General features: G+C 70.2%; 54 protein-coding genes, 2 tRNA genes and 1 riboswitch (1 of these 57 only partly in view). Of the genes, 31 read left to right on the top strand and 25 right to left on the bottom strand.

Translation table 11 applies throughout. The features are described 5' to 3' along the window. The 5 genes from ABD355_RS37015 to ABD355_RS36995 form a co-directional block, all read left to right on the top strand. Nucleotides 1-1,302, top strand: partial view of an ATP-dependent DNA helicase UvrD2 gene (locus tag ABD355_RS37015; protein ID WP_344405411.1) — the 3' portion only. 894 nt of this gene lie to the left of the window's left edge; the window shows 1,302 of its 2,196 coding nt (coding positions 895-2,196); its start codon lies off the left edge, out of view; it ends in the stop codon at nt 1,300-1,302. A 166-nt stretch (nt 1,303-1,468) separates the two neighbouring features. Next, on the top strand, nt 1,469-1,792 hold the full coding sequence (locus ABD355_RS37010; RefSeq protein WP_344405410.1) for a hypothetical protein: 324 nt from the start codon (nt 1,469-1,471) through the stop codon (nt 1,790-1,792). A 175-nt stretch (nt 1,793-1,967) separates the two neighbouring features. Then, nucleotides 1,968-2,336, top strand: coding sequence for a WhiB family transcriptional regulator (locus tag ABD355_RS37005; protein ID WP_020119791.1), 369 nt, complete (start codon nt 1,968-1,970; stop codon nt 2,334-2,336). Then, nucleotides 2,333-2,656, top strand: a complete 324-nt coding sequence (locus ABD355_RS37000) for a hypothetical protein (protein WP_344405408.1) — start codon at nt 2,333-2,335, stop codon at nt 2,654-2,656. Before ABD355_RS37005 ends, ABD355_RS37000 begins: the two co-directional genes overlap by 4 nt. 135 nt (nt 2,657-2,791) lie before the next feature. Next, nucleotides 2,792-3,001 carry a hypothetical protein gene (locus ABD355_RS36995; RefSeq protein WP_344405407.1) on the top strand — a complete coding sequence of 70 codons (210 nt, stop codon included), beginning with the start codon at nt 2,792-2,794 and terminating at the stop codon, nt 2,999-3,001. A 152-nt stretch (nt 3,002-3,153) separates the two neighbouring features. On the opposite strand, the gene ABD355_RS36990 is transcribed toward ABD355_RS36995, so the two are convergent. Both ABD355_RS36990 and ABD355_RS36985 read right to left on the bottom strand, forming a co-directional pair. Beyond that, a complete protein-coding gene (locus tag ABD355_RS36990; RefSeq protein WP_344405406.1) occupies nt 3,154-4,518 on the bottom strand; it encodes an ABC1 kinase family protein in 1,365 nt (454 codons plus the stop codon). After that, nucleotides 4,511-5,743 (bottom strand): TOMM precursor leader peptide-binding protein, encoded by a 1,233-nt coding sequence (locus ABD355_RS36985; protein WP_344405405.1) that lies wholly within the window; start codon nt 5,741-5,743, stop codon nt 4,511-4,513. The genes ABD355_RS36990 and ABD355_RS36985 overlap by 8 nt, the downstream gene beginning before the upstream one ends. A 253-nt stretch (nt 5,744-5,996) precedes the next feature. Between ABD355_RS36985 and ABD355_RS36980 the strand changes: the two genes are divergently transcribed. The 4 genes from ABD355_RS36980 (at nt 5,997) to ABD355_RS36965 (ending at nt 9,814) form a co-directional block, all read left to right on the top strand. Next, nucleotides 5,997-6,593 (top strand): M48 metallopeptidase family protein, encoded by a 597-nt coding sequence (locus ABD355_RS36980; RefSeq protein ID WP_344405403.1) that lies wholly within the window; start codon nt 5,997-5,999, stop codon nt 6,591-6,593. A 117-nt stretch (nt 6,594-6,710) separates the two neighbouring features. After that, the gene (locus ABD355_RS36975; RefSeq protein WP_344405402.1) at nt 6,711-8,348 is read left to right on the top strand and encodes a TerD family protein; all 1,638 of its coding nucleotides are present in this window, start codon (nt 6,711-6,713) and stop codon (nt 8,346-8,348) included. A gap of 11 nt (nt 8,349-8,359) precedes the next feature. Beyond that, complete coding sequence (locus ABD355_RS36970) at nt 8,360-9,040, top strand: AIM24 family protein (RefSeq protein ID WP_344405401.1); 681 nt, start codon at nt 8,360-8,362, stop codon at nt 9,038-9,040. Nucleotides 9,041-9,058: 18 nt separating this feature from the next. Beyond that, nucleotides 9,059-9,814, top strand: a complete 756-nt coding sequence (locus ABD355_RS36965) for an AIM24 family protein (RefSeq protein ID WP_344405400.1) — start codon at nt 9,059-9,061, stop codon at nt 9,812-9,814. 82 nt (nt 9,815-9,896) lie between these two features. On the opposite strand, the gene ABD355_RS36960 is transcribed toward ABD355_RS36965, so the two are convergent. After that, complete coding sequence (locus ABD355_RS36960) at nt 9,897-10,418, bottom strand: NUDIX hydrolase (protein WP_344405399.1); 522 nt, start codon at nt 10,416-10,418, stop codon at nt 9,897-9,899. Beyond that, a complete protein-coding gene (locus ABD355_RS36955) occupies nt 10,415-11,869 on the bottom strand; it encodes a zinc-dependent metalloprotease (RefSeq protein WP_344405398.1) in 1,455 nt (484 codons plus the stop codon). Before ABD355_RS36955 ends, ABD355_RS36960 begins: the two co-directional genes overlap by 4 nt. A 193-nt stretch (nt 11,870-12,062) precedes the next feature. On the opposite strand from ABD355_RS36955, the gene ABD355_RS36950 reads away from it, so the two are divergent. The 4 genes from ABD355_RS36950 to ABD355_RS36935 all read left to right on the top strand — a co-directional run bounded on the left by ABD355_RS36950 (nt 12,063) and on the right by ABD355_RS36935 (nt 15,167). Next, nucleotides 12,063-13,175: an SDR family oxidoreductase gene (locus ABD355_RS36950; RefSeq protein ID WP_344405397.1), complete on the top strand. Its 1,113-nt coding sequence runs from the start codon at nt 12,063-12,065 to the stop codon at nt 13,173-13,175. 94 nt (nt 13,176-13,269) lie between these two features. Continuing rightward, the gene (locus ABD355_RS36945) at nt 13,270-13,731 is read left to right on the top strand and encodes a molybdenum cofactor biosynthesis protein MoaE (protein WP_344405396.1); all 462 of its coding nucleotides are present in this window, start codon (nt 13,270-13,272) and stop codon (nt 13,729-13,731) included. A 153-nt stretch (nt 13,732-13,884) separates the two neighbouring features. Then, complete coding sequence (locus ABD355_RS36940; protein ID WP_344405599.1) at nt 13,885-14,016, top strand: hypothetical protein; 132 nt, start codon at nt 13,885-13,887, stop codon at nt 14,014-14,016. Nucleotides 14,017-14,072: 56 nt separating this feature from the next. Next, on the top strand, nt 14,073-15,167 hold the full coding sequence (locus tag ABD355_RS36935; protein WP_344405394.1) for a YlbL family protein: 1,095 nt from the start codon (nt 14,073-14,075) through the stop codon (nt 15,165-15,167). A gap of 19 nt (nt 15,168-15,186) precedes the next feature. Here ABD355_RS36935 and ABD355_RS36930 read toward each other — a convergent pair whose 3' ends face one another. Further along, nucleotides 15,187-15,729 carry a PPA1309 family protein gene (locus ABD355_RS36930; protein WP_344405393.1) on the bottom strand — a complete coding sequence of 181 codons (543 nt, stop codon included), beginning with the start codon at nt 15,727-15,729 and terminating at the stop codon, nt 15,187-15,189. Between the two features lie 166 nt (nt 15,730-15,895). Between ABD355_RS36930 and ABD355_RS36925 the strand changes: the two genes are divergently transcribed. From ABD355_RS36925 to ABD355_RS36910, 4 genes are all read left to right on the top strand, one after another. Next, nucleotides 15,896-18,829 carry a UPF0182 family membrane protein gene (locus ABD355_RS36925; protein WP_344405591.1) on the top strand — a complete coding sequence of 978 codons (2,934 nt, stop codon included), beginning with the start codon at nt 15,896-15,898 and terminating at the stop codon, nt 18,827-18,829. 41 nt (nt 18,830-18,870) lie between these two features. Next, nucleotides 18,871-18,944: transfer RNA gene (locus tag ABD355_RS36920), tRNA-Met, on the top strand. 204 nt (nt 18,945-19,148) lie between these two features. After that, entirely contained in the window at nt 19,149-20,960 is a 1,812-nt protein-coding gene (locus ABD355_RS36915; RefSeq protein ID WP_344405392.1) for a tetratricopeptide repeat protein, read from the top strand. An 84-nt stretch (nt 20,961-21,044) separates the two neighbouring features. Beyond that, nucleotides 21,045-21,118, top strand: a tRNA-Met gene (locus ABD355_RS36910). 110 nt (nt 21,119-21,228) lie between these two features. Here ABD355_RS36910 and ABD355_RS36905 read toward each other — a convergent pair. From ABD355_RS36905 to hisN, 3 genes are all read right to left on the bottom strand, one after another. Next, nucleotides 21,229-21,645 carry a Fur family transcriptional regulator gene (locus ABD355_RS36905; RefSeq protein WP_115906041.1) on the bottom strand — a complete coding sequence of 139 codons (417 nt, stop codon included), beginning with the start codon at nt 21,643-21,645 and terminating at the stop codon, nt 21,229-21,231. A gap of 105 nt (nt 21,646-21,750) precedes the next feature. Next, a complete protein-coding gene (locus tag ABD355_RS36900) occupies nt 21,751-22,143 on the bottom strand; it encodes a CBS domain-containing protein (RefSeq protein WP_344405390.1) in 393 nt (130 codons plus the stop codon). Nucleotides 22,144-22,302: 159 nt separating this feature from the next. Further along, nucleotides 22,303-23,103, bottom strand: coding sequence for a histidinol-phosphatase (gene hisN / locus ABD355_RS36895; protein ID WP_344405389.1), 801 nt, complete (start codon nt 23,101-23,103; stop codon nt 22,303-22,305). Between the two features lie 187 nt (nt 23,104-23,290). On the opposite strand from hisN, the gene ABD355_RS36890 reads away from it, so the two are divergent. Continuing rightward, nucleotides 23,291-23,899, top strand: a complete 609-nt coding sequence (locus ABD355_RS36890) for a TetR/AcrR family transcriptional regulator (RefSeq protein WP_030929101.1) — start codon at nt 23,291-23,293, stop codon at nt 23,897-23,899. Nucleotides 23,900-24,121: 222 nt separating this feature from the next. On the opposite strand, the gene ABD355_RS36885 is transcribed toward ABD355_RS36890, so the two are convergent. The 4 genes from ABD355_RS36885 to ABD355_RS36870 all read right to left on the bottom strand — a co-directional run bounded on the left by ABD355_RS36885 (nt 24,122) and on the right by ABD355_RS36870 (nt 27,693). Beyond that, nucleotides 24,122-24,445 carry a DMT family transporter gene (locus tag ABD355_RS36885; protein WP_344405388.1) on the bottom strand — a complete coding sequence of 108 codons (324 nt, stop codon included), beginning with the start codon at nt 24,443-24,445 and terminating at the stop codon, nt 24,122-24,124. A 76-nt stretch (nt 24,446-24,521) separates the two neighbouring features. Beyond that, entirely contained in the window at nt 24,522-25,532 is a 1,011-nt protein-coding gene (gene rsgA / locus ABD355_RS36880) for a ribosome small subunit-dependent GTPase A (RefSeq protein WP_344405387.1), read from the bottom strand. Nucleotides 25,533-25,543: 11 nt separating this feature from the next. Then, complete coding sequence (gene aroA / locus ABD355_RS36875; RefSeq protein ID WP_344405386.1) at nt 25,544-26,860, bottom strand: 3-phosphoshikimate 1-carboxyvinyltransferase; 1,317 nt, start codon at nt 26,858-26,860, stop codon at nt 25,544-25,546. A gap of 110 nt (nt 26,861-26,970) precedes the next feature. After that, complete coding sequence (locus ABD355_RS36870; RefSeq protein WP_344405384.1) at nt 26,971-27,693, bottom strand: M50 family metallopeptidase; 723 nt, start codon at nt 27,691-27,693, stop codon at nt 26,971-26,973. 50 nt (nt 27,694-27,743) lie between these two features. On the opposite strand from ABD355_RS36870, the gene ABD355_RS36865 reads away from it, so the two are divergent. From ABD355_RS36865 to def, 8 genes are all read left to right on the top strand, one after another. Continuing rightward, complete coding sequence (locus ABD355_RS36865) at nt 27,744-28,559, top strand: SOS response-associated peptidase (RefSeq protein WP_344405382.1); 816 nt, start codon at nt 27,744-27,746, stop codon at nt 28,557-28,559. A gap of 19 nt (nt 28,560-28,578) precedes the next feature. After that, nucleotides 28,579-29,205 carry an alpha/beta hydrolase family protein gene (locus tag ABD355_RS36860; protein WP_425585830.1) on the top strand — a complete coding sequence of 209 codons (627 nt, stop codon included), beginning with the start codon at nt 28,579-28,581 and terminating at the stop codon, nt 29,203-29,205. Nucleotides 29,206-29,461: 256 nt separating this feature from the next. After that, a complete protein-coding gene (gene sigR / locus ABD355_RS36855; protein WP_344405380.1) occupies nt 29,462-30,145 on the top strand; it encodes an RNA polymerase sigma factor SigR in 684 nt (227 codons plus the stop codon). Then, complete coding sequence (rsrA, locus tag ABD355_RS36850) at nt 30,142-30,444, top strand: mycothiol system anti-sigma-R factor (RefSeq protein ID WP_344405378.1); 303 nt, start codon at nt 30,142-30,144, stop codon at nt 30,442-30,444. Before sigR ends, rsrA begins: the two co-directional genes overlap by 4 nt. 141 nt (nt 30,445-30,585) lie before the next feature. After that, nucleotides 30,586-31,896, top strand: coding sequence for an HD-GYP domain-containing protein (locus ABD355_RS36845; protein ID WP_344405377.1), 1,311 nt, complete (start codon nt 30,586-30,588; stop codon nt 31,894-31,896). A gap of 704 nt (nt 31,897-32,600) precedes the next feature. Further along, nucleotides 32,601-33,842: an HD-GYP domain-containing protein gene (locus ABD355_RS36840; protein ID WP_344405376.1), complete on the top strand. Its 1,242-nt coding sequence runs from the start codon at nt 32,601-32,603 to the stop codon at nt 33,840-33,842. Between the two features lie 107 nt (nt 33,843-33,949). Next, nucleotides 33,950-34,930, top strand: a complete 981-nt coding sequence (locus ABD355_RS36835; protein WP_344405375.1) for a tetratricopeptide repeat protein — start codon at nt 33,950-33,952, stop codon at nt 34,928-34,930. A 124-nt stretch (nt 34,931-35,054) separates the two neighbouring features. Then, complete coding sequence (gene def / locus ABD355_RS36830) at nt 35,055-35,705, top strand: peptide deformylase (protein WP_344405373.1); 651 nt, start codon at nt 35,055-35,057, stop codon at nt 35,703-35,705. Between the two features lie 15 nt (nt 35,706-35,720). Here the strand turns inward: def and ABD355_RS36825 are convergent, their stop codons facing one another. Then, a complete protein-coding gene (locus ABD355_RS36825; protein WP_344405372.1) occupies nt 35,721-36,686 on the bottom strand; it encodes a GlxA family transcriptional regulator in 966 nt (321 codons plus the stop codon). Between the two features lie 93 nt (nt 36,687-36,779). Between ABD355_RS36825 and ABD355_RS36820 the strand changes: the two genes are divergently transcribed. After that, nucleotides 36,780-37,004, top strand: a complete 225-nt coding sequence (locus ABD355_RS36820; protein ID WP_344405371.1) for a hypothetical protein — start codon at nt 36,780-36,782, stop codon at nt 37,002-37,004. On the opposite strand, the gene ABD355_RS36815 is transcribed toward ABD355_RS36820, so the two are convergent. From ABD355_RS36815 to ABD355_RS36765, 11 genes are all read right to left on the bottom strand, one after another. Further along, a complete protein-coding gene (locus tag ABD355_RS36815) occupies nt 36,971-37,456 on the bottom strand; it encodes a hypothetical protein (protein ID WP_344405370.1) in 486 nt (161 codons plus the stop codon). The two genes, ABD355_RS36820 and ABD355_RS36815, sit on opposite strands and share 34 nt — an antisense overlap. A 110-nt stretch (nt 37,457-37,566) precedes the next feature. Further along, entirely contained in the window at nt 37,567-39,612 is a 2,046-nt protein-coding gene (locus ABD355_RS36810) for a S53 family peptidase (RefSeq protein WP_344405369.1), read from the bottom strand. 237 nt (nt 39,613-39,849) lie between these two features. Further along, complete coding sequence (locus tag ABD355_RS36805) at nt 39,850-40,470, bottom strand: nucleotidyltransferase family protein (protein ID WP_344405368.1); 621 nt, start codon at nt 40,468-40,470, stop codon at nt 39,850-39,852. 43 nt (nt 40,471-40,513) lie between these two features. Then, a complete protein-coding gene (locus tag ABD355_RS36800) occupies nt 40,514-41,527 on the bottom strand; it encodes a ribonucleotide-diphosphate reductase subunit beta (RefSeq protein WP_344405366.1) in 1,014 nt (337 codons plus the stop codon). Continuing rightward, nucleotides 41,527-43,881, bottom strand: coding sequence for a ribonucleoside-diphosphate reductase subunit alpha (locus ABD355_RS36795; protein ID WP_344405365.1), 2,355 nt, complete (start codon nt 43,879-43,881; stop codon nt 41,527-41,529). Before ABD355_RS36795 ends, ABD355_RS36800 begins: the two co-directional genes overlap by 1 nt. A 124-nt stretch (nt 43,882-44,005) precedes the next feature. Next, nucleotides 44,006-44,134, bottom strand: a riboswitch (cobalamin riboswitch). Between the two features lie 248 nt (nt 44,135-44,382). Beyond that, nucleotides 44,383-44,898, bottom strand: a complete 516-nt coding sequence (locus tag ABD355_RS36790) for a GNAT family N-acetyltransferase (RefSeq protein WP_344405364.1) — start codon at nt 44,896-44,898, stop codon at nt 44,383-44,385. Between the two features lie 74 nt (nt 44,899-44,972). Next, nucleotides 44,973-46,610 (bottom strand): monocarboxylate uptake permease MctP, encoded by a 1,638-nt coding sequence (gene mctP / locus ABD355_RS36785; RefSeq protein WP_344405363.1) that lies wholly within the window; start codon nt 46,608-46,610, stop codon nt 44,973-44,975. Then, entirely contained in the window at nt 46,607-46,870 is a 264-nt protein-coding gene (locus ABD355_RS36780; RefSeq protein WP_344405362.1) for a DUF3311 domain-containing protein, read from the bottom strand. The genes mctP and ABD355_RS36780 overlap by 4 nt, the downstream gene beginning before the upstream one ends. A gap of 137 nt (nt 46,871-47,007) precedes the next feature. Then, on the bottom strand, nt 47,008-47,214 hold the full coding sequence (locus ABD355_RS36775) for a YbdD/YjiX family protein (RefSeq protein ID WP_344405360.1): 207 nt from the start codon (nt 47,212-47,214) through the stop codon (nt 47,008-47,010). Continuing rightward, entirely contained in the window at nt 47,180-49,324 is a 2,145-nt protein-coding gene (locus tag ABD355_RS36770; protein WP_344405359.1) for a carbon starvation CstA family protein, read from the bottom strand. The genes ABD355_RS36775 and ABD355_RS36770 overlap by 35 nt, the downstream gene beginning before the upstream one ends. Nucleotides 49,325-49,490: 166 nt before the next feature. After that, nucleotides 49,491-50,255, bottom strand: a complete 765-nt coding sequence (locus ABD355_RS36765; RefSeq protein ID WP_030929017.1) for a GntR family transcriptional regulator — start codon at nt 50,253-50,255, stop codon at nt 49,491-49,493. 309 nt (nt 50,256-50,564) lie between these two features. On the opposite strand from ABD355_RS36765, the gene ABD355_RS36760 reads away from it, so the two are divergent. From ABD355_RS36760 to ABD355_RS36745, 4 genes are all read left to right on the top strand, one after another. Continuing rightward, complete coding sequence (locus ABD355_RS36760) at nt 50,565-51,848, top strand: extracellular solute-binding protein (RefSeq protein ID WP_344405357.1); 1,284 nt, start codon at nt 50,565-50,567, stop codon at nt 51,846-51,848. Nucleotides 51,849-51,920: 72 nt separating this feature from the next. Beyond that, nucleotides 51,921-52,910: a carbohydrate ABC transporter permease gene (locus ABD355_RS36755; protein WP_344405356.1), complete on the top strand. Its 990-nt coding sequence runs from the start codon at nt 51,921-51,923 to the stop codon at nt 52,908-52,910. Between the two features lie 5 nt (nt 52,911-52,915). Next, nucleotides 52,916-53,770 (top strand): carbohydrate ABC transporter permease, encoded by an 855-nt coding sequence (locus ABD355_RS36750; protein WP_344405590.1) that lies wholly within the window; start codon nt 52,916-52,918, stop codon nt 53,768-53,770. Between the two features lie 9 nt (nt 53,771-53,779). Next, nucleotides 53,780-55,267 (top strand): glycoside hydrolase family 3 protein, encoded by a 1,488-nt coding sequence (locus ABD355_RS36745; protein ID WP_344405355.1) that lies wholly within the window; start codon nt 53,780-53,782, stop codon nt 55,265-55,267. Between the two features lie 162 nt (nt 55,268-55,429). On the opposite strand, the gene nagB is transcribed toward ABD355_RS36745, so the two are convergent. After that, nucleotides 55,430-56,215, bottom strand: coding sequence for a glucosamine-6-phosphate deaminase (gene nagB / locus ABD355_RS36740; protein WP_344405354.1), 786 nt, complete (start codon nt 56,213-56,215; stop codon nt 55,430-55,432). Between the last annotated feature and the right edge of the window lie 180 nt (nt 56,216-56,395).

Raw genomic sequence — 56,395 nt, 5'->3', positions numbered from 1 at the left:
TACCGCTCCACCCCCCAGGTCGTCCATCTCGCCAACGGCCTCCTCGCCCAGGCCCGAGGCCGCGCAGCCGACCACCGCCTCGAACTGATCTCACAACGCGACCCGGGCCCCGAACCCGGCTACACCGAGTACACCGACGAACCCGCCGAAGCCGAGGGCGCCGCCCGCCGCATCCGCGAACTCATGGACGCCGGCGTCCCCGCCAGCGAAATCGCCATCCTGTTCCGGACGAACTCCCAGTCCGAGACCTACGAACAAGCCCTCGCCGACGCCGGGGTCCCCTACCAGCTGCGCGGCGCCGAGCGGTTCTTCGACCGCCCCGAGGTACGCAAGGCCGGCGTCGCCCTGCGCGGCGCGGCACGCTTCGGCGGCAACGACTCCCTCCTCGACGACGCCGTGGACCTGCCCTCCCAGGTACGTGCCGTGCTCTCCGGAGAAGGCTGGACGCCCCAGCCCCCAGCAGGCTCCGGCGCGGTCCGAGAGCGCTGGGACTCCCTCGCCGCCCTCGTGAACCTCGCGCACGACTTCGCCGCCGCCAAACCCGCCGCCACCCTCAGCGACCTCGTCGCCGAACTCGACGAACGCGCCAACGCCCAGCACGCCCCCACCGTCCAGGGCGTCACCCTGGCCTCCCTCCACTCCGCCAAGGGCCTCGAATGGGACGTCGTCTTCCTGGTCGGCGTCGCCGAGGGCATGATGCCGATCACCTACGCCAAGACCGACGAGCAGATCGAGGAGGAACGCCGCCTCCTCTACGTCGGCGTCACCCGGGCCAGGGAGCGCCTTCACGTCTCCTGGTCGCTGTCCCGCTCACCCGGCGGCCGCCCCAACCGCCGTCCCAGCCGCTTCCTGGACGGCCTGCGACCGGGCTCCACCGCCACCGTCGGCCGCACCGCGGCGAGCGGCGCAGGGGGAGTCGAGCGCGGCTTCACCAGCAGACCGGACGCCGTACCCCGGCGCACACAGCGCACCCCGGCCCGCTGCCGGGTCTGCGGGCGCACACTCACCGACGCCGGCGAGATGAAACTGATGCGCTGCGAGGACTGCCCCACCGACATGGACGAGGGCCTCTACCAGCGACTGCGCGAGTGGCGCGCGGACCAGGCGCAGCGCAGCGGACAGCCCGCCTTCTGCATCTTCACCGACAAGACACTGATGGCCATCGCCGAGGCCGCCCCCGACGAGGAGGGCGAACTGGCACGGATCCCCGGAGTCGGCGTACGCAAGCTCAACCGCTACGGGGCCGATGTCCTGGCTCTCTGCGCAGGCCGCGAACCCGGAGAACAGGACGAAGGGGACTGATTCAAACTCGTCGAAAAAATAGTTTGCGCATGCCCCAGCAATCCCCATAGGTTCTTAGGCACGGGGACGGAGGCCTTCTCGGAGGCCCCGATTCCGTGTTCTACTTGCATATCCGTCGGACTGGCTCACCCCCAGTCCCCCGAGACGCCGAGAGGAGGCGATTGAAGTGATCAGCATCAGCACCAGCTCCGTCAGCACCGCCAAACTGACCGATCGCTCGGTCGTCTCCACGTGCATGCTCGGCGCCTCCAACCAGGGCACCGGTCTGTCCGGCATTCGTGCCGGTCGTCTGGCGTCCGCCCTCGTTTCTCTCACGGGTCTTCCCATCCGTGAGCGCAATGAGCGACCGACCAAGGCACTGGAAGCAGTAGTGGCACAGGCGCAGGCCTATGCCTTTACGGCGGCCGGTGCCGGAAGCCGGAAGCAGACGACGCAGCACCACCTGATGTGGGCCTTCCGTGGGCCAGAACCCTGGAGTGATCCAGCCTGATCGCCGATCAGGCCGGCGCCTTCAGGGCCGCGGAACCCCATCCGGGATCCGCGGCCCTTCTGTTTTCCCCGAACGGGGACAACGGAGCGAAGGGGCCTCGGGACAAGAGCTGAACCCGGTACCAGCCGCCACCCGGTCCAACAGGACCGGAACGACCAGACGAGGAAGACGAACCGTGCAACTCGAAGCGCACGCCCCGTCCGTACCGCCTTCCGAAACGATCCCCCCGCCCGGCCTCACGGAGGACTCCACCTTGATCCCGCTCACTGCGCTCACCGCGCTCGACGACGCCATCGAGAACCTCGGCGTACCCGTCCCCTGCCGCTCCTACGACCCGGAGGTCTTCTTCGCCGAGTCGCCGGCCGACGTCGAGTACGCCAAGTCCCTCTGCCGCACCTGCCCGCTGATGGAGGCCTGCCTCGCCGGCGCCAAGGAGCGGCGTGAGCCCTGGGGCGTCTGGGGTGGCGAGCTGTTCGTCCAGGGTGTCGTCGTCGCCCGGAAGCGGCCGCGTGGCCGCCCGCGCAAGAACCCGGTCACAGCATGAACATCACCGGAACCATCGACCGCCCCCTCACGAACGACCCCAAGAAGCAGGCCCCGATGAAGCCGTCCACCAACGAGCCCGCCGGCTCCGCGATCGAAGATTTCACCACCACAGGCGCGACGGGCTCGCGTCAGAACAGGACCCGAGAGATGCAACTCCTCCAAGAAGCCCTGGCTCGTGCGCATATGCACGACCAACTGCATGAGGCCGAGCGGGAACGCCAGGCAGCGCGCCTGGCGACCGCCCGCCGGATGCAGCGCCGGGCAGAGCGCGCCTCGATGCGCGCCCGCCGCGCGCTCGCCATGGCGGTCATGCAGTAACCGATCACACCTGAAGCGGTGGCCTCCCGACCCCGGGAGGCGGTAGCTCCCCGCGGGGGCCGGTCCGTCCGAACGGACCGGCCCCCGCGGTGCGTTGTGCCCGCGATCCACCCACCGCGGCGTTATCGTCACCGGGTGACGAGTCTTCCCGGAGGCAGTGACGACTCAGGCTCCCCCGCGGAGCCCCCACCCCTGGTGTGCGGCCGCTGTGGCGCCTGGGCGGCGGGTCCGCAGCCCACCTGGACCTGCTCCGTGGAAAACGGCGCTCGCCAGTATTTCTGCGACGGCTGCTCGCGGGAGAACCTCAGGGCGATCGAGGGGCGGCTGGACTCCGCCTGGTGGTGAGACGTCCCTCTGGGGGCCTCCCCCCCCGCCCCCGCCCCCACCCCTCCGAGAGAAAGCCCCGCAGCCCACAGCGAGGCAGCACAACCCGCCGGCCCGCAGCAGCGCAGCCTGGGCCCGGCAGCCTCCAGTAGCGGCCGGGCCCGGCAGGCCGATCAAGCCTCCGCGGCCGGCTCCTCCTCAGTGGCTTCCTCTGCGAACCCAGGCAGCCACTCCTCCAACTCCTCGCGCAGTCGCACCGTCGACCCCAGCTGGCACAGCACGCCGATTGTGCTCAAGGTCACCCGGTGTATCAGCAGGTACGCCGGTGGCAGGTTCAGCTGCTTGCCCAGCTGGTAGGCGGGGGAGCGGGGATCGGCGATGCGGGCCGCCTGGCTGCGCATCCAGCCGCGGGTGAAGGTGAACTCGTCGACCCGGGCCGGTTCGATGATCGGCAGGAGATAGTCGAGGACGGCGCTCGGATCCAGCTCGATGGATTCCTTGACGAAGCCCTCCGCGCAGAGGAGTTCGTAGACGGCCTCCGCCTCGCCGTCGAGGGTCATGCGCAGCGAGTCTCCGATGGGGGCCGGCAGGCCGCCCGGGAGGCGGTCGACCGTGCCGAAGTCCAGAACACCCAGGCGCCAGTCGTCCTCGCCGCCGGGGCCGCCGGGCAGCAGTCGGAAGTTGCCAGGATGCGGGTCGGCATGGAGCAGGCCGGTGCGGGCCGGGCCCGAGAAGAGGAAGCGGGCCAGGAGCTGACCGGCCCGGTCGCGCTGTTCCCGGGTGCCGCCCGAGATGATCTCCGAGAGGGGGATTCCGTCGATCCACTCGGTGATCAGGACCTGGTCGCACTGGTGAACCACACCCGGCACCACCACGTCCGGATCGTGCATGAACTCCTCGGCGTGCGCCTGCTGGGCCTGGGCCTCCAGACCGTAGTCCAGCTCCTCCGAGACCCGGTCCCTGAGCTCCGCGATCAGAGGCTTGATGTCCATGCCGGGGATCAGCGGGCCCAGTAGACGGGCGAAACGGCTCAACTGGTTCAGGTCCGACAGGAGGGCCTCGCCGGCACCCGGGTACTGCACCTTGACCGCCACCTCGCGGCCGTCGTGCCACACCCCGCGGTGGACCTGTCCGATCGAGGCCGCGGCGGCTGGCTTGTCCTCGAACTCCAGGAACAGGTCGGGCCAGTCCTCGCCGAGCCGCTCATCCAGCACGCGGTGCACGGTGCTGGTCGGCATCGGCGGCGCGGCCTCCTGCAGCTTCGTCAGCGCCGCACGGTAGGGGCCGGCGACCTCCTCGGGCAGTGCCGACTCGAAGACCGACAGGGCCTGGCCGAACTTCATGGCCCCGCCCTTGAGCTCGCCGAGCACCTTGAACAGCTGCTCCGCCGTGCGCTGTTGCAGCTCGCGGCCGACGATCTCCGCCGACTCCCCGACGATCCGCTTGCCCAGTCCCCAGGTCGCCCGTCCGGCGAAGCCGAGCGGGAGCGCGGCGAGCTTGGCGGTCCGGGTGACCGCCTTGCGGGGAAGATCAGACATGCGCCCTCCAAGTCCCTGCCGGCCGCGCCGCTTGTGCCGTACGGCTCAGCTCCTTCGGCGACCGTTGCCCCCTCATTGTCTCGTGTGACTCCTCGTCCTCGGAGGTGTGTTCTCCCTTACCTTTGTCCGCGGCCCCGCAGGAGCATGCGGGATGTGCCCAGACCGGTCGTGCATGCCAGGTCAGAGCGGGCAGGGACACCTCCCAGCGTGCTCCGGCGCTCGTCGGGACCCGGCCGTCCAGGAAGGCGAGGGCGTGTGCGGCCGCAAGCCCGGCCACCGTCGTGGCCAGCGCAAGGTCGCAGGGCCGGGCCTGGCGTGGGGTGCCGGAGCGCCATTGCGCGACCAGCCGGGGCCAGGCCGGATCCCGATCGGTGCGGCCCTCGTGCAGACAGCCCGCGCAGCCCGTCTCACCGGGAAGGACGAGGGGTCCGACGACGCCGGTCGCCTCCACGACCCCGGCGTACAGATGCGGTGTACCCGAGGCGATGAGGGGTTCGGCGGTGGACGGGGCGGGGGCGTGGACGGCGACGTCGTCGCGTGGGGCGAGGATCACCAGGGAGAAGCCGGGCTCGCCGTCCGGGGGCGGGGCCGTGTTGCTGCGGCGCGGCGGGCGGTCGGGGGCGGACCGGCGTACGGTCTGCCGGGCGGCTTCGTCCCTGCGGTCGCCGATGGACTCGGCGGGCAGGCCGCCCGGCGCCACGTCGCCGGCCTCGACCTTGCCGACGTCCCGCACATCGACCTCACCGATGCCGGCGCCCGCCAGCAGTGAGGCCAGCATCGAGCCCACCCGGCCCGCACCCCGTACCTGTACCCGCAGTGAGCGGCGCGCGGCCAGGCGGCTGATGGCGTCGCCCGGTTCGGTGGTGGTCAGGGAGAGTGAGGCGAGGTCCGGGCGCAGCCGGGCGAGGACGTCTTTCTTGGCGCGCAGTGCGTCGGCGGCCGGCCCGCCGCCCTTTGCGTCGTCGAGGAGGCCGGCCCGTGCCAGCCGCTCCACCAGTCTGTCGACGTGACCGTCGGGCAGGTCCATCCGGCGTCCCTCCTCGCGTAGGAGGGGCAGTCCGCGGGTGCCGTTGAGCAGGTCCAGGAAGCTGCCCGTTGCCGTGTCCACCGGCCCCAGCGTGAGTGCGTGCGCCGGTGCCATTCCGAACTGCACGGTGTTGAGATCGCGCCAGCCGCGCCTGAGCGCCGGCTTCATGATCGGCGCGAGCGGAACCATCGCATCCATGACAGGCCCCCGTAGCCCTCGTAGAACATTCCCGTCCGCCGGTGGAGCTCGGTCGGCGGGCGGTCGATGGTCGGTCGACGGTCCGTCGTGGCTGTGCCGGCGAGAACCAGCATGCCCGGACGGGCGGACAGGTGCCGAAAGTTGTCCACAGGCGGTGGATATTTGTCGTACAAATCAAACGCTTGGTGGCGGATCGAGACGGAACCGTCCAGGAGTCGGGACTTCCCGCGTGTGCAGCGGGTAACGTCGGGGCGTGCCCGCCGACCCACTGCACCGCGCCGGAATGCCACAGCGCAGCACGACGAGCCAGCCGCCGAGCGGCTCGGGGGCGAGCGCGATCGAGGTCCGCAGGAGCTCCCGTCGGCGCAGGACGGTCTCCGCGTACCGCGAGGGCGATCGCACCGTCGTGCTCATCCCTGCCCGGATGTCCGAGGCGGAGGAGCAGCGCTGGGTGACGGTCATGCTCGACAAGCTGGCCGCCCAGGAGAGCAAACGGGTCCTCGGTGACGACGAGCTGACCGAGCGGGCCGAACGGCTGTCGGCTCAGTACTTCGACGGCCGCGCGCGGCCCACCTCGGTGCGCTGGGTCACCAACCAGAACACGCGCTGGGGCTCGTGCACCCCCGCAGAGGGCAGTATCCGTCTGTCGCACCGGCTGCAGGGCATGCCCGAGTACGTCGTCGACTACGTCCTCCTCCACGAGCTGGCGCATCTGCTGGTGCCGGGGCACGGTCCCCGCTTCTGGCGGCTCCTCGAGGCGTATCCGCGCACGGAACGGGCCCGTGGTTACCTCGAAGGAGTGGTCGCCGCCGAACGGTTGCCGCATCTGCCGGGGGCTCGCGGGGAGTGACGGCCACCGTGGGGCGGTGGTTGTGTACCGGGTCTGTACCGACTTCATCCGGTGTCCGAGTTAGCCGTTAACCTGGCGCGACGCACTCGCATTCGGGATGGGGGACGGTCGTTACGCATGGCCAGGGAATTCCAACGCGGCCACAAGGCCAGGATCAGTGACCTCACCGCGGGCACCGATCTGTACGTAGGCGTGCAGATCAGCGGCCCCGGACTGACCTTCGACATCAGCTGCTTCGGTCTTGACGCCGACGAACGGCTCTCGGACGACCGCTACTTCGTCTTCTTCAACCAGCCGAAGTCCCCCGAGGAGTCCATTCAGCTGCTGGGTGCCCAGGCGGGTGACACGGAGTCCTTCCGGGTCACGCTCGACCGGATCCCGGCGCAGATCCGGAAGCTGTCGTTCACGGCGACGATCGACGGCGCCGGGCAGATGTCGCAGATCGCCCCCGGATACCTCCGTATCGTCGCGGGCGGCGAGGAGGTGGCCCGGTACGCCTTCAACGGCTCGGAGTTCTCCACCGAACGGGCCGTCATGCTGGGCGACTTCTACCTCAAGGACGTCTGGCGGTTCGCGGCCGTGGGGCAGGGCTTCGACGGCGGCCTCGAGGCGCTGCTGAAGAACTTCGGCGGCGAGGTCATGGAGGAGGAGGCACCCGCGGCGCCTGCTCCGCAGCAGCCCGGGACCGGAGCCGCTCCCGCCTTCGCCCCGCCCGCGTTCGGCGCCCCGGCCGCCCCAGCCCCCGCACCCGCCCCGGCCCCGCAGGGCTTCGCGCCGCCCCCGGCACCGACTCCGCCCCCGGCGCCCGCACCCGCGCCGAATGTGCACGCAGCGCCCACCATCGTCGCGCCCATGTCCCCGCCCGGCGGCGGCCAGGTGCACCCGCCGGCCCCGGCGCCCGCGCCCTACGGCCAGCCGCCCCAGCAGCCGTTCGGCCAGAGTGCACCGCCGCCACCCGGCTACGCCCAGCCCCCGGCTCCGCAGGCCCCGCACGCCCCGGGCCCGCCGCCCGGCTACGGTCATCAGCCCCCGTTCGGGCAGGTCCCGGGACAGCAGGCGCCCTACGGCGCGCCCCAGGGTGCCCCCCAGGGCGGCGCCGGGGTGAGCGCGGCGCTGCAGATGTTCAAGGAGACGCCCACCGGGCAGCGCTGGACGCAGCAGAACAGCAAGCTGATCCGTGTCGACCTCGGCATGGGCGGCCAGCCGGTGCTCGCCCGGCAGGGCAGCATGGTGCTCTACCAGGGCAAGGTCGACTTCGGCTACAAGGGTGCGGGCTTCGCGGGCCGGATCGTGGGCAACGCGACCGGCCAGGAGATGCAGCTGATGCGCTGCACCGGCCAGGGGCAGGTGTTCCTCGCGGAGAACGCCACCTATCTGCACCCCATCGAGCTCCAGGGCGACGCGATCTGTGTCTCCGCCGAGAGCGTCCTCGCCTTCGACGAGGGCCTCCAGTACGAGGTCCGCCGCATCGAGGGACACGGCATCCCCGGGGGCGCGCTGTTCACGATGCAGTTCCAGGGCACCGGCACGATCGTCGTCAAGACGCACGGCACGCCCGTGGTGCTGCCGGTCACGCCGACCACGTTCGCCGACGCCAACGCCGTGGTGGCCTGGTCGGCCGCCTCCCAGGTGATCGTCTCCAGCCAGGTCCGCATGCGCCGCAACGCCTACCCGGGCGACACCGGCGAGAGCGTCAACCTGCAGTTCCGGGGCGCGCCCGGCAACTTCATCGTCGTCCAGCCGTACGAGGTCTGAGGGAGCCCGTCATGAACCAGCCACTCGCGGGCTATGCCCCCGCACCCGTCACCGTCCGTATGGAGAACCACGGCGACCACATGCTGAAGGTCGCCATGCAGATTGGAAACGACATCCTCGCGCGCGTGGGCTCGATGATCGCCTACGAGGGTTTCATCCAGTACGAGCCCAACCCGCCGGCCGTGCGCCAGATCGCCCGTGACTGGATCACCGGCGAGGGCGCGCCGTTGATGAAGTGCTCCGGCGACGGACTGCTCTACCTCGCCGACTACGGCGCGAACGTCGTCGTGATCAACCTCAACGGCGACGGGATCTCCGTCAACGCCACCAACCTGCTCGCCTTCGACGCGCACCTCACCTGGGGGGTCGAGCGGGTCAAGGGGCTGGCGAAGTTCGCCGGGCAGGGCCTGTGGAACACCAAGATCTCCGGGCAGGGCTGGGTCGCGCTGACCTCCCGGGGCAAGCCGATCGTCGTCGACTGCGGCGGCGGCGAGGACGAGACGTACGTCGACCCGGACGCGCTCGTCGCCTGGTCCCCGAACCTCAAGGTGAAGGGCAAGCGCAGCTTCAAGGCGCAGTCGCTGATCGGCCGCGGCAGCGGCGAGGCCTACCAGATGGCCTTCTCCGGTCAGGGCATCGTCGTCGTCCAGCCCAGCGAGGACAGCACCGACCGCCTGCGGTTCCGGGGCTGAGGGGGAGCCAGAGACACCATGCAGAGTCCGCTTTTCGCCTTCAACGACTCGCAGTCCCAGGAGCGCTACAGCCTGCAGAACAAGCAGATGCTGCGCGTCACCCTGGAGGGCCACGACGACATCCTGGCGCGCAAGGGCACCATGGTCGCCTACCAGGGGCTCGTCGAGTTCGACGCGGAGTACCAGAGCAACCAGCAGGCACGCGCGCGTGCGCGCACCGGCGAGGGCCTCAGCCTGATGCGCTGCCACGGGCAGGGCACGGTCTACTTCGCCAACCTCGCCCAGCACATCCATGTCGTGGACGTGGAGCAGGACGGCCTGACCGTGGACAGCAGCTACGTCCTCGCGATGGACTCCTCGCTGCACCACGAGGTCATCGCCGTCGACAGCCTCTACGGCATCTCCGGCTCGGGGAAGTACCAGCTCAACATCACCGGCCGCGGCAAGGTCGCCCTGATGACCTCGGGTGCGCCGCTGATGATGCAGGTCACGCCCGACAAGTACGTCAACTGCGACGCCGACGCGATCGTCGCCTGGTCGACCGGGCTGCGCGTCCAGATGCAGGCCCAGACGCACTCCTCCGGGGTGTGGCGGCGCCGCGGCAACACCGGTGAGGGCTGGGAACTCAGCTTCATGGGCAGCGGCTACGCGCTCGTCCAGCCCAGCGAACTGCTGCCGCCGCAGAACGCCCAGATCGGATCGGGCCTCGCCGCGCAGTACGGCATGGGGCAGCACGGGGCGCGGGCCCAGAACCAGGGCAACGTCTGGAGCTGATCGTCCGGACAACCAACGTAAGGGGCGTCCGCGAGTGCGGGCGCCCCTTACACGTGGCCGAGGGCCGCGGGCTCTTCGAGGCTCACAGCCTGGCGCGGGTCGCTTCCAGCAGCCGTACGACCGACTCGTCGGCCACGTCCGCCACCTCGTCGTAGGCGAACCAGCGCAGGTCGAGGGACTCGTCGCTGATCTCCTGGACCGCCCCGGGCGGAGCCACGACCGCGTACTGCACGTCGAAATGCCAGTGGCAGGGCGCCGGGATCGGATGCCGGTCCAGGCGCACCGGGCCGCCCGGCAGCAGCCGCAGACCGGCGATGCCCGACTCCTCGGTGGCCTCGCGCAGGGCCGCCGCCTGGAGGGAGGTGTCCTCCGGCTCGCAGTGGCCGCCCATCTGCAGCCACATCTGGAGCTTCCGGTGGAGGGTCAGCAGCACCCGCCCGCGCGACGGGTCGACCACCAGCGCGCTCGCCGTGACGTGGCCCGCGTGGCAGGCCTTCCACATGCCGTCCGGATGGGCCGCCAAGTGGTCCAGATACGCCTGGCGCAGCTCTTCCTGGTCCTCGTACCCCTTCAGGACGAGGACCGCGTCGTCGTACAGGTTCACTCGGTGCCGTCGCCCTTGTCGTCGTCCTGGGAAGCGTCGTCCTTCTTCAGGTTCGGCTTCTGCGTCGAGCCGCCGCCCGCCGCCTCGCCGAGCATCTTGTCCAGCTCGGAGAAGTCCAGCTGCTCGCGGTGCACGAAGCCGTCCGGGTCGTCGAGGTCGGAGGCCGTCGGAAGCATGTCCGGGTGCGACCACAGGGCGTCCCGGCCGTCCACTCCGCGGGCGTCCGTGAGCGAGGCCCACAGGCGGGAGGCGTCGCGCAGGCGGCGCGGGCGCAGCTCCAGGCCGATCAGCGTGGCGAACGTCTGCTCCGCAGGCCCGCCCGTCGCACGGCGGCGGCGCAGCGTCTCGCGCAGCGCGTCCGCGGACGCCAGACGCGGCTTCGCCGCCGCGTGCACCACCGCGTCGACCCAGCCCTCGACGAGCGCCAGGGCCGTCTCCAGACGGGCCAAAGCCGCCTTCTGCTCCGGGGTGTCCTCCGGCTGGAACATGCCCTGCTGCAGGGCGTCCTGCAGCTGCTCGGGGTTCTGCGGGTCGAACTGGCCGACCACGTCCTCCAGCTTGGCCGTGTCGACCTTGATCCCGCGCGCGTACCCGTCGACCGCGCCGAACAGGTGCGAGCGCAGCCACGGCACATGTGCGAACAGGCGCTGGTGGGCGGCCTCGCGCAGGGCGAGATACAGCCGCACCTCCTCCTTCGGCACACCCAGGTCCTTGCCGAACGCCTCGACGTTCACCGGCAGCAGCGCGGCCTTGCCGGCCGGGCCGAGCGGCAGGCCGATGTCGGTGGAACCGACGACCTCGCCCGCGAGCACCCCGACGGCCTGCCCGATCTGCGTGCCGAACATCGCGCCGCCCATGGAGCGCATCATGCCGATCAGCGGGCCCGCCATGGCCTGCATCTCCTCCGGCAGGACATCGCCCATCGCCGCGCCGACCCGCTCGGCGACCGGGTCGACGAGCTCCTGCCACGCGGGCAGCGTCGCCTCGACCCACTCCGCACGCGACCACGCCACCGCGGATCCGGCACCGGACGGCAGCGACGTCGCGTCGTCCAGCCACAGGTCGGCGAGGCGGACGGCCTCCTCGACCGCGGTGCGCTCGGCGGCGCCGACACTCGCGTCCTTGGTGCCGTCAGGGGTGCCCTGGGAGACCGTCTGGCGGGCGATCTGCTTGGCCATCTCCCAGTTCACCGGGCCGCCCTCGTAGGAGAGCATCTGGCCCAGCTGCTGGAAGGCGGCACCCAGGTCGGTGGGGTTCAGCGAACCGAACATCGCAGCGAGCGGATTGTCCGCACCGGGGCCGCCGAAGCCTCCGGCCCCCGGCAGCCCGCCGAAACCGAACGGGTTGGCCGGTCCCTGACCACCACCGCTCTGCTGGTCCTTCTTCTTGCCCTCGTCGCCGTCTTCCGGCTCCTCCGGCGGAAGGCCGAATCCGAATGGGGTGTCACTCACGGGATTCCTCGGCTGGTAAGGCCGCCGGGTTCTCTCCGACGGCACGGCTGCCCGATAACACCACCCAGCGTAGACACCATGGGCGGTTCGGGCCTCGGTGCTTCGCCGACTCTTGGCCTGCGGCAGGATGGATGCCACCTGGTACGGACGCGTCACTCGCGTTCGTACTGAAGACAACCGCTGGAGACGCCCGGTGAGTTCCCCAGATCCGCAGGTTCGCGCAGCGCGAAACGAGTCAACCAATTCCGCCACGCGCGGGCCCGTCGTCGCGGTCACCGGCGCCGCGTCCGGCATCGGCGCACTGCTCGCCGAACGGCTCGTCGCCTCGGACGAGATCAAGCAGGTCATCGCGATCGACGAGCGGCGCGGCGAGTGCGCGGGGGCGCAGTGGCACATCCTGGACGTACGGGATCCGGCCATCGCTGACAAGCTGCGCGGCGCCGACGTGGTGGTGCACCTGGCGCTCGACCTGGATCTGGAGACCGATCCCGCCGCCCGTACGGCCTACAACGTACGGGGGACGCAGACGGTGCTGACCGCGGCCGCCGCGGCCGGTGTCCACCGGGTCGTGCTGTGCACGTCCGCCATGGTGTACGGGGCGCTGCCGGACAACGAGCTGCCGCTGTCCGAGGACGCGGAGCTGCGGGCCACGGCCGAGGCCACCGGTGTCGGTGACCTCCTGGAGATCGAGCGGCTCGCCCGGCGCGCGCCGCGCGCGCATCCCGGCCTCAATGTCACCGTCGTACGGCCCGCGGTGCTCGTAGGGGGCACCGACACCGCGCTGACCAGGTACTTCGAGTCGCCCCGGCTGCTCGTGGTCGCCGGGTCGCGGCCCGCCTGGCAGTTCTGCCACGTCGAGGACCTGTGCAGCGCCCTGGAGTACGCCGTCCTGGAGAAGGTCGACGGGGAACTCACCGTGGGCTGCGACGGGTGGCTGGAACAGGAGGAGGTCGAGGAGCTCAGCGGGATCCGGCGGATGGAACTGCCGTCGGCCGTCGCGCTGGGAGCGGCGGCCCGGCTGCACCGGATCGGCCTGACACCGTCCCCGGCCGGGGACCTGGCGTACACGATGTACCCCTGGGTGGTCAGCGGAAGCCGGCTGCACGACGCGGGCTGGCGGCCGCAGTGGACCAACGAGGAAGTGCTCGCCGAACTCCTGGAGGAGGTCTCCGGCAGACACACCGTCGCCGGCCGGCGGCTCGGTCGCAAGGACGCGACGGCGGCCGGAGCAGCGGGCGCGACGGTGGCGCTGCTGGGCGCGGCGGCCGTGGTGCGCAGGGCCCGCAAGGCCCGGCGCCGGATCTGAGAGCGAACCTTGTAGGAGACTCCAAGACCGCACACGCGCGTGCCGGGTGAAACGTCTGTTCCGGGTTGTCACAGGCGTGCGGCACGATGGAGGCATGGCACCCACCAACGACCATCCCGGCGAGCAGGCCGCGCAGGACCCCATCAAGCTGATCGCCGTCCGGGAGACCGCGCTCTCCCTGGACGAGGTCTTCCAGGCGGTCGGGGACGACGCCGCGGGCGGGACCGCGCTGTTCGTGGGGACCGTGCGCAACCACGACGGGGGAGCCGATGTGGACCGGCTCGGCTATTCGTGCCACCCGAGCGCCGAGGCCGAGATGCGGCGGATCGCCGAGAAGGTCGTGGCCGGATACCCGGTGCGGGCCCTGGCCGCCGTTCACCGCATCGGGGACCTGGCCGTCGGGGACCTCGCCGTGGTCGTCGCCGTTTCCTGTCCGCACCGGGGCGAGGCCTTCGAGGCCTGCCGGAAGCTGATCGACGATCTCAAGCACGAGGTGCCGATCTGGAAGCACCAGACGTTCTCGGACGGTACGGACGAATGGGTCGGCGCTTGCTGAGCCCCCTGCGCCACGCCCGGGTTGCGTAACCGCACCCCTGGCGTCAGCGTTCTCAGTGTGACTGGTTAATCTGCTGATCAGTCAGTTCTTGCGGTCGCTCACTGGGGTCGGGAGGTCGGCATGGGGGCGCTCCTGTGGTTGTTGATTCCGTTCATGGCAGCGATCGGAGCCGGTCTGTGGGGAACTTGGGCCAACCGGACCCGCAAGGTCCGCGGCGACGGGCCCGAGCTGGACGGCTACGCCCGCTTCCGTGAGGCCATGGAGAAGCCACGCTCCCGTACGTGACATGACAGAGGTGGGCCTGACGGTGCGCTGACAGCACCTTCCCGTACTGTCTTGGCATGCCACGCCGCACCGCGACGATGCTCGCCTCCACCCTGATGCTGATCGCGCTCCTGTGCGCGGGAGTGTTCATTCCCGTGCCGTACTCGGAGATGTCCCCGGGACCCACGGTCAACACGCTCGGGGACCACGACGGCGAGCCGGTGCTGCAGATCTCCGGGCGCAAGACCTACCCGGCCGACGGCCACCTGAACATGACGACCGTGCGGGTCACCAGCGCCGACTACAAGATGAACCTCGTCGAGGCCGTCTACGGCTGGCTGGCCCACGACAGCAAGGTCGTGCCGCACGACACGCTCTACCCGGACGGCAAGACCGAACAGCAGTCCACCCAGGAGAACGCCGAGGAGTTCAGCCAGTCCCAGGAGAGCGCCAAGGTCGCAGCCCTGAAGGAACTCGGCATCCCGGTGAAGAGCTGGGTGATCGTCTCGACCGTGGTCAAGGGCTCCCCGGCGCAGGGCCGACTGCACGCCGGAGACGTGATCAAGGCCGTCGACGGTACGGCCGTGAAGCAGCCCGCCGACGTCGCCAAGCTCGTGACCAGGCACCAGCCCGGCGAGAAGGTCGACTTCACGATCGTGCCCGCGAAGGACCAGGCCGCCGCAGAGAAGAAGAACACGACGGCGACCACGACCCAGGACGTCACGATCACGACCACCACCTCCGACGACAGCGGCAAGAAGCGCGCCATCGTCGGGATCTCCGCGGGGACCGATCACACCTTCCCGTTCACCATCGACATCAAGCTCGCCGACGTCGGCGGTCCGAGCGCCGGACTGATGTTCGCGCTCGGCATCTACGACAAGCTCACCCCGGGTGATCTGACCGGCGGCAAGTTCGTGGCCGGCACCGGGACGATCGACGACAACGGCAAGGTCGGCCCGATCGGCGGCATCGAGATGAAGACGGTCGGCGCACGCGACAAGGGCGCCCAGTACTTCCTCACGCCCGCCGAGAACTGCGCGGCCGCCGCCAAGGACACCCCGAGCGGGCTCACCCTGGTCAAGGTGAACACCATCGAGGACGCCCTCGGCGCGCTGAAGGACATCCGTACCGGGAAGAGCTCCGACCTGCCGAAGTGCACGACCAAGTAGCCCGGAGGGCTACGGCGGCCTACTCCTCGAAGGTCGCGGCCAGGGCCTGCGCCAGGCCCGGCACTAGGTCGGAGCCCGTGAGGACCTCCGTCGGGGTGTCCTTCTCGCGCAGCCGCAGCGCCGAGTCACGGGCGCCGTCGCGCAACACAGCCACCGTCATCCGGACCTCCTGACGGTCCGGATGACCGGCCACCCACTTGGCCAGCCCCGCCTCGTCCAGTCCCTCGGGGACCTGGGACTCGGCGGACGGCGGCAGCATCAGCCGCTCCACCGTGAGCGCACAGCCGGCCACCGCGTCGGGCCAGGCGATCGTCGCGAGGAACTCGTCCAGCGGCTTGCCGGCCGGGATCTCGTCCTGCTCGACCGGGGTGAGCCCGGTGGTGTCGGGGTCGTCCGCAAGGCCCAGCTGGGCCGCGAGCGCGGGCTCCTGGGACCGCAGCCGGGCGGTGTCTACGAGGGCGAAGAGGCGGGCGGGCTGGTCCCAGCCGAGGCCGGAGGCGTACTCGTCGATCTCGAGTACGGCCCGGGTGAGCGGGCTCGCTGCCATGGGAGTGTTGGACATGGTCACAATCCTGCCTCGTTCATGGCCGGAATCGGGAACCGAGTAAACGGTGAGTAAGTTGCATAGGTGTGGGCCCGCGATCACGGGGGGCCACGGAGGGGCTCACGAACACGCGGGGGCCTGACGAACCGACAGCGACTTCGAGGTGCGCACCTTGGCTTTCCAGATGCCGGACCGCGGCGGAGGCCCGACGGGGCCACGGATCAGAGTGGGCCGCCCGTCCCGGCGAGTCCGGACCCTGCTGATGACACTGGGCGTCCTTGCCGTCCTCGGCATGGCGTTCACCATGTTCGCGGGCTTCTGGACGGACTGGCTCTGGTACCGCTCCGTGAAGTACTCGTCCGTCTTCACCACCACCCTGTGGACCAAGATCGGACTGTTCTTCGTCTTCGGTCTGCTGATGGCCCTCGCGGTCGGCTTCAACATCTGGCTGGCGCACCGGCTGCGGCCGCCGCTGAGCGCCATGTCCATGGAGCAGCAGAGCCTGGACCGCTACCGGATGGGCATCGCGCCGTACAAGACCTGGCTGTTGCTCGGGATCACCGCCCTGGTCGGTCTGATCGCCGGCGCCTCGGCGTCCAGCCAGTGGCGCACCTGGCTGATGTGGGTCAACGGCGTGCCCTTCCACCAGAAGGACCCGCAGTTCCACCTCGATGTCTCCTTCTACGCCTTCGACCTGCCCTGGTACCGCTTCCTGCTGGGCTTCGGCTTCGCCGCCGCGATCCTCTCCCTGATCGCCGCCGCGCTCACCCACTACCTGTACGGCGGCCTCAGGATCACCTCCCCGGGCGCCCGCGCCACCGCCGCCGCCACCGGTCATCTCTCGGTGCTGCTCGGCATCTTCGTGGCGCTGAAGGCCGTCGCGTACTGGCTCGACCGGTACGGCCTCGCGGTCAAGTCCAGCGACTTCAAGGCGACGGACAACTGGACGGGCCTCAGGTACGTCGACGCGAACGCCTATCTGCCCGCGAAGACCATCCTGTTCTGCATCGCCGTCATCTGCGCGCTGCTGTTCTTCGCCACCCTGTGGCGCCGCACCTGGCAGCTGCCCGTGATCGGCTTCGGCCTGATGGTGCTCTCGGCGATCCTCATCGGCGGGCTCTACCCCGCGATCGTCCAGAAGTTCCAGGTCCAGCCCAACGAGCAGGCCAAGGAAGCGCCGTACGTCCAGAAGAACCTCAAGGCGACACGTGAGGCGTACGGCATCGACGACACCAAGGTGACCGACTACTCGGGGACCAGCACCACCAAGGACAAGACGAAGCTGCGTGACGGCGTCGACGACGCGGCGAGCATTCGCATCCTGGACCCGAACATCGTCTCGCCCACCTTCCAGCAGCTCCAACAGATCAGGAACTACTACGCGTTCCCCAACAATCTGGACGTCGACCGCTACAGCAAGGACGGCAAGGAGCAGGACACCGTCATCGGTCTGCGCGAGCTGAACCTCAACGGCATTCCGAAGAACAACTGGATCAACGACCACTTCCGCTACACCCACGGCTACGGTGTGGTCGCCGCCAAGGGCACCGAGGTCCAGGACGGCCAGCCCGTCTTCACCGAGTCCGACCTGCCGTCGACAGGTGACCTCGGGAAGTACAAGCAGCAGATCTACTACGGCGAGAAGACCACCACCTACTCGATCGTCGGCGGTCCCCAGCAGGAGATCGACTACTCCGACGACAGCGGCGAGAAGACCACCAGCTACAAGGGCAACAGCGGCGTCAACCTCGCCAACCCGATCAACCGGGCCGCCTACGCGGTCGCGTTCAACGAGCCGCAGATCCTCTACTCCGGGGCGATCGGCAAGGGTTCGCGGATCCTGTACAACCGCACCCCCAAGGAGCGCGTCGAGGCGGTGGCGCCCTGGCTGACCATCGACGGCGACGCCTATCCGGCGGTGGTGGACGGCCGTATCCAGTGGATCGTCGACGCCTACACGACGACGAACGGATACCCGTACGCCTCCCGGACGACCCTTGGTGACACCACCGCCGACTCGCTGACCGCGACCAACACCAACCGCGCGGTGGTGGCCCAGCAGAACCAGGTCAACTACATCCGCAACTCGGTGAAGGCGACCGTTGACGCGTACACCGGCGAGGTCAAGCTCTACCAGTGGGACACCGCGGACCCCGTCCTGAAGACGTGGATGAAGGCGTTCCCGGGCACGGTGAAGCCGAAGAGCGACATCACGCCCGAGCTGCAGGCCCACTTCCGTTACCCACAGGACCTGTTCAAGGTCCAGCGCGAGCTGCTCAGCCGCTACCACGTGACGGACGCCCAGACCTTCCTCACCGGCAGCGAGGTGTGGCAGGTGCCGGACGACCCGACCAACAAGTCGGGCAACGCGGTGCCGCCGTACTACCTGAGCATGAAGATGCCCGGCCAGACCTCGCAGGCGTTCTCGCTGACGACGACCTTCACGCCGAACGGACGGGACAACCTCAGCGCGTTCATGGCGGTCGACGCCGATGCGAGCACCAGTGACTACGGCAAGATCAGAATCCTGAAACTGCCGACGAGCACGACCGTCGACGGACCCAAACAGGTACAGAGCAAGTTCAACTCCGAACAGAACATCGCCGCGGCGATCAAGCTCCTCAAGGGCGGCGACTCCGACATCGAGTACGGCAACCTGCTGACGGTGCCGCTCGACGGAGGACTGCTCTACGTGGAGCCGGTCTACGTACGCGGCGGTGGACTCAAGTACCCCCTGCTGCGCAAGGTGTTGGTGACCTACGGAGGCAACACCGCCTTCGAGGACACCCTGGGCCAGGCCCTCGACAAGGTCTTCGGCGCGGAGAGTACGACCACACCGCCGTCGGACACGGGGACGAACCCGCCGCCGACGTCGAGCAACCCGACGGTCCAACAGGCGCTGAACGACGCCCAGAAGGCCTTCGACGCCGGCCAGGAAGCCCTCAAGAAGGGCGACTGGCAGGCGTACGGCCAGGCCCAGAAGGACCTCCAGGACGCCCTCAAGCGGGCCGAGGACGCGCAGTCCAAGGCAGGCGGGACGAGCGGCGGCGGCAACAAGAGCAGCAGCCCCGGTCCGAGCGGCAGTCCGAGCCCGAGCAGCAGCTCCGGCAGCGGCTGATCATGTCCACCCCGCGTCGTGGTACGGTTGCCACACAACGACGCGGGGTGGAGCAGCTCGGTAGCTCGCTGGGCTCATAACCCAGAGGTCGCAGGTTCAAATCCTGTCCCCGCTACTGCAGTCGAAGGCCCGGATCCTCAAGGATCCGGGCCTTCGTGATGTGCGAACGCATGTGCCGGTCAGGGGGATCGTCATGCCGCCTCCGGGAGTTGGGGGAACTGTGTTTGACTTGTCTCTCTGTGGGCATGTCGACAAAACGCTGAAGTGACCTCACTGGCTGCGGTATACCAGGTGTACCCGGGTTGCAGGTGGTGCGACGATGGACGTTATGGGGGACAAGGCAACTCTGTTCGAGACAGGGCGATTTGTGCAGCCTTCCGAACCGGGCGAAGCCGGGGAGGTGGCTGAGGAGGCCGTCGAGGAAGTTCGCCGGCGGCTCGCCGCCGAGGCCGGCGACGTCGAGGCGATGAGCGTCCTCGGGGCCATGCTGCTGCGCCGTGGTGACCTCGACGGAGCCGAGCCCCATCTGCGTGCCGCCACCGCCGCGGGCGACCGCGCCGCCGCCAACAACCTGGGGGTCCTTCTCCACCAGCGCGGATACGCCGACGACGCAGCCGGCTGGTGGCGGATCGCCGCCGTCGCCGGGTCCGCGGCCGCCGCACATGCGCTCGGGCGTCATCACCGCGAGCGCGGGGACGAGCCCGCCGCCGAGTACTGGCTGCGGCAGTCCGCAGAACAGGGGCACGCCCTGGGCGCCTACGCGCTCGCCGACCTGCTGGAGCACCGCGGGGACGCCGCAGCCGAGGACTGGATGCGGGCCGCGGCGGAGCGCGGGCACCGGGAGGCGGCGTACCGCCTGGCGCGCGCGCTCGACCGCAGGGCGGCCCGCCAGGGCGAGGACGGGGCTGACAACGGTGTCGAACTGCTGGCTCAGGCCGAGCAGTTCTACCGGCAGGCCGCCGCGCGCGGACACCGGCGGGCCGCGCTGCACCTCGGCGCGATCCTGGAGAAGCGCGGTGAGCTCAAGGAGGCCGGGCGCTGGTATCTGACCTCCGCCAAGGACGGCGAGGCGCGCGCCGCCTGCGCGCTCGGGTTCCTGCTGCGGGACGCCGGCGACACCGAGAGCGCCGCCGTGTGGTGGCTCAGGGCCGCCCAGGACGGGGACGGCAACGCGGCCAACGCGCTCGGCGCCCTGCACGCCGAGCGCGGCGAGACACAGACCGCCGAGCGCTGGTACCGGGCCGCGATGGACGCCGGTGACGACAACGGCGCCTACAACCTCGGGCTGCTCTGCGCCGAACAGGGGCGGACCGCACAGGCCGAGCAGTGGTACCGCCGGGCCGCGTACGCCGGACACCGCGAGGCGGCGAACGCCCTGGCGATCCTGCTGTTGCAGGGCGGCGACACGACGGGCGCCGAGCCGTGGTTCTCCAAGGCCGCGGAGGCCGGGAGCGTGGACGCCGCGTTCAACCTGGGGATCCTGCACGCCGGGCGGGCCGAGGACGACGTCGCGCTGCTCTGGTACGAGCGTGCCGCGGCCGCCGGGCACACCGAGGCGGCGCTGCAGGTCGGCATGGCGCGGCTGCGGGACGGGGACGAGCGGGCGGCGGAGCGGCATCTGCGCTGCGCGGCAGGAGGCGGCAGCGCGGAGGCCGCGTACCGGCTGGCGACCGTGCTGGACGCCCGGCGCCCGCCCGCGCCGGCGCATGAGCTCGGGGAGTCCGTGCACGAGAAGAGCGAGTGCGAGGAGTGGTACGAGCGCGCGGCTTCCCAGGGGCACCGGCGGGCGCAGGTACGGGTCGGAATGATGGCCGCCGCCCGCGGCGACGTGGTGGACGCGGCGCGCTGGTACCGCGCGGCCGCCGAGGCCGGCTCCCGCAACGGCGCCTTCAACCTCGGGCTGCTGCTGGCCCGCGAGGGGAGCGAGCCGGAGGCGGCCGTGTGGTGGACGCGGGCCGCCGACGCGGGGCATGGGCGGGCGGCGCTGCGGCTGGCCCTGGTCTACGCGCGTCGGGGTGAGCTGGCGGAGGGGCAGCGGTGGGCGGACCGAGCGGTGACGCTGGGGCCGGCGGAGGTGTCGGAGCGAGCGGCTCGACTGCGGGACGCGTTGCTGGAGGAGCTGTCGGCGTAGGGGGCCGGCGGTGGGCCGGCCGCCGGGGGCGCCGTAAGCGATTTGCCTCTGGTCGCGGGCTTGACGTAATGTTGCGTTCACCGACGCGGGGTGGAGCAGCTCGGTAGCTCGCTGGGCTCATAACCCAGAGGTCGCAGGTTCAAATCCTGTCCCCGCTACTGAAGGCCGAGGGCCGGAATCCAGTGAATGGATTCCGGCCCTCGGTGTTTCCCCGCTCTTGCTTGTCTGCGCAGAAGGTGGTTACGCAGAAGGTGGTTACAGAGAGTGCTTACGCCGCCGCGCAGTTCGGGCAGATGCCCCGGTAGGTGACCTCGACGTCCGAGACGGTGAAGCCGAAGCGCTCGGTGTCGGGGAGGTCGGCGAGCGGGTTGCCGCTCGGGTGGACGTCACGGATCGCGCCGCACTGGGCGCACACCAGGTGGTGGTGCGGCCGGTGCGCGTTCGGGTCGTAGCGCTTGGCGCGCTTGTCGGTGGAGACCTCGAGCACCTCGCCGAGCGAGACCAGCTCGCCCAGCGTGTTGTAGACGGTCGCGCGGGAGATCTCGGGCAGCTTGGCGACGGCCCGGGAGTGGACCTCGTCGGCGGTCAGATGCACATGCTCGCCGTCGAGAACCTCGGCCACGACGCGCCGCTGCGCGGTCATCCGCCATCCGCGTCCACGCAGCCGTTCCAGAAGGTCGCTCATGAAATCCAGCCTAACAGCCGGGGGACCATTTTCCGAACAGGTGTGAGTTTGGATCGCTGCTGGATTTGGACTAAGTCCAAGAGGGTTCTCCGGTCCCCTGTTGGTTCAGGCGGGCACGTGCTGCCGTGCCGGCGCCCAGCAGCGGATGATGTCGCGGACCGAGACGATGCCGGCCGGCTCGCCCCGGTCGAGGACGATGAGATGGCGGAAGCCGCCGTGGGCCATGGCGCGGGCCGCCTCCTCCAGCGTCCAGGACGGGGCGGCGAAGACGACGTCGTTGGTGGTGTGGTCGTGGGCGCGCTCGATGTCGGGGCTCTGGCCGAGGCCGACGGAGTTGAGGATGTCGCGTTCGGTGAGGATGCCGATACCGCCGGCGTCGGGGTCGAGGACCAGCGCCGCGCCGACACGGCGGGCGGACATCAGGGCTGCGGCCTGGCGGAGGGTGTGGGCGGGGCCGATGGTCAGAACCACCGTGCTCATGGCGTCGCGGACGAGCATGGACTTCAGCCACCTCCAAGGAGATCCCACTTAGTTCCAGGATTCACAAGTTCACAAGTGGGGGGACTCTCAGAGTCGCAGGTAAAGCGGGAGTCAACAAGAGGGCGCGTGCTGCCAATTGAGGGCGCACGCGCTCATCTGTGCTTTTGCGCGTGCGCCTCAGTAGCGCTCGTTGAGATAACCCAGCAACTCGTCGTGCAGCAGGCCGTTCGAGGCGGCTGCGTTGCCGCTGTGGGGGCCCGGGCGGCCGTCCAGGCCCGTGAAGGTGCCGCCGGCCTCGGTGACGATGATCGTGTTGGCGGCCATGTCCCACAGGGAGAGCTCCGGCTCGGCGCAGATGTCGACCGAGCCCTCGGCGACCATCATGTACGGCCAGTAGTCGCCGTACGCGCGCGTGCGCCACACCTCCCGGGTCAGGTCCAGGAAGCCGCCCAGCCGGCCCTGGTCCTCCCAGCCGGACAGGGAGGAGTACGCGAACGAGGCGTCCGCCAGCTTCGCGACGCGGGAGACATGCAGACGGGAGGCGGAGGAGAGGCTGCGGCCGGTGAAGGCTCCGTGGCCCTTCGCGGCCCACCAGCGGCGGCCCAGAGCGGGTGCGGAGACGACGCCGACGACGGGCTCGAAGCCGGTCTCGCCCGCCTCCATCAGGGAGATCAGGGTGGCCCACACCGGGACACCGCGTACGTAGTTCTTGGTGCCGTCGATCGGGTCGACCACCCAGCGGCGGGGGCCCGTGCCCTCCAGGCCGTACTCCTCGCCGAGGACCGCGTCCCGGGGGCGGGCGCGCTGGAGCTGGCCGCGGATGAGCTCCTCCGCCGCCTTGTCCGCTTCGCTCACCGGGGTCATGTCCGGTTTCGTCTCGACCTTGAGGTCGAGCGCCTTGAAGCGGGACGTCGTTGCCGCGTCGGCGGCGTCCGCGAGGACGTGGGCGAAACGGAGATCGTCGAGGTAGTCCGGCATGGAACGAACGCTATCCGGCGAGGTCGCGGTGGGGCCACCAGGCCATGCTCACGGTTTGGCGGCACATTGCCGCCACCGGGGGCGGCACACGGAGGCCGCGGGGCGCCCCCGCGTGCGCTCGCGAACCCTTGACAGTGCCCCTGTGCGCGTCAAATCTGGGCGCAGAGCCGCTCGCCCCAGGGAGGCGATGATGCCTGCAGCGCGGGAATCCCTACTGGACGCCGCGTACACGGCGCTGGCGCGCCGACCGTGGTCCGCCGTACGGATGGTGGACGTCGCTTCGGCCGCCGGAGTGTCCCGGCAGACCCTCTACAACGAGTTCGGCAGCAAGGAGGGGCTCGCCAGGGCACTCGTGAGAAGGGAGGCGGACGGCTATCTCGCCGGGGTCGAACGGGCGCTCGCCACCCACAGCGACGCCCGGGACCGGCTCACCGCGACCGCCGAATGGACCGCGTCGACGGCGCGCGAGAACGCACTCGTACGGGCCATGCTGACCGGCTGCTGGAGTGAACGGCTGCCCTCGCCCACGCTGTCCGCGGTGCCGTCCTCCTCGGCGGTGCCGGCGCAGCGGCGGGCGGACGGCCCGCTGCCGTCGCCCGGCGACTTCGTGGCGATCGTGCGGGACCGGGCCGTGGCGGTGCTGTCGAAGCCGGGGGCGGTCAAGTCGGACACGGCGGATCTGGCGCGTTCCTGTGAGCTGGTGGTGCGGCTGGCCCTGTCCTGCGTGGCGGCGCCGCCGGGGGAGGGCGGGGTGGCGGACCTGGTGCGCACGGCCCTGCCCCGGCAGGCGGTGTGACGGGGCGCAAGGTCGACGCGTCTTCGGGATGTTCTTCTTCGCGGCGTGAGGGAAGCCGCGCGTCCACTGCTCAAGTGACCTGTTTCGACGCCGACTTCGGCGGGCGAGCGGTCGCACGGGGTCGACCGCACGCCGGCGGAAGGGGAGTTGACGCGGACCGGCATGCGGTCTGCGGCCGCCCGCCGTCGAAGTCGTCGAAGTCGTCGAAGTCGTCCAAGTCGTCTAGTGGGCGGACCCGGAGAGCTGGAGGCCGATCACGCCCACGATGACCAGGCTGATCGAGACGAGCTTCAGCATCGACACCAGGTCACCGAGGAAGATCATGCCGTAGATCGCGGTGCCCGCCGCGCCGATGCCGGTCCACACCGCGTAGGCGGGGCCGACGTCCAGCTTCCTCAAGGACAGGGTGAGGAGGCCGAAGCTGCCCAGGGCGAAGGCGCAGAACGCGATCGTCGGCCACAGGCGGGTGAAACCGTGGGAGAGCTTGAGGCACACGGCGAAACCCGTCTCGAGCAATCCGGCCACCACTACCAGCAGCCACGCCATGTGCTGTCCTCCCGTATGTCCGGCTCGGTGCGATTATGCACTTACCGGCCCGGCGGCCCCACAAACAACGCGGAGGTCAGTCGCCCTCCTTGCGCTCCCGCGTGGACAGCAGACGGCGCAGTGAATAGAGCCGGGCCGGGTCGGCGTGGCCCTCGGCCACCCACGCGTCCAGCGCGCAGTCCGGCTCGTCGTGACTGCACGCGCGCGGGCAGCCCTCCGTGCCCGGTTCCAGGTCGGGGAAGGCGTGGATGACGCGGGACGGGTCGATGTGGGCGAGTCCGAAGGACCGCACGCCCGGCGTGTCGATCACCCAGCCGTCGTCGCCGCTGAGCGGGAGCGCCAGTGCCGAGGTGGTGGTGTGGCGGCCGCGGCCGGTCACCGCGTTCACATGGCCGGTCAGCCGCCGCCGGTCCTCCGGGACCAGCGCGTTGACCAGGGTCGTCTTGCCGACGCCGGAGTGACCGACGAACGCCGTGACCCTGCCGTCGAGTTGCTCGCGCACCCGGGCCGCCGCGTCGCCGCTCTCCAGCTCCTCGCGGCTGGTGACGACATAGGGGATGTCCAGGTCGCCGTAGAGCTCCAGGAGTTTGTCGGGCGGGGCGAGGTCCGACTTGGTCATGACCAGGAGGGGTTCCAGGCCGCCGTCGTACGCCGCGACCAGGCAGCGGTCGATGAGGCGCGGCCGGGGTTCCGGGTCGGCCAGGGCGGTGACGATGGCGAGCTGGTCGGCGTTGGCGACGACCACGCGCTCGTACGGGTCGTCGTCATCGGCGGTGCGGCGCAGCACCGAGGTGCGCTCCTCGATGCGGACGATGCGCGCGAGGGTGTCCTTCTTGCCGGACAGGTCGCCGACCAGGGCCACCCGGTCGCCGACGATCGCCGCCTTGCGGCCGAGTTCGCGGGCCTTCATCGCGAGCACGATCCGGTCCTCGACGAGACACGTCAGACGCCCCCGGTCGACGGTGAGGACCATGCCTTCGGCGGCGTCCTCGTGCTTGGGCCGGATGTTGGTGCGCGGCCGGTTGCCCTTGCGGTTCGGGCGGCTGCGGATGTCGTCCTCGTCGGTGTGCTTGCCGTAGCGGCGCATGGCGGAAGTCCCTACGCCCCGAGCATCCCGGCCCACATGTCGGGGAAGTCCGGCAGGGTCTTCGCCGTCGTCGCCACGTTCTCGATCTGCACTCCCTCGACCGCGAGGCCGATGATCGCGCCGGCCGTCGCCATACGGTGGTCCTCGTACGTGTGGAAGATCCCGCCGTGCAGTTTGCGCGGACGGATGTGCAGACCGTCGGCGGTCTCGGTGACGTCACCGCCGAGCTCGTTGATCTCCTTGGTGAGCGCGGCCAGCCGGTCCGTCTCGTGCAGCCGCAGATGGGCCACGCCGCGGAGGGTGGAGGGGGAGTCCGCGAGGGCCGCGACCGCGGCGATGCCCGGGGTCAGCTCGCCGACCTCGCTCAGGTCCACGTCGATACCGCGGACCGCGCCCGAACCGGTGAACTCCAGGCCGTACTCGGTCAGTTCGCAGGAACCGCCCATGTCGGTGAAGATCTCCCGCAGCTTGTCGCCGGGCTGCGTGGTGCGGGACGGCCAGTCGGGGATCACGACCTTGCCGCCGGTCACGAGGGCGGCCGCCAGGAAGGGCTGCGCGTTGGACAGGTCGGGCTCGATGGTCAGGTCCCGGCCGAGCAGCGCGCCCGGCGTCACCCGCCACACGTTGGGCTCGCCGCCCGACTCCGGGGTGTCCACCTGCGCGCCGACCGCGCGCAGCATGTCGACGGTCATGCGGATGTGCGGCAGGGACGGCAGGGAGCTGCCGATGTGACGGACCTCCACGCCCTGGTTGAAGCGCGGGCCGGACAGCAGCAGGGCGCTCACGAACTGGGAGGACGACGAGGCGTCGATCTCCACCGGGCCGCCGTCCAGGGCGCCCCCGCCGTGCACCGTCAGCGGCAGCGCGCCACGGCCGTCGTCGTCGATACGGGCGCCGAGCACGCGCAGGGCGTCGATGACGCCGTTCAGGGGGCGCTCGTACGACCTCGGGTCGCCGTCGAAGCGGATGGGGCCGTCGGCGAGCGCGGCGACCGGGGGAAGGAAGCGCATCACGGTGCCGGCGTTGCCGACGTCGACCGTGGCCGGGCCGTGCAGGCCCGTCGGGAGCACCCGCCAGGTCTCGCCGGTGCCGTCGGGGCCCACGCCCTCCTCGATACCGACGCCCATGGCGCGCAGCGCGCCCGCCATCAGCAGGGTGTCGCGGGAGCGGAGGGGGCGGCGCAGCCAGCCCGGTTCGCTGGCGAGAGCCGCGAGTACCAGGGCGCGGTTGGTGACCGACTTGGACCCCGGTACGTGGACCGTCGCGTCGACGGCTCCGCTCGCGAGGGGGGCGGGCCAGAGGGCGGTGTGTGCGGGGGTTGTGGCCATGGGGCCACTTTATAAGCAGGGGGTTCTTCGGGTGCGGTGCCGTGGGGGCTGGTCGCGCCCCGCGGCGGAGCCGCTGATCGACACGGCCCCGCACCGCTGAAGGCAGCTGGTCACACCTCCAGCAGCCAGCGGCCGCCCCCTATCAATGAGCACAACGACACCGCGTGGAACAGGAACAGCCACAGCCCGGCCGGGACATGCGTCAACCGGGACAGCTGATCCGCGTCCGAGTCGCCCGCGCCCCCGCGGCTCCGTTTCGCCTGGAGTTCGAAGGCCGGGCGTACCCCGCCCACCAGCAGGAACCACACCACCGCGTACGCGAACGCCGCCTGCACCTGCGGTCCCGCCAGCCACGACACCAGCAGGAAGGTGCCGCCCGTCAACACGACCGTCAGCGCGCCGTACGCGTTGCGGATCATCACCAGCATGGCGACCAGCAGGGCCGTCGCCAGCCACAGCAGCAGGGTGATGTGGCCGACGGCGAGCAGGGCCGCGCCGCCGAGGCCGAGGAGCGGGGGAGCGGTGTAGCCCGCGGCCGCGGTGAGGATCATGCCGAGGCCGTGCGGCTTGCCGCGGCTCACTGTGAGGCCGCTGGTGTCGGAGTGCAGCCGTATCCCCGTCAGCTGTCGGCCGGTGAGCAGGGCGATCAGGCCGTGGCCGCCCTCGTGGGCGATGGTGATGGCGTTGCGCGAGATGCGCCAGACGTTGTGCGGGACGACCACCGCCAGCGCGGCGACCAGGGTCGCGATCACCACCCAGAGGTCGGGGTCCGGCTGGCTGCCGGAGACCTGGTCCCACAGGGAGGCGAGCGAGGCGGTTGCGGTGGGGTGCATGTTCGGCGGTGGCTCCCTCGGGTGGGGTCGAATCTGGCAGTGTGGCACGTATGTGCGGACGGTATGCAGCGAGTCGTAGGCCCGAGGATCTCGCAGGAATCTTTGAGGTCGAGAAGTGGGAACCCGAGGAGACCCTCGCGCCCGACTACAACGTGGCCCCCACCAAGGAGGTCTACGCCGTCCTGGACCGCCCTCTTAAGGACGTCGAGGACCCGCGCCCGGTTCGGCAGCTGCGCAAGCTGAAGTGGGGCCTGGTGCCGTCCTGGTCGAAGACACCGGAGGGCGGGGCGCGGATGATCAACGCCCGTGCCGAGACCGTCCACGAGAAGCCGTCGTACAAGCGGGCCTTCACCTCCCGCCGCTGCATCATCCCCGCCGACGGCTACTACGAGTGGGTCACCGGCAAGGGCGAGCGGGACCTGGAGGTCGAGGGGAAGAAGAAGCGGCCCCGCAAGCAGCCGTACTTCGTGCTGCCCGCCGACGGTTCGGTCTTCGCGATGGCCGGGCTGTACGAGTTCTGGCGGGACAAGACGCTGCCCGACGACCACCCGCAGGCCTGGTGGGTGACCTGCTCCGTGATCACGACCGAGGCGGAGACGACACCGCTCGCCGTCGCCCCTGCCGAGGGCCCGCACGCGCTCGCCGACATCCACCCCCGGATGCCGCTGATGCTCACCCCGGACCGCTGGGACGCCTGGCTCGACCCCTCGCGCACCGACCCCGAGGACCTGCGGTCGCTGCTGGCGCCGCCGCCCGCCGGGCTGATGCGCGCCTACCCCGTCTCCACCGCGGTCAGCAACGTCCGCAACAACGGACCGGAGCTGCTGAAGGAACTCGAGGGCCCCGAAGAAGGCACACTTTTCTGATGTGACAGATCTGACAGAAGTGACACAGGACGTCGAGACCGGCGCCGGTACGGCCCGCATCACCTGGCGCCATGCAGCGCAGCCTCGGCTCGTCCTCGCCGTCAGCCACGGCGCCGGCGGCGGCATCGAGGCACGGGACCTCCAGGCCCTCGCCGAGGTCCTGCCCGGACACGGAGTGACCGTCGCCCTCGTCGAGCAGCCCTGGCGGGTGGCGGGCAAGAAGCTGGCCCCGGCCCCGAAGACGCTCGACCTCGGCTGGCGCGGGATCTGGCCCGCGCTCGCCGGGCCCGGACTGCCGGTGATCTCGGGCGGACGCAGCGCGGGCGCCCGGGTCGCCTGCCGTACGGCCGTCGAGCTCGGCGCCCATGCCGTCCTCGCCCTCAGCTTCCCGCTGCATCCGCCGGGCAGGCCCGAGAAGTCCCGCGCCGAGGAGCTGCTCGGGTCCGGGGTGCCCACCCTCGTCGTACAGGGTGGGAACGACCCCTTCGGAAAGCCCGAGGAGTTCCCGGAGGGGACGTACGAACTGGTCGAGGTGGACCATGGCGATCACGGGTTCGCCGTGCCCAAGCGGGCGGGGACCACCCAGGAACAGGCGCTGGAGATCATCACGGACGCAGTCACCCAGTGGACCGCGTCACTCGGGTGACGGCGGGGAATGCCGCGCGGGTGGCCACTGTTGAGGCGGACAGAAGTGCTGGAGACCAGCACCGATCGTCGTAGGAGAGGAAGTCCGCCGCATGGGTTCGACCATCTGCCCGAGCCGCAGCAGCCGCACTGACCTGGACTGGACGGTGCTGACTGCGGCCAAGACCACCCCTATTCGAGGGGCGGCGGGGACGGGTCGTCGTCTATCCTCCGATTCTGGCGACACCGGTTTCGGTGCTGCCCGGAATCTTGAGGAGGTGGGTCCGGTCACTGGGATCGACGCAGGGACCGACAACGGCCAGGCGGAGCTGCCCGAGGGCCAGGGCATCAGCGCGGAGTCGACCGCTCAGCGCAGCGCGCGCTTCGAGCGGGACGCGCTCGAATTCCTCGACCAGATGTACTCGGCCGCCCTGCGCATGACGCGCAACCCGGCCGACGCCGAGGACCTGGTGCAGGAGACGTATGCCAAGGCGTATGCGTCCTTCCACCAGTTCCGCGAAGGCACCAATCTCAAGGCGTGGCTGTACCGGATCCTCACCAACACCTTCATCAACTCGTACCGCAAGAAGCAGCGCGAACCCCAGCGCTCCGCGGCCGAGGAGATCGAGGACTGGCAGCTCGCCCGCGCCGAGTCGCACATGTCGACCGGTCTGCGCTCCGCGGAGTCGCAGGCGCTCGACCACCTGCCCGACTCGGACGTGAAGGAAGCACTCCAGGCGATCCCCGAGGAATTCCGCATCGCCGTGTACCTCGCCGATGTCGAGGGCTTTGCGTACAAGGAGATCGCGGACATCATGGGGACACCCATCGGTACGGTGATGTCCCGGCTGCACCGGGGCCGCCGTCAACTGCGCGGCATGCTCGAGGACTACGCGCGCGAGCGCGGACTGGTCCCGGCCGGCGCCGGAGAGTCGGACGAAGCGAAAGGCTCGGGCTCATGAGCTGCGGAGAGCCGCACGAGACGGACTGCAGTGAGGTCCTCGACCATCTCTACGAGTTCCTCGACAGTGAGATGCCGGACGTCGATCGCGACAAGTTCAAGCAGCACTTCAAGGAGTGCTCGCCGTGCCTGGAGAAGTACGGCCTGGAGCAGGCCGTGAAGAAGCTGGTCAAGCGGTGCTGCGGCCATGACGACGTACCGAGCGACCTGCGTGCGAAGGTGCTCGGGCGGCTCGACCTGATCCGCTCCGGACAGGCCGTCCCCGAGCACGACATCACCGCGACCCCGCAGGAGTCCTGAACTCCCCCGGACCTTCGTCCGGAATGCCTGGAACGGGCTGTCGTCACTCGAACGTGCTAATCCGCGGTTCATAAGCCCGCGGACGCCCCCCGGCCCGCCCTAGTCTCCTCACCCGGAGCAGGTTCGGCCGGGAGGAGCGTGATGGAGGCGGTTCCGGCACGGGCACGCGCGTACGTCGCCTGTACGGTCCTCGGCGCGTTGCTGTGCCTGCTTCCGCTGCTCGCCGTCCACACGTCCTGGCGGGCGGTCGCCCTGCTCGCCCTGCTCTACGCCGGCTGTGAGCAGGCCGCCGCCCGATGGCGCTTTGCCGGAACGTTCTACCCGGTGCTGCTCGCCGCCGCCTTTCTGCTGCCGCCCCCGGCCGCCGCGCTGGTCGCGCTGCCGGGGGTGCTGCTGTCCCGGGTCGACCAGCGGCCGCGGCGGCTGCGGCGGAGCTGGCGCGCCGCCCAACTCGTCCTCGGCGTGTGGGTCGCGGGCCGGGTGCACTGGTCGCTGGGCGGGCGGGACGCGGTCGTCGCCTCCGACTTCCCGTACGCGCTCGTGCCCGCGGGCGCCGCGGTACTGGCCTTCTGCCTGGTGCTGACCGCCCTCGACGGCGGAATCCGCGCGCTGGCCGAGCGGGTGCCGGTGCGGCGGGCCTGGCGCGGGCTGTTCGTACGGTCCCTCGCGCCGGTGGTCGTGCACGGGCTCGCCGGGCTGATGATGGCCGTCCTGTGGCGCAGCCCCTACGGGCCCGTCGCCGCGCTGCTGGTGCTGCTGCCGATGTGCGTGTCCTGGTGGGTGTTCACGCAGTACCACCGGGAGCGCGCCGCCCACCAGGCGACGATCCGGGCGCTGGTGCAGGCCGTCGACATCAAGGACGAGTACACCCGCGGGCACAGCGAACGGGTCGGCCAGGCCTCCGTGATGATCGCGCGGGAACTGGGCATGGACGACGAGCGCGTCGAGGTCCTGCGGTTCGCCGGGATCCTGCACGACGTGGGCAAACTCGGCGTCCCCACACGGCTGTTGAGGAAGGACGGACCGCTGACTCCCGAGGAACGCCGGGTGATCGAGCTGCATCCCGAGTACGGCCACGAAATGGTGCGCGGAATCGGTTTTCTGGGCGAGGCCCGGGCCGCCGTGCTCCACCACCACGAACGCCTGGACGGCAGCGGCTACCCGTACGGACTGCGCGGAAGCCAGATCCCCGAATCCGCACGCGTGGTGGCCGTCGCGGACGCCTTCGACGCGATGACGTCCACACGCTGCTACCGGCGCGCCCGGCCCGTCCCGGTCGCTCTGGAGGAGCTCCAGCGGTGCGCCGGGGCACAGTTCGACCCCCGCATGGTCTCCGCCCTGGTGCAGGCGCTCGCCCGCTCCGGCTGGCACCCCGCAGTCACCGCGGAGGAGCAGCCCCGGCTCCCCGCACCGGCCGCGGCCGTCTCCAGCCGGCCGGGGGCGCGCGGATGAGTGTCTGGTGGTCGCGGGGGAGGTGCAGCTCCGCCTGTCTGTACCGGCCGGGGTGGTCTCGAGTGGGCCGGGGCTCGGCCGGTGGTTGCGGTAGAGCAGCCTCCCTTGCCGGTAGTCGTTGCGGCCGTTTCCAGCGGGGCGGGACCCCGGGATGGGCGCCTCGCGGCCGCGGTGGCGCAGCGTCGCCTGTCCGGCCCCGCCGAGGCTGTTTCCAGTTGGCCGGGGGCCCGCGGATGAGCGCCCGGCGGCGGGGGAGGTGCAGCCCCGTCTGCCTGTGCCCGCCGGGGTCGTTTCCAGTTGGCCGGGGGCCCGCGGATGAGCGCCCGGCGGTGGGGGAGGTGCAGCTCCGTCTGCCTGTGCCCGCCGGGGTCGTTTCCAGTTGGCCGGGGGCCCGCGGATGAGCGCCCGGCGGTGGGGGAGGTGCAGCTCCGCCTGTCTGTGCCTGCCGGGGTCGTCTCCAGTTGGCCGGGGGCTTGGGGGTGGGTGGCCGGTGGTTGCGGGGGAGCAGCCTTGCCTGTCCGGCCCCGCCGAGGCCGTTTCCAGTCGGCCGGGGGCCCGCGGATGAGCGCCCGGCGGCGGGGGAGGTGCAGCCCCGTCTGCCTGTACTCGCAGCGGCCCTTTCCAGCGGGCCGGGGGCATGGGGACGGGTGCCCGGTGGGTGTGGCACCCGCCGTGGTCGTCTCCAGCCGGCCCGGAGGCCGTGGATGAGCGCCCGGTTGCCGCTGACGCTTCTCATCCACGCCTGTGCCGGGCTCCTCGCCGCCGTCTCGCTCGCCGTCACGCACCACACCGGCCTGGAGGAGCGGCCGACCGCTCTCGCCTTCGGGCTGCTCGTCACCGTGGGCGAGCTCAGCCGCTGGACCGGTGCCCGGGTCAGGGAGGCCGCGCCGCTCGGGGCCGCCGGGGCGATGTCGTACGCCCTGCTCGGGGAGGACGCCGGGCAGCCCACCCACCACGGCGTCACCCAGGTCGTCGCCGTCGTCCTCGCCGCCGCCCTCATCGGCAGCGTGCCGCACATCGCCCGCGGACGCGGACCCGTGCTCGACCACCTCGCGCGGCGCGTGCTCACCGTCGGATTCGCCGCCTTCTGCTTCCAACCCCTGTACAACCGGGGGGCGTTCGGCCAATGGCACGGCCCCGCCTACGCCCTGCTGCTCCTCGCCCTCCTCGCGCTCACCGCACTGTGCGACGCCGTGCTCGCCGCCGCACTCGCCCACTCCCGCACCCGGTGGCCCTTCGGCCCGCTGCTGCGGGACGAGCTGCACGCCCTCCTCGGCATCGGCTCCGCCGTGTGCGCCACGGGCGCGGTGATGGCCCTCGCGGTCGCCGTCGTCGGACTGTGGGCGCTGCCCGTGTTCTCGCTGCCGCTGCTGCTGACCCAGCTGTCCTTCAAGCGGTACGCGGCCGTGCGGACCACCTACCGGCAGACCATCACCTCCCTGGCCCGCGCCACCGAGATCGCCGGGTACACCCCCGCCGGGCACGCCCGCCGGGTGGCGGCCCTCAGCCGCGCCGTCGGACGTGACCTCGGACTCACCCGGCCGGAACTGACCGTGCTGGAGTACGCCGCCCTCATGCACGACATCGGCCAGCTCAGCCTGGTCGACCCGGTACCGGCCGGTGCCACCGCCGGCCTGCCCACGGCCGAGCAGCGCCGTATCGCCCTGCTCGGCGGGGCCGTCGTACGCCAGACCGGCGTCGACCCGGCGGTCGCCGTGGTCGTCGAGCGGCAGGCCGACCCCTACCGGGAGCAGCCCCTTGCCGCCCGGATCGTGCGGGCCGTCAACGCATACGACGAGAAAGCACGCGACGCCGGGCCCGGCGGGCCCCTCACGGCGCTGGAGGAGCTGCGGCTCGCCACCGCCGGGGACTATGCGCCCGAAGTGGTGGAATCGCTGGCCCGGGTCCTCGCACGGGACTGTCTGACCCTGCCTGCGGCTGGGTAACCCATGGGTAATGAGCGCCCTTCCAGCCGTACGTGGTTGGATGCGAATGAGAGGGTGTGTCCGGGGGCAGCACTAGCCAGCCCACTCCACGGAACTGGCAGGGAATCGTGAGGATCTTCGGCAAGGGACGGCACCGGCCCTCCGCCTCCTGGCGGCAGGCCACCGACCGCGCGTTCACGCTGATCGGTGACGGCCGGTACGAGGACGCGGGCGCTCTGTTGACACGTGCCGCCGACCTGGAGCCCTGGCTCTCCGAGTCCTGGTTCAACCTCGCCCTGTTGCACAAGTTCCGGCACGACTGGGAGCAGGCCCGCGCGGCAGGCCTGCGCGCCGTCGCGCTGCTCGACCGGGAGACCGGCGCCCCCGACTGGTGGAACGTCGGCATCGCGGCCACCGCCCTGCAGGACTGGCCGCTGGCCCGGCGGTCCTGGCAGGCGTACGGGCTGCGGGTGCCGGGGGCTGCCGCGGCGAACGGCGAGCCGGTCGGGATGGAGCTCGGCAGCGCCGCCGTACGGCTGTCCCCGGAGGGGGAGGCCGAGGTGGTGTGGGGGCGGCGGCTGGACCCCGCGCGTATCGAGGTGCTGTCGATTCCGCTGCCGTCGTCCGGGCGGCGGTGGGGTGAGGTCGTGCTGCACGACGGGGTGCCCCATGGTGAGCGCACCACGGCCGCCGGGCATGCCTATCCCGTGTTCGACGAGATCGAGCTGTGGGCGCCGTCGCCGGTGCCGACGTGGGTGGTGCTGCTTGAAGCCGCCACCGAGGCGGACCGTGATGCTTTGGAGCAGCTGGCTGCGGATGCTGGTTTTGCGGCGGAGGACTGGTCGTCGTCCGTGCGACTGCTGTGCCGGATGTGCTCCGAGTCGCGGATGCCCTCGGATGAAGGTGATGGGGAGCATCTTGACCCCCATGACCACAGTGAGCCTGGGCATCCCGGTCCGTTGGGGCATCGCACCGATGGTCAGTTGTGGGTGCCTGAGCGGGAGTGCGGGGTGGCGGCCCCGGCTTCCCTGGTCAGGGGGTTGTTGGACGGGTGGGTTGCCGATAGCCCCGACTCTCGGGACTGGCGGGATCTTGAAGAGGTTTGCTGAGGAGCGTGGCCGAGTGCGGGTTCGTCGTGGCTGGTCGCGCAGTTCCCCGCGCCCCTGAAAGGGGCGCTTCCCCGTACCCTGTATCCGCAGCAACCCCCGGTTTTTGAGGAAGGCATACGTCGGCATGGCGCAGCAGGACACCGATCAGCAGCACGTGGGCGTGCTTCCCGTGGACGACGACGGCTTCGTCATCGACACGGAGGAGGCCGAGGAGCGCGAGAACGCCTGGCGGGCGGCCGGGACCTCGCGGCCCATCACCGTCGTCGGGAACCCGGTGCTGCACAAGGAGTGCAAGGACGTCACCGAGTTCGGTGAGGAGCTGCGGCAGCTGATCGCCGACATGTTCGCCTCGCAGCGCACCGCCGAGGGTGTGGGCCTGGCCGCGAACCAGATCGGCGTCGACCTGAAGGTCTTCGTCTACGACTGCGGCGACGACGAGGGCGTCCGGCACGTCGGTGTCGTCTGCAACCCCAAGCTGGTCGACCTGCCCGCCGAGCGGCGCCGCCTGGACGACAGCAACGAGGGCTGTCTGTCGGTGCCCACCGCGTACGCACCGCTGGCCCGTCCCGACTACGCCGAGGTGACCGGCCAGGACGAGAAGGGCAACCCGATCAAGGTCCGCGGCACGGGCTACTTCGCCCGCTGCCTGCAGCACGAGACCGACCACCTGTACGGCTATCTGTACATCGACCGCCTGTCCAAGCGTGAACGCAAGGACGCGCTGCGGCAGATGGCCGAGAACGAGCCGCGCTACCCCGTCGTCGCGAACGACTGAGGTCACCCGGGCTGGTCAGGCGGCCGCCTCCGGGCCCCTGAAGGTGCGCCGGTAGGCGTTCGGGGTCGTGCCGATCGCCTGGACGAACTGGTGGCGCAGCGCGGCCGCGTTGCCGAACCCCGCCCGGCCCGCGATCGCGTCCACCGTCTCGTCCGTCCCCTCGAGCAACCGCTGGGCCAGCAGCACACGTTGCCGCAGGATCCACCGGTAGGGAGTCGTCCCCGTCTCCTGCTGGAAGCGGCGGGCGAAGGTGCGCGGCGACATATGGGCGCGGTCGGCGAGCTGTTCGACCGTGACCTCCTCGTCGAGGTGCCGCTCCATCCACACCAGCACCTCGGCGACCGTGTCGCCGTGCGAGCGGGGCAGCGGGCGTTCGATGTACTGTGCCTGCCCGCCGTCCCGGTGCGGGGGCACCACCATCCGGCGGGCGATCTTGTTCGCGACCTCCGGGCCCTGCTCCTTGCGCACGATGTGCAGACAGGCGTCGATGCCGGCGGCGGTGCCCGCCGAGGTGATCACCGGGTCCTCGTCGACGTAGAGGACATCGGGCTCGACCGTCAGCTGCGGGTACGCCCGTGCCAGCTCCTCGGCGTGGTGCCAGTGCACGGCGCAGCGCCGGCCGTCGAGCAGCCCGGCCGCGGCGACGACGAAGACTCCGGAGCAGACGCTGAGGATCCGGGCGCCCCGGCCGGCCGCGCGCCGCAGCGCGTCGAGGAGCTCGGGCGGGAACTGCCGGGTCTCGAAGCAGGCGCCGGCCGGCACGGCGATCAGGTCGGCCTCCTCCAGCCGCTCCAGACCGTGCTCGACGTTCATGGAGAAGCCGGCACGGGTGCTCAGCACCGGACCCTCGGCCGAGGCGACCGCGAAGTCGTAGACGGGCAGTCCGTCGTCGCTGCGGTCGGTGCCGAACACCTCGCAGACGACGGCCAGTTCGAAGGGGTTCACACCGTCCAGGACGACGGCGGCGACGTTCTGCAGCATGCCATCAGTGTGCCTCGCCATTGGCAGTATTTCGAGGGTCTACGGCAGTCCTGCCACTGTTTGTCAGGAGCTATCGGCGCGACAGTGGTGTCCATGGATACGGCACACCTCGAAGGACTGATCGGAATGCTGACCGTTCTCGCCATCCTCGTTCTCCTGGTCCTCCCGTCCGTGCTCGGTATCGCGCGCGACCGTCGCATCGACCGGCAGATCCGCGAGGCCGAGCGGGCCCGCCGGGAGGCCGAGGACCTCGCCCCCGCCGGGCGTCCCGCCCGTCGGCAGCGCTACTTCACCACCACGGTGACCCACCACTCCTGAATCCCCAGGCACGAGACCCGGCCGGACTGGGCGGCGCACAGCGGCCGCGTGGACTCGAGCCGGGTCTTGCCGTCCGCCACGGCCTTGAAGGCGGCGCTCGCATCGCCGGGCTGCAGGACGAAGCCGCTGTTGGCGGCCCGCAGCACCGAGCCGCTCGCGGTGACCGGCTTCCAGGGCCGCTTCGCGGTTCCGTCCAGACTGATCCGGACGGTGTCGCCCACCGCCAGACAGACCGTACGGCCGCTGTCGGCGGCACCGAGCGTCGACGCCCTCGTGCAGCCGCCCGAGGGGCTCGGCGCAGGACTGGCCGGCGGGCTCTTCCTGGGTGTGGGGGAGGACGACACGTTGTTGCCGTCGCCGCCCTTGCCGCTGTCGGTCTGGTTGCCGCAGCCGGCCAGGGCGAGGGTGAGTGCCGCGAGGGCGAGGGTCGTGTGGCGGATCGTTCGACGCATGGGGGGCCTCCTCACCTCTGTGACGTGTGACCCCGACGTCCGGATCCACACCAAAGCCCCGGCCGCGAAGATCGCGGCCGGGGCTTTGGGTCACCCAGGATCGAACGGGATCAGCTGGTCGTGACGGCGGTGTCGTCGACGACGAAGCTGGTCTGGAGCGAGGAGTCCTCGACACCGCTGAACTTCAGGGTGACGGTCGAGCCCGCGTAGGAGCTCAGGTCGAAGGACTTCTGGGCGTAGCCGGAGGCGGCGTTGAGGTTCGAGTACGTCGCCAGGGTGGTCGAACCGGCGCTGACCGTCAGCTTGTCGTACGCGGTGGAGCCGGTCTCCGCGGTGTCGATGTGCAGGTAGAAGGTGAAGGTCGCCTTGCAGCCGCTCGGCACGGTCACCGACTGGGAGAGCGTGTCGGTGTGCGAGGAGCCGTAGCCGTCCAGCCAGGCGTAGTACGAACCGCCGTGCGCCGACTCGCTGGTGGAGTTGGTGATGACTCCGCTGGACGCGGTCCAAGTGGTGTTGCCCGACTCGAAGCCGGGGTTGCCGAGGAGCTGAGCGGAGGTGCAGGTGCCGCCGCCGGAACCGACCGTCCAGCTGAAGGAGGTCGAGCCGGAGGCGCCGGTGGAGTCCTTGGCCGTGACGGTGACCTGGTAGGTGCCGGCGGTGGACGCCGTACCGGAGATCAGGCCGCTGGAGCTGCTGATGGACAGCCCGGTCGGAAGGCCGCTCGCGCTGTAGGTGAGCGTCGCGCCCGCGCTGTCGCTCGCGCTGATCTGCAGGCTGACCGAGCTGCCGGTCGTCGTCGACTGGCTGCCCGGGTTGGTGACGGTCACCGTGTTGCCGGAGGTGCTGCCCGAGGTGAAGGCGGTGGTGCCGTTCGGGGTGCCCCAGCCGGTCGGGCCGTCGTAGCCGGTCTCGGCGGTGCAGAAGTACGCCGTGGAGCAGGAGCCGTTGCTGCCGCTGGTCACGTCGTACAGGTTGCCGGTGTGGCTGTAGGGGTACTTCGCCGGGTAGTCGCCGGAGCCGGGGGTACCGGCCAGGGCGTAGACGCCTGCGATGATCGGCGACGAGGCGCTGGTGCCGCCGTAGACCGCCCAGCCGGAGCCGCCGTAGGTGTCGTAGACCGCCACTCCGGTGGCCGGGTCGGCGACCGCGGAGACGTCGGCCTCCATGCGCTTGCTGCAGCCGCTGTCGGTCTGCCAGCTCGGCTTCGGGTCGTAGGCGGAGCAGCCGGAGCCGGTGCCCTCGGTGGAGCTGGTGTGCCACACCGACTCGGTCCAGCCGCGGGAGTTGGAGGACGTGGACAGGGCCGTACCGCCGACCGCCGTCACGTACTGCGAGGTCGCCGGGTACTCGGCGCCGTAGGCGGAGTCACCGGCGGAGACGGTGATCGCGACACCCGGGTGCTTGAAGTACGAGGTGTCCTCGCTGGTCTGGGTCGAGGACTCGGAGCCGCCCCAGCTGTTGGAGACGAACTTGGCGCCGAGCGAGACGGCCTCGTTCTCGGCGATGCCGAGGTCGGTGTCGTTCGCGGAGTTCGCCTCGACCAGGATGATGTTGCAGTTCGGGCAGACCGCGCTGACCATGTCGATGTCCAGCGCCTCCTCACCCGCCCAGCCGGTGTCGTTGGTGGGCAGCGAGGTGGTGGAGCCGGTCTGGCTGACCTGCTTGAAGCAGCCGTTGGCCTTGGTGCAGGAGGACAGACCGTACGTCGAGCGGTAAGTGGCCAGGTCCGACTCGGCGTTGGGGTCGTTGTAGGCGTCCACCACGGCAACCGTCAGGCCGGAGCCGCCCGTCGAGGGCAGGTTGTAGGCGCTGTGGAGGTTGGCCGGGGAGAGGCCGGAGGGCGCGGCGGCGGCGACCGCGGAGGCCAGCCGCTGCTTGATGTCGGTACGGCGCTGGGCGAAGCAGGACGCGTGACCCGGGGCGGCGGTGGCACACAGGTGCGTGGTCGGCACCTTCTGGCCGGCCTTGCCGGTCGAGTGGAACGTCTGCCGCTCGGGGGAGGTGAGGGCCTTGGCGTTCTGGGCGGCCCGGGTGGTGTGCGTGGCCACGGGTGCCGCGTGCGCCGGTGCGGCCACGAGGCCGGCGAGGCCGAGAGCGAGGGCGGGTATGGCGGTGGCCAGGAGTCTTCGCAGGCTCCGTCTGGGCTTCTCACGCATGGGGGTACTGCCTCCGTCGTTGGAGTGGGGTTCTCGACGCTGGTGGCAGGCCTGTGACGCGCGTAGCGGCGGCGGGGCGCGATGCCGTCATGGGCATGACACTTCGAACGTCCTGTGCCGGCGTTGTGTGTACATGGCAGGACGGCCAGAAAGTAGCCGGAGGCGGGGAGCCCGGAACAGATGGGCCGAAAGAACTTTGCCGCTCCGTGGGAGGTCCATGGCCGTCCGATGGAGGCCCTATGGACGCTCCATGGACGAGTCCGGGCGGGGCCAGTCCAGCACGGTCAGCTCCGGCCACTGCGTCAGCCAGCGTGCCGACTTGGTTTCGTATACGGACCGTGGTGCGAGGACGGGGTTGGGCCGTACGACGAGATGGAAGACGTCGGAGAGCCCGTGCGGTGCGTAGACCCGCCACCGGCCGCCGGCCTCCAGCCGTACACCCAGGCAGCAGGTCGTGGCGGCGAAGCTGTCGATCGCCGCCTCGCTCGACTCGTACGGCGGGCACGGCACCCCGAACCTGTCCTGGTACCAGAGGTGCACGCGTGCCTCGTTGCGGATCTCGACCTCGGCCGGGAGATCCGCGAAGACCTCCCGGCCGGCCTTGATCACGGCGTCCTCGGCCTCCCAGGACAGATCTTCGGCGTCGAAGTAGAAGACGTCGTAGTCCTTGATGCCGGCGGTGGGGGGCCGGTCGGTGACGACGTTCCAGACGGTCTGGAAGAGGCACCCGGCGGTGAGATACCAGCCGGGCAGCGCCATCGTCGCGGCCCGCTCCAGCACCTCGGTCAGGATGCTGTTGCGGGACAACACCGCGCGCAGGGAATCGAGTTGGTCATCGAGAGGGAGACGGCCGATCACCCTCCTGGCTTACCACAGGCGGGCCTGCCGCAGCCGGGAGCCGTCAGAAGTCCTCGTCGAGGTCCACCGTCCCCTCCACCGCCACCTGGTATGCCGAAGGGCGGCGTTCGAAGAAGTTGGTCAGTTCCTGGACGCCCTGCAGCTCCATGAAGGAGAACGGGTTCTCGGAGCCGTAGACCGGGGCGAAGCCGAGGCGGGTGAGGCGTTGGTCGGCGACGCACTCCAGGTACTGGCGCATCGACTCGGTGTTCATGCCGGGCAGGCCGTCCCCGCACAGGTCGCGCCCGAACTGCAGCTCGGCCTCGACGGCTTCCCGCAGCATGTCCGTCACCTGCTGTTCGAGCCGGTCGTCGAAGAGCTCCGGTTCCTCCTTGCGGACGGTGTCCACCACGTCGAACGCGAAGGACATGTGCATCGTCTCGTCGCGGAACACCCAGTTGGTGCCCGTGGCCAGGCCGTGCAGCAGGCCCCGGCTGCGGAACCAGTAGACGTATGCGAAGGCCCCGTAGAAGAACAGGCCCTCGATGCAGGCGGCGAAGCAGATCAGGTTGAGCAGGAAGCGGCGGCGGTCGGCCTTGGACTCCAGGCGGTCGAGATTGTCCACCGAGTCCATCCACTTGAAGCAGAACTGGGCCTTCTCGCGGATGGAGGGGATGTTCTCGACGGCCGCGAAGGCGGCGGCGCGGTCCTCCGGGTCGGGGAGGTAGGTGTCCAGGAGGGTGAGATAGAACTGGACGTGCACGGCCTCCTCGAACAGCTGGCGGCTCAGATAGAGCCGTGCCTCGGGGGAGTTGATGTGCTTGTACAGGGTCAGGACCAGGTTGTTCGCCACGATCGAGTCACCCGTCGCGAAGAAGGCGACCAGGCGGCCGATCAGGTGCTGCTCGGCGGGCGTGAGCTTCGCGAGGTCGGCGACGTCCGAGTGGAGGTCGACCTCCTCCACGGTCCAGGTGTTCTTGATGGCGTCCCGGTAGCGCTCGTAGAAGTCCGGGTAGCGCATGGGGCGCAGGGTCAGCTCGAAGCCCGGGTCGAGGAGATTGGCGTTACGGGTGGTCATCACTGGCAGGCCTCGCAGGACTCGGGGTTTTCCAGGGAGCAGGCGACGGCCTCGGGGTCGGCCGCCTGCTGGACGGGGACGGTGGCCCGGGCGGCGCGGGCGATACGGGTCGCCGGGCGGGAGCGCAGGTAGTACGTGGTCTTCAGGCCCTGTTTCCAGGCGTACGCGTACATCGAGGAGAGCTTGCCGATGGTCGGCGTCTCCAGGAACAGGTTCAGGGACTGGGACTGGTCCAGGAACGGCGTGCGGGCCGCCGCCATGTCGATCAGGCCGCGCTGCGGGATCTCCCACGCCGTGCGGTACAGGGCGCGTACGTCCGCCGGGATCCAGGCGAGGTCCTGCACGGAGCCGTTCGCCTCGCGCAGGGCCTCGCGGGTGCGGGCGTCCCAGACGCCGAGCTCCTTGAGGTCCTTCACCAGATAGGAGTTGACCTGGAGGAACTCGCCGGAGAGGGTCTCGCGCTTGAAGAGGTTGGAGACCTGCGGCTCGATGCACTCGTACACGCCCGCGATCGACGCGATGGTGGCGGTGGGGGCGATCGCGAGGAGGAGCGAGTTGCGCATGCCGACGGTCGCGATGCGCTCCCTCAGGGCCGCCCAGCGCTCCGGCCAGGTGAGCTCGGTGTCGTAGTGGTCGGGGTGCAGGACGCCGCGGGCCGTGCGGGTCTTCTCCCAGGCCGGCAGCGGGCCGCTCCGCTCGGCGAGGTCGGCGGACGCCTCGTACGCGGCGAGCATGATGCGCTCGGCGATCCGGGTGGACAGGGCCCCCGCCTCGGGCGAGTCGAAGGGCAGGCGCAGCTTGAAGAAGACGTCCTGGAGGCCCATCGCGCCCAGGCCCACGGGGCGCCAGCGGGCGTTCGAGCGGCCTGCCTGCTCGGTGGGGTAGAAGTTGATGTCGACCACGCGGTCCAGGAAGGTCACGGCCGTGCGGACCGTCTCGTCCAGCCGCTCCCAGTCGATGTCCCCACCGGTCACGAACGCACCGAGGTTGACCGAACCCAGGTTGCAGACCGCGGTCTCGCCGTCGTCCGTGACCTCCAGGATCTCCGTGCAGAGGTTGGAGGAGTGGACGACATGGCCCGGCTCGGCCGTCTGGTTGGCGGTGCGGTTGGCGGCGTCCTTGAAGGTCATCCAGCCGTTGCCGGTCTGGGCGAGGGTGCGCATCATGCGGCCGTAGAGGTCACGGGCCGGGATGGTCTTCTTCGCCAGCCCCGCCTCCTCCGCCCTGCGGTACGCGGCGTCGAACTCCTCGCCCCACAGGTCCACCAGCTCCGGCACGTCCGCCGGGGAGAACAGGGACCACTGCCCGTCGGCGTTCACGCGGCGCATGAACTCGTCCGGGACCCAGTGCGCGAGGTTCAGGTTGTGCGTACGCCGGGCGTCCTCACCGGTGTTGTCGCGCAGCTCAAGGAACTCCTCGATGTCGGAGTGCCAGGTCTCCAGGTAGACGGCGGCCGCGCCCTTGCGGCGGCCGCCCTGGTTCACGGCGGCGACCGAGGCGTCGAGGGTCTTCAGGAACGGGACGATGCCGTTGGAGTGGCCGTTGGTGCCGCGGATGAGGGAGCCGCGGGCGCGGATGCGGCTGTACGACAGGCCGATGCCGCCGGCGTGCTTCGAGAGGCGGGCGACCTGGTGGTAGCGGTCGTAGATGGAGTCCAGCTCGTCGAGCGGGGAGTCGAGGAGGTAGCAGGACGACATCTGGGGGTGCCGGGTGCCGGAGTTGAAGAGGGTGGGGGAGGAGGGGAGGTATTCGAGGCGGCTCATCAGGCCGTAGAGCGCGGCGACTTCGTCCAGGGCGCGGACGGTGTCGTCCTCCGCGAGGCCTGCGGCGACGCGCAGCATGAAGTGCTGCGGTGTCTCGATGACCTTGCGGGTGAGGGGGTGCCGGAGCAGGTAGCGGCTGTGGAGCGTGCGCAGTCCGAAGTAGCCGAAGCGGTCGTCGGCCTCCGGGGCGATCAGCGCGTCGAGGCGGTGCGCGTGGACCCGTACGAACTCGGCGGTGCGGTCGGCGATCAGCCCCTCCCGGTGGCCCACGGCGACGGATTCCGTGAACGACGTGACGCCCTGCGAGGCGGCCTCCGCGGCGATGCCGATCGTCAGCAGCCTGGCCGCCAGCCTGCTGTACGCGGGGTCCTCGGAGATGAGGCCGGCGGCCGCCTCCGTGGCCAGTTCGCGCAGCTCCGTCTCGTCCGCACGGGCGGACCGGCCGCGCAGCGACGCGGCGGCGACCCGGCCGGGGTCGGCGTCGGGGAGGTCGGCGGTCAGCTCGGTCAGGGTCCGCAGCAGCGCGGCTCCCAGGCCGTCGTCGGCCACTGCGGCGCTGGCTGAAACCGGGTCTGCTGGCGCGATGGTCACGTGAGGCTCTCCCTCGCTCGGCACGGGGGCCTTGCGGAGGGCAGGGGGCAGTCACGAGCGCACACGGCGTCGCGTCCACCGGCCCACTCCACGAGGCCCGGACGTCGAAGCACCCGGGCCGGATGGGCCGGGCACACCGTCGGCAGGTCCTCGGACTGACGCCCATATGTGCGCGAACACGTATGGGTACACCGTTGCGGGACAGTTCCGGACTCACACCGGATTCCCCTGCGGCGACAGCGAGCATGAGCATACATCTTGTGCCGGGTTTCGGTTGCACCCCCAGATGTTGTGTCGCAGCGACTTCGGAGCGTGTTCTTTCATCAGGATCGACCCGGCGGTCCTCCGCATTGGGCCGTTGTCGGCCGTCGGGAGGCCGGCGCGAACACGCGGATGCCACTCGTGTGCGGCAGGGCCGTGGAGAAGCCGATCGTCTTTCGGCCGGAGGGGGCGGTTGTGGGGACGCGGGGCCCAGTCAACGGCCCCTGCCCCGCTACCGCTTCAGCGCTGTGCAGTCGACAGCGTCAACTCATAGGCGATCAGCGTGAAGTCGACTCCAGGGATGGGGTTCCAGTCACGCTCGGGGGCGCGGACGAATCCGGCGCGCTCGTAGATGCGATGGGCGGCGTGCATGACCGGCTGGGTGCACAGGACGACGCCGGTGCGCTCCGCGGCTCTTGCCCGGTCGACACAGGCGCGCACGAGGGCCTCTCCGGCGCCTCGGCCGCGGGCTGCCGGGTCGACGGCCAGCATGCGTATCTCGGCCTCTCCCGGGCCGGCCAGATCCGCCATGGGGCCGCCGGACGGGACGTAGGTGACGCCGCCGATCGGCCGGCCGCCCAGGTCGGCCACCAGCACCTCGGCCGCCGCCGCCCGCTTGGCGACGTCCCTCAACTCGGCGAGGTACCAGTCGCTTTCGCCGAAGGAGAGCAGGCCGTCCTGGAGATAGGCCTGGGCGGTGATCTCGCCGAGGGCCTCGTACTCACCGGGTTGCGCCTGCCTGATCACGATGTCCATGGTCCCGAGTCTGCCGGACGGGTACGACAACGGGCCGCCGGATTTCTCCGACGGCCCGCTCATCGCCGTAACCGCTAGTGGGACGCGCCCGCGGTCGCCGGCGGCAGTTCCACCTGGACGCCCGGGTCGCCCGCGTCGGCCGTGTAGTCGTCCGGCTTCGTCTCGTCGACGCCCTCCGGGGCCTTCAGGGCCTTCAGCACGAAGGTCAGGACCACCGTCACCAGCACGTTCAGGACGAACGCCGTGAGGCCGATGTAGCCCATCTCGCCGAGGCCCGGGATGCTCGCGTTGGAGCCGCCGAAGTGCTTCTGGCCCGGGTTGGTCGGGGAGGCGACGCCGTACGCGGCGAGGGTGCCGTAGACCATGCCGACCGCCCAGCCGGCGAGCAGCGCCCAGCGGTGGAACCAGCGCGTGAACAGGCCGCCGACCAGGGCCGGGAAGGTCTGCAGGATCCAGATGCCGCCCAGCAGTTGGAAGTTGATCGCAACCGTCTTGTCCATCGTCAGGACGAAGACCAGCGCGCCCACCTTCACCAGCAGCGAGACCAGCTTGGAGACCTTGGTCTCCTGCTCCGCCGTCGCGTCCGGCTTGATGAAGTCCTTGTAGATGTTGCGGGTGAAGAGGTTCGCGGCCGCGATCGACATGATCGCCGCCGGGACGAGGGCGCCGATGCCGATGGCGGCGAAGGCCACGCCCGCGAACCAGCTCGGGAACATGTCCTCGAACAGCTGCGGGATCGCCAGCTGACCGTTGGTGACCTTCACCCCCGCCGCGATCGCCATGAAGCCGAGCAGCGCGAGCAGGCCCAGCATCAGCGAGTACAGCGGCAGGATCGTGGTGTTGCGGCGGATCACGTCACGGCTCTTCGAGGACAGCGTCGCGGTGATCGAGTGCGGGTACATGAACAGCGCGAGCGCGGAGCCCAACGCCAGCGTGGCGTAGGTCCACTGGTTCGCCTCGGCCGGAACCAGCGCCCCGCGCGGCTTCCCCGTCGTCGGGTTGGTCGCGCTGAAGGCCTCGCCCGCCTTGGCGAAGATGTGGTCGAACCCGCCCAGCCTGATCGGAATGTAGATGATCGCGACGGCGATGACGATGTAGATCAGTGCGTCCTTGACGAACGCGATCAGCGCGGGCGCGCGCAGACCCGACGAGTACGTGTACGCCGCCAGCACACCGAAGGCGATCAGCAACGGCAGGTCCTTCACGAACCAGTTGGAGCTCGCGCTGCCGCCGACCCCCATGACGTCGAGGACCGCCTGGATGCCCACCAGCTGCAGCGCGATGTAGGGCATCGTCGCCAGGATGCCGGTCACGGCCACCGCCAGCGACAGCCCCTTCGAGCCGAAGCGGCCGCGCACGAAGTCCGACGTGGTCACGTACCCGTGCCGGTGCGAGACCGACCACAGGCGGGGCAGGAACGTGAAGATCAGCGGATAGACCAGGATCGTGTACGGCACGGCGAAGAATCCGGCCGCGCCCGCCGCGTAGATCGCCGCGGGCACGGCGACGAACGTGTACGCCGTGTACAGGTCACCGCCGAGCAGGAACCAGGTGATCCAGGTGCCGAACGACCGTCCGCCCAGGCCCCATTCGTCGAGGCTCTGCTCGTTCTCGGCCTTGCGCCAGCGCGCGGCCAGGAAGCCCATGACCGTGACGGCCAGGAAGAAGAAGATGAAGACGCCGAGCGCGACGCCGTTCACGCCGTGGTTCATTCCGACGCACCGCCCTTGTGCGCGGCGCGGGCGCGCTGGTCACGCTGCCACAGTTTGTACGCCGTCATGGTCAGCGCCGTGGAGATCAGCACCCACAGCATCTGGTACCAGTAGAAGAACGGGATGCCGCCGAGCGCCGGGTCCGTCTTGGCGTAGGAGCCGACCCAGAGCATCGCCACGAAGGGCGCCACGAGACAGAGGGCGATGACCACGCGGACCGGTGTCACCACCGGTGGTCTCGCCTCGGACACATCTGACATACCGGCTCCGTCCCCTCACTGATCACCTGTACTGATCACCTGTGTAATGCGCAGGCAATCTAGGTCACGGTGTCGCGAGAGCGGAAGACCTCGTCCGCATATCGGTATGTCGATTCCGTGAAAGCCCGACATCGCTGTCAGCAGCAGCGGAATCCCTGGCGCGGGTCCTCCTCCTGACGCTCCGTCCGCATCCGCTCGAACTCACGCCGGGACGGTACCTGTGCGCCCGGATGCGTCTTGCGCAGATGCGCGACATAACGGTCGTACGCCGACTCGTCCGTCAGCTCCCGCACATACCAGCGCACCCCCCTAATCGCCCGGCGCAGCAGTACCGACGACCGCACGGCGCTCCTCCTCCTTCTCCTGACGGGTCGGGACCAGCCCGGCCGGGGCGGTGATCCTGGACTCGACGTACGGCGACTCGCTCAGCGAGGAGAGCGCCGGCCGGCGGATGTGCCGGACGCAGACCCGCAGGGCGTCCGCGATCACCACGACGATCAGGACGGCCAGGACCGCCGAAAGGACGCCGTCCACCGTGGAGTTGGTGACCACGGTGTGCATGTCGTCCATGTTCTTGGCGGGCGGCAGCACCTTCCCGGCGTCGATCGCGTCCTGGAACACGGACCGCTGCTTGAAGAAGCCGACCTTGGGGTCGCCGGAGAACACCTTCTGGTAGCTCGCCGTCAAGGTCACGGTGGCGTCCCAGGCCAGCGGAACGCCGGTGATCCAGGCCCACTTCAGGCGCCCCGACTTCACCAGCAGGGTCGTGCAGACGGCCAGCGCGACCGCCGCCAACAGCTGGTTGGAGATGCCGAAGATCGGGAACAGCTGGTTGATGCCGCCGAGGGGCTCGTGCACGCCCACCCAGAGGAAGTACCCCCACAGTGCGCACACGGCGGCGCTGGTGATGGCCAGGCCCGGCTTCCAGCTCACGTTCCTGAACGGCCGGACGACGTTGCCCAGCATGTCCTGCAGCATGAACCGGCCCACCCGCGTACCGGCGTCCAGCGCCGTCAGGATGAACAGCGCCTCGAACATGATCGCGAAGTGGTACCAGAAGGCCCTCAGGCTCCCGCCGGTGACCTTGGAGAAGATCTCCGAGACACCGATGGCCAGCGTGGGTGCGCCGCCGGTACGGGAGAGCAGGGTGGACTCCTCGACGTTCTTCGCGGCCTGGGCGAGGTCGGCCGGGGAGATGTGGTAGCCCCAGCCGGTCACCACCTGTGAGGCGGTCTGCACGGTGGTGCCGATCGCTCCGGACGGGGCGTTCATCGCGAAGTACAGCCCCGGGTCGATGATGCTCGCCGCGACCAGAGCCATGATCGCGACCGACGACTCCATCAGCATGGAGCCGTAGCCGATCATCCGGATCTGCGTCTCCTTCTGGATCATCTTCGGCGTGGTGCCGGAGGAGATGAGCGAGTGGAAGCCGGACAGCGCCCCGCAGGCGATGGTGATGAAGACGAAGGGGAACAGGGATCCCGCGAAGACCGGGCCGTCGCCGCGGGAGGCGAAGTCCGTCACCGCGTCCATCTTCAGCGTCGGCAACGCGACGACCACGCCCAGCGCGAGCAGCGCGATCGTGCCGATCTTCATGAAGGTGGACAGGTAGTCGCGGGGCGCGAGCAGCATCCACACCGGCAGGATCGAGGCGATGAAGCCGTACGCCACCAGCCAGACGACCAGCGTCGAGGGCGCGAGGGTGAAGGTGCCGGCCCACGAGGACTCGGCGACCCAGCGGCCCGCGACCAGCGCGAGCAGCAGCAGGGCCACGCCGATCAGGGAGACCTCGGCGACCCGGCCGGGGCGAAGCACCCGCAGATAGAAGCCCATCAGCAGGGCGATCGGGATGGTCATCGCGATGGAGAAGGTGCCCCACGGCGAGGCGGCGAGCGCGTTCACGATGACCAGCGCCAGCACCCCGAGCAGGATGATCATGATGGCGAAGGCGGCGATCAGCGCGGCCGCACCGCCGAAGGGGCCGATCTCCTCCCGGGCCATCTGGCCGAGCGAACGCCCGTCCCTGCGCGTGGAGAAGAACAGCACCACCATGTCCTGGACCGCGCCCGCGAAGACCACCCCGGCGATGATCCAGATCGTGCCGGGCAGATAGCCCATCTGCGCGGCCAGCACCGGCCCGACCAGGGGTCCGGCGCCGGCGATCGCCGCGAAGTGGTGGCCGAGCAGGACGCGGCGGTCGGTGGGGTGGAAGTCGATGCCGTTGTCGAGGCGTTCGGCCGGGGTGGCCCGGGTGCCGTCGACCTTGAGCACCTTGTGCGCGACGAACTTCGCGTAGAAGCGGTAGGCGATCGCGTACGAGCCGAGGGCTGCCGCGACCATCCAGGCGGCCGAGACGCTCTCGCCCCGGGAGAGCGCGAGCACGGACCAGCCCGCCGCTGAGACCAGGGCGACGAGGGTCCAGATGACGATGGAGCGGACGTTCGCGGTACGCACGAGGCGGTCCTCCCGTCCAGACGGAGTCGGGAGGACCGTAGAACAGGAGTCGCGCAAGCGCTACACCGCGTGCGGTGGCGCTCCGCTGGGGGGCGCGGTGAGGCTGTCTTGTGTCTGCGGCGCCGTCGTGGTTGGTCGCGCAGTTCCCCGCGCCCCTTTGGGGCGCCTAGTCAGCCGGCCGCTTCAGCCGTGCCACGAACTTGTAGCGGTCCCCCCGGTACACCGACCGCACCCACTCCACCGGTTCGCCCGTCTTGTCGTAGGAGTGGCGGGAGAGCATCAGCATCGGCAGGCCCACGTCCGTGCCGAGCAGGCCCGCCTCGCGCGGGGTGGCCAGTGACGTCTCGATGGTCTCCTCCGCCTCGGCGAGATGGACGTCGTAGACCTCGGCCAACGCCGTGTAGAGGGACGTGTACTTCACCAGCGAGCGGCGCAGCGCCGGGAAGCGCTTCGCGCTCAGGTGGGTCGTCTCGATGGCCATCGGCTCGGCGTTGGCCATGCGGAGGCGCTCGATGCGCAGCACCCGGCCGCCGGCCGTGATGTCGAGGAGCTCGGCGAGGCGGTCGTCGGCGGTGATGTAGCCGATGTCCAGCAGCTGCGAGGTCGGCTCCAGGCCCTGGGCGCGCATGTCCTCGGTGTACGAGGTGAGTTGGAGCGCCTGGGACACCTTCGGCTTGGCGACGAAGGTGCCCTTGCCCTGGATGCGTTCGAGGCGGCCCTCGACGACCAGCTCCTGCAGCGCCTGCCGCACCGTCGTGCGCGAGGTGTCGAACTCGGCGGCGAGGGTGCGCTCGGGCGGTACCGGAGTGCCGGGCGACTGCGTCTCCGTCATGTCGAGCAGATGTTTCTTCAGGCGGTAGTACTTGGGCACGCGCGCGGTACGGACACCTGCCCCGCCCTCGGTCTCCGCACTGCTGACGTCGCTGCTCATGCTCTGCCTTCCCGGCTCCGGATGCGGGTCACTTCGTGATCCCTTCTGTATACCGTCGCCAGCTCATTTGGTCTAGTCCACGGAGGGCCAAGTGGTCTAGCGGACGAGAGTACTCCGGCATCGCTGATTTCGCTGCCTTCTTACTTAAAGGTTCTTGCATATGTAGGTCGCATAACGGCTGGTCAGAGGCGTTTCGAGCACTCTTGACAGGCTTCGTGGTCTGGTCCAAGCTCCCGGTACTGGTCTACACCATTGGTTCAGGTCCCGGCGCATGAGCGGGGAGGTGTGGGCATCCCTGAGGAGGGTGGCGTGAAGCGCAAGCTCATAGCCGCGATCGGTATCGCGGGCATGATGGTCTCCATCGCGGCATGTGGCAGCAGCGACGGCAAGGGTTCTTCCAACAGCGGCGCGGACGCCAAGGAGCTGACTGTCTGGCTCACCGTCGACGCCCAGAACAACTGGCCGAACCTGGTGAAGGCCGCCGACGCGGCCGTTCAGAAGAAGCACCCCGGCATCAAGATCAACCACGAGTACTACGGCTGGCCGGACAAGAACACCAAGCTCGACGCGGTCCTCGCCACCGACAAGGCCCCCGACGTGGTCGAGATGGGCAACACCGAGATGCTGGGCTACATGGTCAAGGGCGCCTTCGCCCCCCTGGACCCGGCGAAGTTCAGCAACTCCGCCGCCTGGCTGGACGGCCTCAAGGCCTCGGTGACGTACGGCGGCAAGACCTACGGCGTGCCGTACTACGCGGGCGGCCGGGTCGCCAACTGGCGCAAGGACGTCTTCGCCTCGGCGGGCGTCAAGTCCACGCCGAAGACGTACGCGGAGCTCACCGCCGACCTCGACAAGGTGCAGCAGAAGGAGGGGAACAAGTTCTCCGCCTGGTACCAGCCCACCCGTGACTGGTACGCGGCCATGTCCTTCGTCTACGACGCCGGCGGCTCCATCGCCAAGCAGGAGGGCGGCCAGTGGAAGGCCAACCTCTCCTCGCCCGAGTCCGTCAAGGGCCTCACCGAGTTCAAGAACGTCATCGACAAGTACATGCACGGTGACAAGACCAAGGACGAGTCCGACCGTTACATCGTCTACGGCCAGGGCAAGTCCGGCATGATCTTCGGTGCCGCCTGGGAGGGCGCGACCTCCGCCGACCCGAAGAACGACAAGACCGGCAAGCTCAAGAACAACCTCGAGAACTTCGTGATGCCGGGCCCGTCCGGCAAGAACCTCCCGGTCTTCCTGGGCGGCTCCGACCTCGCCGTCCCGGTCAAGTCCAAGGCACAGGCCCTCGCCGCCGAGTGGATCGACGCGTTCACCGGTCCCGCCGGCCAGAAGGGCCTGATGGCCAAGGGCAATCTGCCCAACAACAAGACCGACCTCGCGACGCTGAAGAACGACCCCGCGACGGCGGTCCCGGCCACCGCCGCCGAGTCCAACTGGTTCGTCCCCATGGCACCCGGCTGGGGCCAGGTCGAGAAGGCGCAGGTCCTGCAGACCATGCTGCAGGACATCGGCACCGGCAAGAAGTCGGTCGAGGCCGCCGCCAAGGACGCGGACGCCGCGATCGACAAGGTCATCAACACCAAGTGACCTGCAAGCGGGGTTCCGCCCGGGCGGAATCCCGCTCTCCGTACGACCTGAGGGACCGCTGAGGAGCGCGCGATGAGTGCCGCAGACACGACCACCCCTGCCAAGGTGCCGCCACCGCGGCAGGCGCCGCCACCGCCGCCGGTCGCCGGGAAACCACGCAGAGCCCGGACTTCGGGCGGTGCGGCCACCCCGTGGCTGCTGCTCGCCCCCTGTCTGCTGATCCTGGCACTGGTCCTCGGCTATCCGCTGGTCCGCCTGGTCACCCTGTCCTTCCAGAAGTTCGGACAGTCCCAGCTGTGGGGCTTCCAGCCCGCCGACTGGGTCGGGTTCGCCAACTTCACCGGAGTGCTGGGCGACGGCGAGTTCTGGCAGGTGGTGCTCCGCACGATCCTCTTCGCGGGCGGCTCGGTCGTCTTCACGATGGTGCTGGGCATGCTGATCGCCCTGCTCCTGCAGCGGGTCTCCGGCTGGGTGAAGACGCTGGTCAACATCGTGCTGGTGGCCAGCTGGGGCATGCCCATCATCGTCGCCACCACCGTCTTCAAGTGGCTGTTCGACGCCGACTACGGCATTCTCAACGCCCTGCTCAGCAAGCTGCCCGGCGTGGACCTCGTCGGCCACAACTGGTTCGCCAGCGGGCCGCAGGGCCTCGCCGTGATCATGCTGCTGGTGGTCTGGGGAGCCGTCCCCTTCGTGGTCATCACCCTCAGCGCCGGCCTCACCCAGGTCCCCGCCGAACTGGAGGAGGCGGCCCGCCTGGACGGCGCGGGCTCCTGGGGCGTCTTCCGGTACGTCACCCTGCCCATCCTCAAGCCGATCATCGTGATGCTCACGACCCTGTCGGTCATCTGGGACATGGGCGTCTTCCCACAGGTCTTCGTGATGCGCAACGGCCATCCCGAGCAGGAGTTCCAGCTCCTGACCACCTACTCGTACGACCGTGCCTTCGTGGTCAACGACTATGCGCAGGGCTCCGCGATCGCCCTGATCACCGTGGTGCTGCTGCTCGGCGTGGTCGCCGTGTACATGCGCCAGATGCTGAAGATCGGAGAGGTCGAATGACCGTCATGAACGCCGTGGCGACAACGGGCGCCGGCTCGCGGCCCCGCAGGTCCAAGCTCGGCTGGAACCTCCTCGGTCTCCTGGTCTTCCTCACCGCCGGCTTCCCCGTCTACTGGATGCTCAACACGGCCGTCAAACCGGCCAAGGACACCATCGACCCCGACCCGAGCCTGTTCCCGACCGGCTTCACCCTCGACAACTTCCGCCGGGCGCTGGACATCGCGGACTTCTGGGGCCCGGTCGGCCGCAGCCTGATCGTCTCCCTCTCGGTGGTGGCGATCGGCATCGTCGTCGGCATGCTGGCGGCGCTCGCCATCTCCCGGTTCGCCTTCCGCGGCCGCAAGATCGTGATCGTCGGCATCCTCGCGGTCCAGATGGTCCCGCTGGTCGCCATGATCATCCCGATCTTCCTGCTCCTCAACGACCTGGAGCAGTACGACAAGCTCTCGGGCCTGATCATCACGTATCTGACCTTCATCCTCCCCTTCACGGTGTGGACGCTGCGCGGCTTCATCGTCAACATCCCCAAGGAGCTGGAAGAGGCGGCGATGGTCGACGGCTGCAGCCGCACGGGCGCCTTCGTCCGGGTCGTCTTCCCGCTCCTGGCCCCCGGCATGGTCGCGACCTCGGTCTACGGCTTCATCCAGGCCTGGAACGAGTACCTCTACGCCCTGATGCTGCTCAGCCAGCAACACCAGACCGCGACCGTCTGGCTCGGCAACTTCACCACCAAGCACGGCACCGAATACGCGCCGATGATGGCCGGAGCCACGATGATGGCCCTGCCGATCGTCGCCCTGTTCCTCCTCGTCCAGCGCAAGATGGCCGCGGGCCTGACCGCCGGCGCAGTGAAGGGATAACGCCACCCGATGACGACATTCGCCAGCGGTACCGACACTCTCACGCGCGACGCCCTGACGGTCCTGCAGCCGGGCTTCACGGGCACCACCGCCCCCGACTGGCTGCTGCGCCGGCTGGGCGAAGGCCTCGCCTCGGTCGGCCTGTTCGGCCGCAACATCGCCTCGCCCGAACAACTCGCCTCCCTCACGGCCCAGTTGCGCGCCGAACGTGACGACGTCCTCGTCGCCATCGACGAGGAGGGCGGCGACGTGACCCGCCTGGAGGTGCGCACCGGTTCCTCCTTCCCCGGCAACAACGCCCTGGGGGCGGTCGACGACGTCGAGCTGACCCGGGACGTGGCCGCCGAACTCGGCCGCCGCCTCGCCGCCTGCGGGGTCAACCTCAACTGGGCCCCGTCGGCCGACGTGAACTCCAACCCGTCCAACCCGGTGATCGGCGTCCGCTCCTTCGGCGCCGACACCGGCCTGGTCGCCCGGCACACCGCCGCCTATGTCACCGGCCTGCAGTCCGCCGGGGTCGCCGCCTGCACCAAGCACTTCCCGGGCCACGGCGACACGGCCGTCGACTCCCACCACGCGCTGCCGCGCATCGACGTGGACACATCGGTGCTCCAGTCCCGCGAACTGACCCCGTTCCGCGCGGCGATCGCGGCCGGCACCCGCGCCATGATGAGCGCACACATCCTGATCCCCGCCCTGGACCCGGACCGGCCGGCGACCCTCTCGCCGCGCGCGCTCACGGAGTTGCTGCGCGGCGAACTCGGCTACGACGGCCTCATCGTCACCGACGGCATGGAGATGCAGGCCATCGCCGGTACGTACGGCATCGAGCGCGGAAGCGTCCTGGCCGTGGCCGCGGGCGCCGACGCGATCTGCGTGGGCGGCGGCCTCGCCGACGACGAGACGGTACGGCGGCTGCGCGACGCCCTCGTCTCGGCGGTCCGCGCCGGCGAACTCCCCGAGGAACGCCTGGCGGACGCGGCGGAACGGGTCCGGGCGCTGGCCCGCTGGACCGCCGCCGCGGCGGCAGCGGACACGGAACGCACCCCCGACAGCGAAGTGGGCCTCCGCGCGGCCCGCCGCGCCCTGAGGACGACCGCGGCAGGGCCCTTCACCCCGCTCACCGAACCGCCCTACGTCGCCGCCCTCACCCCCGTCGCCAACATCGCGGTCGGCGACGAGACCCCCTGGGGCGTCGCGGCGGAACTCTTCCGCCTCCTGCCCGGCACGGAGACCGGCAGCTTCGCCGGCGAGGACGCGGGTGGCACCGCCCTGGCCGCGGCCGGCCCCCGCCGCATCGTGGCCGTGGTCCGCGACGAACACCGCCACCCCTGGATGGCATCCGCCCTGGACACCCTCCTGTCGGCCCGCCCCGACACCATCGTGGTCGAAATGGGCCTCCCCCAGGCCACTCCCCGAGGCGCCCTCCACATCGCCACTCACGGCGCGGCCCGGGTGTGCGGGCGAGCGGCGGCGGAGGTGATTGCGGGGGTGTAGTCCCCACGGCACGACGGGCGCCGGTCTCCTTCAAGGGGACCGGCGCCCGCCGTCTTTCAGGGGCGCGGGGCTGCATCGATGTGCGGCTCCGCCGCGTGGGCGCGACCAGCCACGAACGGTCCGCACCCCGCAGAAGACCGAACCCGGCAGACGAAACCCGCCCTAAATCCCCTGCCAGTCCGGCTTGTTGGCGAACGTGTGGCGGAAGTACTCCGCAAACTTCAGCTTGGAAGCCGCCCCTTCGTCGACGACAACCGTCGCATGCGGATGCAGCTGCAACGCCGAAGCAGGACACACCGCAGCCACCGGCCCCTCCACCGTGGCGGCGACCGCGTCGGCCTTGCCCTCCCCGGTAGCCAGCAGCACCAGATGCCGCGCCTCCAGAATCGTCCCGATCCCCTGGGTGATCACGTGATGCGGCACCTGCCCGATGTCCCCGTCGAAGAACCGCGCATTGTCCACCCGGGTCTGCTCGGTCAGCGTCTTGATCCGGGTCCGCGAGGCCAACGAGGAGCACGGCTCGTTGAACCCGATGTGCCCGTCGGTCCCGATCCCGAGCAACTGCAGATCCACCCCGCCGGCCTCGGCCAACGCCCTGTCGTACGCGGCGCACGCCAACTGCACGTCCTCGGCCGTCCCGTCGGGCCCCATGAACGCGTCCATCCCGATCCCGAGCGGCTCCAGCACCTCACGCGCCAGCACCGAACGGTACGACTCGGGATGCTCGGCCGGCAGCCCCACGTACTCGTCGAGCTGAGCGATCCGCGCCCGCGAGGCGTCCACGGCACCGGAGCGCACCTTGGCCGCGAGCGCCTGGTAGATGGGCAGCGGGGTGGAGCCGGTGGCCACGCCGAGCAGCGCCGCGGGCTTGCGCCTCAGGAGCTGCGCCATGGCCTCGGCGATGAGCTCGCCGCCCGACTTGGCGTCCGGAACTATGACAACTTCCACGCTGGCCTGCCGATCTGAAGAAAGGGTCCGAAGAGGGGGGCTCAACCGGCACCCGGAAGGGGCATGTGGTTTAGACCAATCTAACAGAGCTGCCCCTTGTGGCCCAGGTGGAGCGGGGTCATCGTCTTTCCATGCGAAGGACAGGCGCCATTCGCCGTGGGGGAGTGGAATAGGTGCGGC

It is taken from the genome of Streptomyces longisporus (assembly GCF_039532765.1).
GTDB lineage: Bacteria > Actinomycetota > Actinomycetes > Streptomycetales > Streptomycetaceae > Streptomyces > Streptomyces longisporus.
This window is presented reverse-complemented; position numbering and strand designations above follow the sequence as displayed.

Coding starts and splice junctions, on each gene's coding strand:
- ABD355_RS36765 (WP_030929017.1), bottom strand. CDS start 50,255: ATGAGCAGCGACGTCAGCAGTGCGGAGACCGAGGGCGGGGCAGGTGTC.
- def (WP_344405373.1), top strand. CDS start 35,055: ATGGCGCAGCAGGACACCGATCAGCAGCACGTGGGCGTGCTTCCCGTG.
- ABD355_RS37000 (WP_344405408.1), top strand. CDS start 2,333: ATGAACATCACCGGAACCATCGACCGCCCCCTCACGAACGACCCCAAG.
- ABD355_RS36935 (WP_344405394.1), top strand. CDS start 14,073: ATGCCACGCCGCACCGCGACGATGCTCGCCTCCACCCTGATGCTGATC.
- ABD355_RS36815 (WP_344405370.1), bottom strand. CDS start 37,456: ATGCGTCGAACGATCCGCCACACGACCCTCGCCCTCGCGGCACTCACC.
- ABD355_RS36930 (WP_344405393.1), bottom strand. CDS start 15,729: ATGTCCAACACTCCCATGGCAGCGAGCCCGCTCACCCGGGCCGTACTC.
- ABD355_RS36905 (WP_115906041.1), bottom strand. CDS start 21,645: ATGAGCGACCTTCTGGAACGGCTGCGTGGACGCGGATGGCGGATGACC.
- ABD355_RS36885 (WP_344405388.1), bottom strand. CDS start 24,445: ATGGCGTGGCTGCTGGTAGTGGTGGCCGGATTGCTCGAGACGGGTTTC.
- ABD355_RS36780 (WP_344405362.1), bottom strand. CDS start 46,870: ATGTCAGATGTGTCCGAGGCGAGACCACCGGTGGTGACACCGGTCCGC.
- hisN (WP_344405389.1), bottom strand. CDS start 23,103: ATGCCGGACTACCTCGACGATCTCCGTTTCGCCCACGTCCTCGCGGAC.
- ABD355_RS36925 (WP_344405591.1), top strand. CDS start 15,896: ATGCCGGACCGCGGCGGAGGCCCGACGGGGCCACGGATCAGAGTGGGC.
- ABD355_RS36825 (WP_344405372.1), bottom strand. CDS start 36,686: ATGCTGCAGAACGTCGCCGCCGTCGTCCTGGACGGTGTGAACCCCTTC.
- ABD355_RS36985 (WP_344405405.1), bottom strand. CDS start 5,743: ATGGATGCGATGGTTCCGCTCGCGCCGATCATGAAGCCGGCGCTCAGG.
- ABD355_RS36975 (WP_344405402.1), top strand. CDS start 6,711: ATGGCCAGGGAATTCCAACGCGGCCACAAGGCCAGGATCAGTGACCTC.
- ABD355_RS36745 (WP_344405355.1), top strand. CDS start 53,780: ATGACGACATTCGCCAGCGGTACCGACACTCTCACGCGCGACGCCCTG.
- ABD355_RS36970 (WP_344405401.1), top strand. CDS start 8,360: ATGAACCAGCCACTCGCGGGCTATGCCCCCGCACCCGTCACCGTCCGT.
- ABD355_RS36870 (WP_344405384.1), bottom strand. CDS start 27,693: ATGCACCCCACCGCAACCGCCTCGCTCGCCTCCCTGTGGGACCAGGTC.
- ABD355_RS36820 (WP_344405371.1), top strand. CDS start 36,780: ATGGATACGGCACACCTCGAAGGACTGATCGGAATGCTGACCGTTCTC.
- ABD355_RS36940 (WP_344405599.1), top strand. CDS start 13,885: ATGGCAGCGATCGGAGCCGGTCTGTGGGGAACTTGGGCCAACCGGACC.
- mctP (WP_344405363.1), bottom strand. CDS start 46,610: ATGAACCACGGCGTGAACGGCGTCGCGCTCGGCGTCTTCATCTTCTTC.
- ABD355_RS36900 (WP_344405390.1), bottom strand. CDS start 22,143: ATGCTCGTCCGCGACGCCATGAGCACGGTGGTTCTGACCATCGGCCCC.
- ABD355_RS36945 (WP_344405396.1), top strand. CDS start 13,270: ATGGCACCCACCAACGACCATCCCGGCGAGCAGGCCGCGCAGGACCCC.
- aroA (WP_344405386.1), bottom strand. CDS start 26,860: ATGGCCACAACCCCCGCACACACCGCCCTCTGGCCCGCCCCCCTCGCG.
- rsrA (WP_344405378.1), top strand. CDS start 30,142: ATGAGCTGCGGAGAGCCGCACGAGACGGACTGCAGTGAGGTCCTCGAC.
- ABD355_RS36965 (WP_344405400.1), top strand. CDS start 9,059: ATGCAGAGTCCGCTTTTCGCCTTCAACGACTCGCAGTCCCAGGAGCGC.
- ABD355_RS36800 (WP_344405366.1), bottom strand. CDS start 41,527: ATGACCACCCGTAACGCCAATCTCCTCGACCCGGGCTTCGAGCTGACC.
- ABD355_RS36990 (WP_344405406.1), bottom strand. CDS start 4,518: ATGTCTGATCTTCCCCGCAAGGCGGTCACCCGGACCGCCAAGCTCGCC.
- ABD355_RS36865 (WP_344405382.1), top strand. CDS start 27,744: ATGTGCGGACGGTATGCAGCGAGTCGTAGGCCCGAGGATCTCGCAGGA.
- ABD355_RS36755 (WP_344405356.1), top strand. CDS start 51,921: ATGAGTGCCGCAGACACGACCACCCCTGCCAAGGTGCCGCCACCGCGG.
- ABD355_RS36890 (WP_030929101.1), top strand. CDS start 23,291: ATGATGCCTGCAGCGCGGGAATCCCTACTGGACGCCGCGTACACGGCG.
- ABD355_RS36790 (WP_344405364.1), bottom strand. CDS start 44,898: ATGGACATCGTGATCAGGCAGGCGCAACCCGGTGAGTACGAGGCCCTC.
- ABD355_RS36915 (WP_344405392.1), top strand. CDS start 19,149: ATGGACGTTATGGGGGACAAGGCAACTCTGTTCGAGACAGGGCGATTT.
- ABD355_RS36840 (WP_344405376.1), top strand. CDS start 32,601: ATGAGCGCCCGGTTGCCGCTGACGCTTCTCATCCACGCCTGTGCCGGG.
- ABD355_RS36810 (WP_344405369.1), bottom strand. CDS start 39,612: ATGCGTGAGAAGCCCAGACGGAGCCTGCGAAGACTCCTGGCCACCGCC.
- ABD355_RS36750 (WP_344405590.1), top strand. CDS start 52,916: ATGAACGCCGTGGCGACAACGGGCGCCGGCTCGCGGCCCCGCAGGTCC.
- rsgA (WP_344405387.1), bottom strand. CDS start 25,532: ATGCGCCGCTACGGCAAGCACACCGACGAGGACGACATCCGCAGCCGC.
- ABD355_RS36845 (WP_344405377.1), top strand. CDS start 30,586: ATGGAGGCGGTTCCGGCACGGGCACGCGCGTACGTCGCCTGTACGGTC.